Origin of the sequence: Actinokineospora spheciospongiae (assembly GCF_000564855.1) — a bacterium.
Classification (GTDB): domain Bacteria; phylum Actinomycetota; class Actinomycetes; order Mycobacteriales; family Pseudonocardiaceae; genus Actinokineospora; species Actinokineospora spheciospongiae.
Window position 1 is genome coordinate 1 of the sequence record NZ_AYXG01000056.1, and the last position, 54,561, is coordinate 54,561.

The 54,561-nt window shown below is 73.1% G+C and carries 44 protein-coding genes; 24 read left to right on the forward strand and 20 right to left on the reverse strand.

What is annotated here, in order from left to right; translation table 11 throughout:
- Positions 1 to 133: 133 nt before the first annotated feature.
- Positions 134 to 934, reverse strand: a complete 801-nt coding sequence (locus UO65_RS07620) for an inositol monophosphatase family protein (RefSeq protein ID WP_035280035.1) — start codon at positions 932 to 934, stop codon at positions 134 to 136.
- A gap of 82 nt (positions 935 to 1,016) precedes the next feature.
- Here UO65_RS07620 and ppgK point away from each other — a divergent pair, with 82 nt between their 5' ends.
- The 3 genes from ppgK (at position 1,017) to UO65_RS07635 (ending at position 3,836) form a co-directional block, all read left to right on the forward strand.
- Entirely contained in the window at positions 1,017 to 1,778 is a 762-nt protein-coding gene (gene ppgK / locus UO65_RS07625) for a polyphosphate--glucose phosphotransferase (protein WP_035280036.1), read from the forward strand.
- Between the two features lie 187 nt (positions 1,779 to 1,965).
- Entirely contained in the window at positions 1,966 to 3,288 is a 1,323-nt protein-coding gene (locus tag UO65_RS07630; RefSeq protein WP_035280037.1) for an RNA polymerase sigma factor, read from the forward strand.
- A 362-nt stretch (positions 3,289 to 3,650) separates the two neighbouring features.
- Complete coding sequence (locus UO65_RS07635; protein WP_035280038.1) at positions 3,651 to 3,836, forward strand: DUF7455 domain-containing protein; 186 nt, start codon at positions 3,651 to 3,653, stop codon at positions 3,834 to 3,836.
- Between the two features lie 144 nt (positions 3,837 to 3,980).
- Here UO65_RS07635 and UO65_RS07640 read toward each other — a convergent pair whose 3' ends face one another.
- The 5 genes from UO65_RS07640 to UO65_RS07660 all read right to left on the reverse strand — a co-directional run bounded on the left by UO65_RS07640 (position 3,981) and on the right by UO65_RS07660 (position 10,671).
- Positions 3,981 to 5,114, reverse strand: a complete 1,134-nt coding sequence (locus UO65_RS07640; protein WP_035280040.1) for an ROK family protein — start codon at positions 5,112 to 5,114, stop codon at positions 3,981 to 3,983.
- 58 nt (positions 5,115 to 5,172) lie between these two features.
- Positions 5,173 to 6,600, reverse strand: a complete 1,428-nt coding sequence (locus UO65_RS07645; RefSeq protein ID WP_035280041.1) for a sugar ABC transporter permease — start codon at positions 6,598 to 6,600, stop codon at positions 5,173 to 5,175.
- A 16-nt stretch (positions 6,601 to 6,616) separates the two neighbouring features.
- Positions 6,617 to 7,390: an ATP-binding cassette domain-containing protein gene (locus UO65_RS07650; RefSeq protein ID WP_035280042.1), complete on the reverse strand. Its 774-nt coding sequence runs from the start codon at positions 7,388 to 7,390 to the stop codon at positions 6,617 to 6,619.
- 82 nt (positions 7,391 to 7,472) lie between these two features.
- Positions 7,473 to 8,597, reverse strand: coding sequence for a sugar ABC transporter substrate-binding protein (locus UO65_RS07655; protein WP_035280044.1), 1,125 nt, complete (start codon positions 8,595 to 8,597; stop codon positions 7,473 to 7,475).
- A gap of 325 nt (positions 8,598 to 8,922) precedes the next feature.
- A complete protein-coding gene (locus tag UO65_RS07660; RefSeq protein ID WP_035280045.1) occupies positions 8,923 to 10,671 on the reverse strand; it encodes a DEAD/DEAH box helicase in 1,749 nt (582 codons plus the stop codon).
- Between the two features lie 212 nt (positions 10,672 to 10,883).
- Here UO65_RS07660 and UO65_RS07665 point away from each other — a divergent pair, with 212 nt between their 5' ends.
- Together UO65_RS07665 and UO65_RS07670 are read left to right on the forward strand one after the other, a co-directional pair.
- On the forward strand, positions 10,884 to 12,038 hold the full coding sequence (locus UO65_RS07665; protein ID WP_052020879.1) for a YihY/virulence factor BrkB family protein: 1,155 nt from the start codon (positions 10,884 to 10,886) through the stop codon (positions 12,036 to 12,038).
- A 120-nt stretch (positions 12,039 to 12,158) separates the two neighbouring features.
- Positions 12,159 to 15,275: an efflux RND transporter permease subunit gene (locus tag UO65_RS07670; protein WP_035280046.1), complete on the forward strand. Its 3,117-nt coding sequence runs from the start codon at positions 12,159 to 12,161 to the stop codon at positions 15,273 to 15,275.
- A gap of 96 nt (positions 15,276 to 15,371) precedes the next feature.
- Here UO65_RS07670 and UO65_RS07675 read toward each other — a convergent pair whose 3' ends face one another.
- Positions 15,372 to 15,614: a DUF3039 domain-containing protein gene (locus tag UO65_RS07675; RefSeq protein ID WP_035280047.1), complete on the reverse strand. Its 243-nt coding sequence runs from the start codon at positions 15,612 to 15,614 to the stop codon at positions 15,372 to 15,374.
- A 68-nt stretch (positions 15,615 to 15,682) separates the two neighbouring features.
- Here UO65_RS07675 and UO65_RS07680 point away from each other — a divergent pair, with 68 nt between their 5' ends.
- Together UO65_RS07680 and UO65_RS07685 are read left to right on the forward strand one after the other, a co-directional pair.
- Positions 15,683 to 16,480: a sporulation protein gene (locus UO65_RS07680; RefSeq protein ID WP_035280049.1), complete on the forward strand. Its 798-nt coding sequence runs from the start codon at positions 15,683 to 15,685 to the stop codon at positions 16,478 to 16,480.
- Positions 16,481 to 16,535: 55 nt separating this feature from the next.
- Positions 16,536 to 17,471, forward strand: a complete 936-nt coding sequence (locus tag UO65_RS07685; RefSeq protein WP_233427474.1) for a pseudouridine-5'-phosphate glycosidase — start codon at positions 16,536 to 16,538, stop codon at positions 17,469 to 17,471.
- Between the two features lie 3 nt (positions 17,472 to 17,474).
- Here UO65_RS07685 and UO65_RS07690 read toward each other — a convergent pair whose 3' ends face one another.
- The 3 genes from UO65_RS07690 to UO65_RS07700 are packed head-to-tail and all read right to left on the reverse strand — an operon-like array spanning position 17,475 to position 20,012.
- Positions 17,475 to 18,425, reverse strand: coding sequence for an ABC transporter ATP-binding protein (locus UO65_RS07690; protein ID WP_200873331.1), 951 nt, complete (start codon positions 18,423 to 18,425; stop codon positions 17,475 to 17,477).
- Positions 18,422 to 19,222 carry an ABC transporter permease gene (locus UO65_RS07695; RefSeq protein ID WP_035280051.1) on the reverse strand — a complete coding sequence of 267 codons (801 nt, stop codon included), beginning with the start codon at positions 19,220 to 19,222 and terminating at the stop codon, positions 18,422 to 18,424. Before UO65_RS07695 ends, UO65_RS07690 begins: the two co-directional genes overlap by 4 nt.
- Positions 19,215 to 20,012 (reverse strand): ABC transporter permease, encoded by a 798-nt coding sequence (locus UO65_RS07700; protein ID WP_035280052.1) that lies wholly within the window; start codon positions 20,010 to 20,012, stop codon positions 19,215 to 19,217. Before UO65_RS07700 ends, UO65_RS07695 begins: the two co-directional genes overlap by 8 nt.
- Before the next feature lie 123 nt (positions 20,013 to 20,135).
- Here UO65_RS07700 and UO65_RS07705 point away from each other — a divergent pair, with 123 nt between their 5' ends.
- On the forward strand, positions 20,136 to 21,026 hold the full coding sequence (locus UO65_RS07705; protein ID WP_035280053.1) for a carbohydrate kinase family protein: 891 nt from the start codon (positions 20,136 to 20,138) through the stop codon (positions 21,024 to 21,026).
- Here the strand turns inward: UO65_RS07705 and UO65_RS07710 are convergent, their stop codons facing one another.
- Complete coding sequence (locus tag UO65_RS07710; RefSeq protein ID WP_084175386.1) at positions 21,027 to 21,407, reverse strand: DUF3099 domain-containing protein; 381 nt, start codon at positions 21,405 to 21,407, stop codon at positions 21,027 to 21,029.
- Positions 21,408 to 21,468: 61 nt separating this feature from the next.
- Here UO65_RS07710 and UO65_RS07715 point away from each other — a divergent pair, with 61 nt between their 5' ends.
- From UO65_RS07715 to UO65_RS07740, 6 genes are all read left to right on the forward strand, one after another.
- Positions 21,469 to 22,188 carry a class I SAM-dependent methyltransferase gene (locus UO65_RS07715; RefSeq protein WP_035280056.1) on the forward strand — a complete coding sequence of 240 codons (720 nt, stop codon included), beginning with the start codon at positions 21,469 to 21,471 and terminating at the stop codon, positions 22,186 to 22,188.
- A gap of 48 nt (positions 22,189 to 22,236) precedes the next feature.
- Complete coding sequence (locus UO65_RS07720) at positions 22,237 to 23,721, forward strand: DUF7782 domain-containing protein (RefSeq protein WP_035280081.1); 1,485 nt, start codon at positions 22,237 to 22,239, stop codon at positions 23,719 to 23,721.
- A complete protein-coding gene (gene dtd / locus UO65_RS07725; protein ID WP_035280057.1) occupies positions 23,718 to 24,143 on the forward strand; it encodes a D-aminoacyl-tRNA deacylase in 426 nt (141 codons plus the stop codon). Before UO65_RS07720 ends, dtd begins: the two co-directional genes overlap by 4 nt.
- A 236-nt stretch (positions 24,144 to 24,379) precedes the next feature.
- On the forward strand, positions 24,380 to 25,354 hold the full coding sequence (locus UO65_RS07730; RefSeq protein ID WP_035280058.1) for a sigma-70 family RNA polymerase sigma factor: 975 nt from the start codon (positions 24,380 to 24,382) through the stop codon (positions 25,352 to 25,354).
- Between the two features lie 396 nt (positions 25,355 to 25,750).
- The gene (locus UO65_RS07735) at positions 25,751 to 27,412 is read left to right on the forward strand and encodes a fumarate hydratase (RefSeq protein ID WP_084175382.1); all 1,662 of its coding nucleotides are present in this window, start codon (positions 25,751 to 25,753) and stop codon (positions 27,410 to 27,412) included.
- A gap of 134 nt (positions 27,413 to 27,546) precedes the next feature.
- The gene (locus UO65_RS07740) at positions 27,547 to 27,927 is read left to right on the forward strand and encodes a VOC family protein (RefSeq protein WP_035280059.1); all 381 of its coding nucleotides are present in this window, start codon (positions 27,547 to 27,549) and stop codon (positions 27,925 to 27,927) included.
- Between the two features lie 10 nt (positions 27,928 to 27,937).
- Here the strand turns inward: UO65_RS07740 and UO65_RS07745 are convergent, their stop codons facing one another.
- The 4 genes from UO65_RS07745 to UO65_RS07760 all read right to left on the reverse strand — a co-directional run bounded on the left by UO65_RS07745 (position 27,938) and on the right by UO65_RS07760 (position 31,576).
- Positions 27,938 to 28,480, reverse strand: a complete 543-nt coding sequence (locus UO65_RS07745; RefSeq protein ID WP_035280060.1) for a hypothetical protein — start codon at positions 28,478 to 28,480, stop codon at positions 27,938 to 27,940.
- Between the two features lie 92 nt (positions 28,481 to 28,572).
- A complete protein-coding gene (locus UO65_RS07750) occupies positions 28,573 to 29,058 on the reverse strand; it encodes a hypothetical protein (RefSeq protein ID WP_035280061.1) in 486 nt (161 codons plus the stop codon).
- Between the two features lie 44 nt (positions 29,059 to 29,102).
- Positions 29,103 to 30,041 carry a winged helix-turn-helix transcriptional regulator gene (locus UO65_RS07755; protein ID WP_035280062.1) on the reverse strand — a complete coding sequence of 313 codons (939 nt, stop codon included), beginning with the start codon at positions 30,039 to 30,041 and terminating at the stop codon, positions 29,103 to 29,105.
- Complete coding sequence (locus UO65_RS07760; RefSeq protein ID WP_233427475.1) at positions 30,041 to 31,576, reverse strand: carotenoid oxygenase family protein; 1,536 nt, start codon at positions 31,574 to 31,576, stop codon at positions 30,041 to 30,043. Before UO65_RS07760 ends, UO65_RS07755 begins: the two co-directional genes overlap by 1 nt.
- Before the next feature lie 93 nt (positions 31,577 to 31,669).
- On the opposite strand from UO65_RS07760, the gene UO65_RS07765 reads away from it, so the two are divergent.
- Together UO65_RS07765 and UO65_RS07770 are read left to right on the forward strand one after the other, a co-directional pair.
- Entirely contained in the window at positions 31,670 to 32,848 is a 1,179-nt protein-coding gene (locus tag UO65_RS07765) for an acetyl-CoA C-acyltransferase (protein WP_035280064.1), read from the forward strand.
- Positions 32,849 to 33,152: 304 nt separating this feature from the next.
- The gene (locus tag UO65_RS07770) at positions 33,153 to 33,701 is read left to right on the forward strand and encodes a DUF6801 domain-containing protein (RefSeq protein WP_035280083.1); all 549 of its coding nucleotides are present in this window, start codon (positions 33,153 to 33,155) and stop codon (positions 33,699 to 33,701) included.
- 233 nt (positions 33,702 to 33,934) lie between these two features.
- Here the strand turns inward: UO65_RS07770 and UO65_RS07775 are convergent, their stop codons facing one another.
- From UO65_RS07775 to UO65_RS07785, 3 genes are all read right to left on the reverse strand, one after another.
- Positions 33,935 to 37,087, reverse strand: a complete 3,153-nt coding sequence (locus tag UO65_RS07775; RefSeq protein WP_411431346.1) for a bifunctional acetate--CoA ligase family protein/GNAT family N-acetyltransferase — start codon at positions 37,085 to 37,087, stop codon at positions 33,935 to 33,937.
- Positions 37,088 to 37,211: 124 nt separating this feature from the next.
- Entirely contained in the window at positions 37,212 to 38,390 is a 1,179-nt protein-coding gene (locus UO65_RS07780) for an acetoin utilization protein AcuC (protein ID WP_035280066.1), read from the reverse strand.
- A 283-nt stretch (positions 38,391 to 38,673) separates the two neighbouring features.
- On the reverse strand, positions 38,674 to 39,549 hold the full coding sequence (locus UO65_RS07785) for a sulfurtransferase (RefSeq protein WP_035280067.1): 876 nt from the start codon (positions 39,547 to 39,549) through the stop codon (positions 38,674 to 38,676).
- A 105-nt stretch (positions 39,550 to 39,654) separates the two neighbouring features.
- Between UO65_RS07785 and UO65_RS07790 the strand changes: the two genes are divergently transcribed.
- From UO65_RS07790 to galE, 3 genes are all read left to right on the forward strand, one after another.
- Positions 39,655 to 40,350, forward strand: coding sequence for a metal-dependent transcriptional regulator (locus tag UO65_RS07790; RefSeq protein WP_035280068.1), 696 nt, complete (start codon positions 39,655 to 39,657; stop codon positions 40,348 to 40,350).
- Positions 40,347 to 41,525 (forward strand): galactokinase, encoded by a 1,179-nt coding sequence (galK, locus tag UO65_RS07795; RefSeq protein ID WP_035280069.1) that lies wholly within the window; start codon positions 40,347 to 40,349, stop codon positions 41,523 to 41,525. The genes UO65_RS07790 and galK overlap by 4 nt, the downstream gene beginning before the upstream one ends.
- Before the next feature lie 91 nt (positions 41,526 to 41,616).
- Positions 41,617 to 42,573 (forward strand): UDP-glucose 4-epimerase GalE, encoded by a 957-nt coding sequence (galE, locus tag UO65_RS07800; protein WP_035280071.1) that lies wholly within the window; start codon positions 41,617 to 41,619, stop codon positions 42,571 to 42,573.
- A 74-nt stretch (positions 42,574 to 42,647) separates the two neighbouring features.
- Here the strand turns inward: galE and UO65_RS07805 are convergent, their stop codons facing one another.
- Together UO65_RS07805 and UO65_RS07810 are read right to left on the reverse strand one after the other, a co-directional pair.
- Positions 42,648 to 43,640, reverse strand: a complete 993-nt coding sequence (locus UO65_RS07805) for a DUF4192 domain-containing protein (protein ID WP_035280072.1) — start codon at positions 43,638 to 43,640, stop codon at positions 42,648 to 42,650.
- Positions 43,641 to 43,813: 173 nt separating this feature from the next.
- Entirely contained in the window at positions 43,814 to 44,668 is an 855-nt protein-coding gene (locus UO65_RS07810; RefSeq protein ID WP_035280074.1) for a M23 family metallopeptidase, read from the reverse strand.
- Positions 44,669 to 44,842: 174 nt separating this feature from the next.
- Here UO65_RS07810 and UO65_RS07815 point away from each other — a divergent pair, with 174 nt between their 5' ends.
- The 5 genes from UO65_RS07815 (at position 44,843) to UO65_RS07835 (ending at position 54,358) form a co-directional block, all read left to right on the forward strand.
- Positions 44,843 to 46,399: a mucoidy inhibitor MuiA family protein gene (locus tag UO65_RS07815; RefSeq protein ID WP_035280075.1), complete on the forward strand. Its 1,557-nt coding sequence runs from the start codon at positions 44,843 to 44,845 to the stop codon at positions 46,397 to 46,399.
- Between the two features lie 89 nt (positions 46,400 to 46,488).
- Entirely contained in the window at positions 46,489 to 48,537 is a 2,049-nt protein-coding gene (locus UO65_RS07820; protein WP_035280076.1) for a prolyl oligopeptidase family serine peptidase, read from the forward strand.
- A 1,174-nt stretch (positions 48,538 to 49,711) separates the two neighbouring features.
- Positions 49,712 to 52,504 carry a DEAD/DEAH box helicase gene (locus UO65_RS07825; protein WP_233427478.1) on the forward strand — a complete coding sequence of 931 codons (2,793 nt, stop codon included), beginning with the start codon at positions 49,712 to 49,714 and terminating at the stop codon, positions 52,502 to 52,504.
- Positions 52,497 to 53,324: an SWIM zinc finger family protein gene (locus tag UO65_RS07830; RefSeq protein WP_035280077.1), complete on the forward strand. Its 828-nt coding sequence runs from the start codon at positions 52,497 to 52,499 to the stop codon at positions 53,322 to 53,324. Before UO65_RS07825 ends, UO65_RS07830 begins: the two co-directional genes overlap by 8 nt.
- Entirely contained in the window at positions 53,321 to 54,358 is a 1,038-nt protein-coding gene (locus UO65_RS07835) for a DUF2293 domain-containing protein (RefSeq protein WP_035280078.1), read from the forward strand. Before UO65_RS07830 ends, UO65_RS07835 begins: the two co-directional genes overlap by 4 nt.
- The last annotated feature ends 203 nt before the right edge of the window (positions 54,359 to 54,561 follow it).

Genomic DNA, 54,561 nt, shown 5'->3' on the forward strand with positions numbered 1-54,561 from the left:
TGGAGCACATGATCGCCATAGGGGCCCCGGCCAAACACATCCACCCAGCCGGGCGCACCCACACAAAGACCGGGCCCTGAAACCCACGGCTGACCCGCGAGCACGCAGCACGCCCCGCGTAGACACCCAGCCGCTACTCGTACCCGCCGATCCCGCACTCCACCAGCGCCGCCCGCAACTCCCCCGCCACGGCAGGCGCGCACGCGAACACCGCGTCCGCCCCCAGCTCAGGCGCCTCCCCCGGCAGCGACACCACCGCACCCGCCTCCTCCGCGACCAGCGCCCCCGCCGCCCAGTCCCACCGGGAGAGCCCGCGCTCGCAGTACCCGTCCACCCACCCCGCCGCGACCGCGCACAGGTCCAGCGACGCCGCCCCCGCCCGCCGGATGTCGCGCACCCGGCCCAGCAGCCGGGCGACCACCGCGGCGTGGTCGCGGCGGCGCTGCGCCGAGTAGGAGAACCCGGTGGCGATCAGCGACACGTCGAGCCCCGCGGGTTCGGAGACCCGCAGCCTGCGCCCGTCGAGCCAGGCGCCGTGCCCGCGGGCGGCGGTCCAGCGCCTGCCGCTGACCGGCTCCACGACCGCCCCGGCGACCGACACCCCGTCGACCTGTGCGGCCAGCGACACCGCGTACCAGGGGTAGCCGTAGAGGTAGTTCACCGTTCCGTCGATGGGGTCGACGACCCAGGTCAGGCCCGGTCCGGCCGCCCCGCCGCCCTCCTCGCCCAGCACCGCGTCGCCCGGTCGCAGCTCGGCCAGCCGGGCCCGGACCAGGTCCTCGGCGGCCCGGTCGCCCGCGGTGACCACGTCGGTGCGGGTGCTCTTGGTGTCGACGTCGCGGATCGCCGCGGCCCGCGTCGACTCGGCCAGCGCCGCGGCGGCCACGGCCACGGTCTCGGCGATCTCGGCGAGGTCGCGTTCGGAGGTGCCCACCCGTCCATCCGACCACAGCCGGGACCGGACGGCTAATGTCACCGCTCGACGGCCACTGAATCGAATTTGAAAGGAACCGGGGATGGGTGCAGCCCGCGGCTTCGGAGTGGACATCGGCGGTTCCGGCATCAAGGGATGCGTGGTGGACCTCGACGGGGGCAAGCTCGAGGGCGAGCGGATCAGGATTCCCACCCCGACCCCGTCGACGCCGGAGGCGGTGTCGGAGGTGGTCGCCTCGATCGTGAAGGACTTCGGGTGGACCGGGCCGGTCGGGGTCACCCTGCCGTCGGTGGTCAAGCGCGGGGTGGCGCACTCGGCGGCCAACATCGACAAGAGCTGGATCGGCACCGACGCCGCCGCGCTGTTCGCGGGCCGCCTCGGCCTGCCCGCGGACCAGGTGACCGTGCTCAACGACGCGGACGCGGCGGGCATCGCCGAGGTCCGCTACGGCCAGCCGCACGACCAGACCGGTGTGGTGGTGCTGCTGACCTTCGGCACCGGCATCGGCAGCGCGCTGTTCCTCGACGGCAAGCTCATCCCGAACACCGAGTTCGGCCACCTTGAGATCGACGGCCACGACGCGGAGACGCGCGCGGCGGCCTCGGCCAAGGAGGAGGAGGACCTGTCCTGGGAGCAGTGGGCCAAGCGGGTGACCCGCTACGTCCACGGCCTGGAGAACCTGATCTGGCCGGACCTCATCATCGCGGGCGGCGGGGTGAGCAAGAAGGCCGACAAGTGGCTGCCGCTGCTCGACGTACGGACCAAGGTCGTGGCCGCCGAACTGCGCAACGACGCGGGCATCGTGGGGGCGGCGGTGGCCGCCGCGGCGGGGGCCAACCCCTGAAACCGCCCCCTGAGCGGGTGCACGAGCACATTTCGGGCTTGGCGTGTCCTCGGGACACGCCGCCCGTCGCTACAATGGAACAGGCCCGCGGCTGAGAAGCCCACCGGGCACTCCCCCGAACTCCGGCAGTGACCAGGCGTTTCCACACTCGGACGCAGCCGTGATGGACAGTTGTGAAAGGGCGTACGTGGCAGCCGCACGAACCGCAACCCGACGCTCCACCGCGTCGGCTAGCGCCGCCAAGACGACCAAGAGCGCACCGGCAGAGGGCGAAGAGCCGACGGGCGTGAACGGGACCAAGACGACGGCGCGGAAGGCCGCCGGGGCCAAGGCCCCGCGCGCGCCGAAGAAGACCGCGGCCAAGGCCGGTCCCAAGAAGGCCGGGGACGGTCCCGACGGCGAGGAGCCGGACGAGGACGCCCCCGACCTCGCCGACCTCGAAGAGGTCGAGGTCGACCCGGTCGAGGAGGCCGTGGAGGAGCCGGAGGAGAAGGACACCGGCGGCAAGGAGACCAAGGACGGCGACTTCGTCTGGGACGAGGAGGAGTCCGAGGCGCTGCGGCAGGCCCGCAAGGACGCCGAGCTCACCGCCTCCGCCGACTCGGTCCGCGCCTACCTCAAGCAGATCGGCAAGGTCGCCCTCCTCAACGCCGAGGAGGAGGTCGAACTCGCCAAGCGCATCGAGGCCGGGCTCTACGCCGCCGAGCGCGTGCGCAAGTCCGAGGACGAGAACGAGAAGCTCCAGCCGCAGATGCGCCGCGACCTCCGCTGGATCGTGCGCGACGGCGAGCGGGCCAAGAACCACCTGCTCGAGGCCAACCTGCGCCTCGTGGTGTCGCTGGCCAAGCGCTACACCGGCCGCGGCATGGCGTTCCTGGACCTGATCCAGGAGGGCAACCTCGGTCTGATCCGCGCGGTGGAGAAGTTCGACTACACCAAGGGCTACAAGTTCTCCACGTACGCCACCTGGTGGATTCGCCAGGCGATCACCCGCGCCATGGCCGACCAGGCCCGCACCATCCGCATCCCGGTGCACATGGTCGAGGTCATCAACAAGCTCGGCCGCATCCAGCGCGAACTGCTCCAGGACCTGGGCCGCGAGCCCACCCCGGAGGAGCTCGCCAAGGAGATGGACATCACCCCGGAGAAGGTGCTGGAGATCCAGCAGTACGCCCGGGAACCCATCTCCCTGGACCAGACCATCGGCGACGAGGGCGACAGCCAGCTCGGTGACTTCATCGAGGACTCCGAGGCCGTGGTCGCGGTGGACGCGGTGTCGTTCACGCTCCTGCAGGACCAGCTCCAGTCGGTCCTGGCCACCCTGTCCGAGCGCGAGGCGGGCGTCGTCCGCCTCCGCTTCGGCCTCACCGACGGCCAGCCGCGCACCCTGGACGAGATCGGCCAGGTCTACGGGGTCACCCGCGAGCGCATCCGCCAGATCGAGTCCAAGACCATGTCGAAGCTGCGCCACCCGTCGCGCTCGCAGGTCCTGCGCGACTACCTGGAGTAAACCCGGGTCGACCGGAAGAAGCCGCTCCCGATGGGGGCGGCTTCTTCGCGTGAAATGCCCCGTTCGGCCGATCAAGTCCAGGATGTGGTCGTCGGGGGCGTTCGCCCGTGGTGAACAGGATCTCAGATCATCGGGGATTCAGGTTCCGTTTGCCCGACGTAGGCCCAGCTCCAGGGCCTTTTTGGACCACGGTCGCGAGTAAAACCCGGGTTACCGGCTTTAACTCTGGAAACGGGAACACTGCCGGGGGCCCAAACGTCTGTAAGAGTAGGAAGTGCGACCACGGCGGAGTTTCCGCCTCCGTGACCGCAGCCGATGAGGGCACCGGGTCCACCCGGTGCCGGGACGGAGGGAGAACTCCCATGACGACGACTACGACGCTCACCCGCCCCGAGCTGACCGCTGCCGACCGCTGCGACCGGTGCGGCGCGGCCGCTCAGGTTCGCGCCGTACTTTCCTCCGGAGGAGAGCTCCTGTTCTGCGGCCACCACGCTCGGGCGCACGAGGACCGTTTGCGCGAGCTGGCGGCTGAGCTCCAGAAGGGCTGACAGTCGCGCCTGAACACGACGAGGGCCGGTATCCCGCTGCGGGGTGCCGGCCCTCCTCGTTGTCCGACCGACGAACCAGTGTCCCGGGGTCTCGAAGCGCCGCCGGGAGGCGTGTGGGCGAGCTGGGGCCCCGGACGCGGGGGTTCAGACCATGTCGAGGACCGGTTCGAAGGCGAGTTCGGCGGCGCCGATCAGCTTGACGTCCGAGCCCATTGCCGAGGTGAGGACGCGGGTTCCGCCCACTGCCCGGCTCACCAGGGAGCGGCGGCTGACCTCGGCGCCCACGGCGGAGATCAGCGTCGGGGGCAGGGCGGTGAACAGGTCGCCCAGGACGACCAGTTCCGGGCCGAACACGTTGACGATGTTGACCAGGCCGATGGTCAGGAACTCGCGGAAGTCGCCCAGGACGGCGGTGATCCGCTCGGGGGTGGTCAGGGAGCGCAGTTCGGCGACGACCGCGCCGCGCGGGGTGCCCTCCGGGAGCTTGAGGGCGCGGCACAGGGCCAGTTCGCCCACCTCGGTCTCCCAGCAGCCCCGGCTGCCGCAGTAGCAGGGGCGACCGCGCGGGTTGACCACCATGTGGCCGAGTTCGCCGACGTACCCGGCGGTGCCGCGCAGGGCCGAGCCGTCGGAGATGACGCCGCCGCCGACGCCCACGTCGGCGGAGACGTAGACGGCGTCGAGGGAGCCGCGGGCGGCGCCGCGGAGGTGTTCGGCGAGGGCGGCGATCTCCGCGTCGTTGGCGATGCGGATGGGGACCGAGAGGGCGCCGCCGAGGCGGTCGCCGAGGGGGACGTTGGTCCACTGGAGGTTCGGGGCCTCGTGGACGAAGCCGTCGGAGCGGCGGACGACGCCCGGGACCGACACGCCGGCCCCGACCATCCGCACGCCCAGTTCGGCGGCGAGGACCTGGGTGGACTCGATGACGTGGGTGATGACCTCGTCCGGTTCGCTGGCGCGGCCGTGCAGGTTCCAACTGTTGCGGCCGAGCATCTCCCCGCCCAGGCCGACCAGGGCGATCGCCACCTGCTCCACCCGGATGTCGACCGCCACGACCACCGCCGCGTGCGCCTGCGGGAGGACCAGCAGCGACGGCCTGCCCGCGCCGGAGCGGGCCCGGGGCAGTCGTTCCTCGACCACCCCGGACTCCGCCAGCCCGTCGACCAGTGCCTTGATGGTGCTGCGGTTGAGCCCCAGTTCCGTCGCCAGGGACGCCCGGGTGGTGGGGCCCGCCACGTGCAGCCTGCGCAGCAGCGCGGTCCGGTTGTGCCTGCGCACCTCGTCGGGACGGGCTCCCGCCGTGGGCGTGCTGGTCACGTGCCTGCCTTCCGGTTGCCTACCTGGTGGAGACCGCCGCGCGCCTGCGCGAGAGGGCGTCGACGGTGGCCGCCAGCAACAGTACGAGGCCGGTGACGATGTTGACCACGGCGGCGGGCTGCTTGAGCAGGCCGAGGCCGTTCTCCACGACCGCCAGCACCAGACCGCCGACCACCGCGTGGAACACCTTGCCCCGCCCGCCGAACAGCGACGTGCCGCCGATGACGGCCGCGCCGACCGCGAACAGCAGGGTGTTGAGGCCACCGGCCTGCGGGTCGACCGAGCCGACCTTCGACGAGTACACGATCGCACCCAGGGCCGCCAGGGAGGAGGTGACGACGAACACGCTGGCCCGGATCTTGCCCACGTTGATGCCCGCGCGCCGAGCCGCCTCGGCGTTGCCGCCGACGGCGTAGATGTGGCGGCCGTAGCGGGTGCGGTTGAGCACGTAGGTGCCGATGACCAGCACCACGAGCACGATCGGCACCACGTACGGGACGCCCTCGATGACGACGGACTCGTTGGGCGAGCGGTTGAGCGTCAGCGCGAAGGTGGCCACCGCGGAGACGAGCGCGACCGCGCCGACCTTGGCCAGCACCAGCGGCGTCGGCATGGTGACCAGGCCGCGCTTGAGCCTGCTGAAGTGCTCGCCGAGCACGACCGCGGCGTAGCCGCCCGCCGCGACGACGAACAGGACCCAGCTGCCGAGCACGGGCAGGTTGCCGTTGGCGACGGAGAACAGCACCGGCTGGGTGCCGATGCCGAACACGCCGCCGTCGCCGATGAACTGGAGGATGACGCCCTGCCAGGTGATGAACAGCGCCAGGGTCACCACGAACGACGGCATGCCGATCTTGGAGACCAGGAAGCCGGTGACCACGCCGATCGCGGTGCCGACGCAGATCGCGAGCAGCATCTCGATCCACGGGTTCGGCGCCGCGCCGATCATGGCGATGACGATGGCGATGCCCGCCATGACCGCGCCCGCCCAGATGCGCATGAACAGTGCCAGGCCCGCGGCGACGACCAGGCCCGCGACGAACACGTAGAACACGGTGGAGCCCATGCCGCCGAGCAGGTTGCCCGAGCGCACGTAGTGCATGGCCATCACCGCCGCGGCCACACCGGAGGCGGTGCCCGCGGACAGGTCGATCTCGCCGAGCAGCAGGACGAACACCAGCCCCATGGCGATGATCATCTTGCCCGCGCCCTGGGCGAGCAGGTTCGCGGTGTTGTCCAGGGTGAGGAAGCTGTCGGACAGCACCCAGAACACCAGCACCATCACGGCCAGGCCGAGCACGGCGGGCAGCGAGCCCAGCTCGCCGCCGCGCAGCCGCGCGAAGTAGTCGCGCAGCGCCTCGCCGCTGGACTGGGTGGTGGTGTCGATGCCGAAGTCGGAGATGGCGCCGCCGGTGTCGGTCTTCTCGGTGGCTGGGGTTTCAGTCATTGGTGTGCCTCGGTGATCAGACTGTCGCGGACTCGGGGCGGGCCAGCCCGAGGTCTCCGGATCGGCCCGCGGTGATCAGCTCGACGACCTGGCCGTGCGTGACGTCCCTGGTCGGCACCTGGGCGACCATGCGGCCCAGGTAGAGGGTGGCGATCCGGTCGGCCACCTCGAACACGTCGGCCATGTTGTGGCTGATCAGCACCACACCCAGGCCCTGCTCGGCCAGCCTGCGCACCAGGTCGAGCACCTGCCGGGTCTGGGCGACGCCGAGCGCGGCGGTCGGCTCGTCGAGCAGCACGACCTTGCTCTCCCACAGCACCGACTTGGCGATGGCCACGGTCTGCCGCTGCCCGCCCGACAGCGAGGAGACCGGGGTGCGCACCGACTTGACCGTGCGCACCGACAGCGAGGCCAGGGTGTCGCGGGCGGCTTTCTCCATGCTGGCCTCGTCGAGCATCCAGGCGCTGCCGCGCTCGCGGCCGAGGAACATGTTCTGCACGATGTCGAGGTTGTCGGCCAGCGCGAGGTCCTGGTAGACGACCTCGATGCCCAGGTCGGCGGCGTCGCGCGGGCCGTTGATCGTCACCGGCCTGCCGTTGAAGGACACCTGCCCGGAGTCGGTCGGGTGGATGCCCGCCACGCACTTGACCAGGGTCGACTTGCCCGCGCCGTTGTCGCCGACGAGCGCGGTGACCTCACCGGCGCGCACGGTGAAGTCCACGTCGTGCAGCACGTGGACGGGTCCGAAGCTCTTGTTGAGCCCGGTGATCTCCAGAATGGGTTCGCTCATGGCGCGATCTCCTACGGGGAAGGACCGCCCCCGGCCCGGCGCGTGGGGGGAGACGCGCCGCGCCGGGGGCGGAGGACTTCGGTCAGCTGATGCCGAGCTGCGAGCAGACCGGGGCGAGGTCGCCGCCGCAGATCTCCGACGCCTTCACGTAGCCCTGCGTCACGACCTCCTTGACGGTGTCCTTGGTGGTCAGCTTCGGCTCCAGCAGCACCGACTTCACCTTGCGGTTGGCCTTGGTGTCGTCGCTGCTCTGCTTGGCCAGCGCGTCGGCGCCCGCGGTGTCGCCCTTGGCCAGCAGGGCGGCCAGGGAGGCGGTGTTCTCCGCCTCCTCCTTGATCGGCTTGAACACGGTCATGTACTGGTCGCCGCGCAGGATCGCCATCAGGCCGTCCGCGGTGGCGTCCTGGCCGGTCACCGGGACCTTGCCGTTGAGGCCGTTCTTGCGCAGCACGGTGATCACCGCACCGGCGAGGCCGTCGTTGGCGGCCACGACGCCGTCGACCTTGCCGCCGTTGCCGGTCAGGATCTGCTCGAAGGTGGTGCCGCCCTTCTGGTTGTCCCACCCGTCGATGGCCTGCTTCTGCACCAGCTTGAGCGTGCCCGCCTCGTACAGCGGCTTGAGGACGTTCTGCTGGCCGTTGTAGAACAGGGTCGCGTTGTTGTCGGTCGGGGCGCCCTCGATCTCGATGACCTGCGCGCCCGGCTTGTCCTTGAGTGCGTCGGCCAGGCCCTGGCCCTGGAGTTCGCCGACCTTCACGTTGTCGAAGGACACGTAGTAGTCGGAGCTGCCGCCGAGGTTGAGGCGGTCGTAGTCGATGGTGGGGATGCCGCGGGCCTTGGCCTTGGCCGCCACCGCGGTGCCGACCTCGGAGTTGATCGAGGCGATGACCAGGACCTTGACGCCCTGGCTGATCATGCCGTCCGCGAGGGTGGTGAACTTCTGCACGTCGCCCTGGGCGTTCTGGATGTCGGGTTCGAGGCCCTTGGCCTTCATCGCCGCTTCCAGCATGGGCTTGTCGAAGCCCTCCCAGCGGGCGGACGTCGCGGTTTCCGGCAGGATCACGCCGACCGGGATGCCCGGGCCGCTGCTCGCGGTGTCGCTGGACCCGCCGGAAGCGGGCGGGGCGGCCTGGTTGGCCCCGCACGCCGTCAGGGTCAGGGCCGTACCCAGCCCCGCGGCCAGGAATGCCAGAGTCTTGCTGCGCATCACGATGTCCCTTTCGATGCCGCTGGACGGTGCCGCCTGGACCCGGGGCGAGCTGACCGTTCCAAATGTTGTGGGCCACAACATATGCCGTTCGACCGACGTCGGAAACCGGACTGACTCGATTCAGGTCCATTCGGTGGGACACGGTTTGGCAACGGAGTGGACATCTGCGCGCAATGCGTCCGGTCGGGTGCACGGATCGCGTCCGATCGGGCGCCGCGCGTAGGCGCGCACACCGGGGCATCCGCTCATCGGACCGCTCCCGCAGGTCACCGAGTCGATCCGGGGCGCGGGCGGTGTCCGCCGCGGGGGTCGAGCGGGGCCGCTACCAGGAGCGCAGGGTGGCGATGCGCTCTTCCAGTTGCTCCACGGTGGCCATCGCGGTGGGCGGGCCGCCGCAGGTGCGGCGCAGCTCGCCGTGGATCATGCCGTGCGGCTTGCCGGTGCGGTGGTGGGCCATGCCGACCAGGGCGTTGAGCTCCTTGCGCAGCGTCGCCAGGCGTTCCTGCACCGACTGCGGGCGGGCGACCGGGACCTCCCTGGGCTTGGCCGCCTCCTCCGCCGCCCTGCGCGAGCGGGCCTGGAGCTGGTCGTCCTGGCGCTGCTTGAGCAGGGCGCGGACCTGGTCGGGTTCGAGCAGGCCGGGCAGGCCGAGGTACTCCTGCTCCTCGTCGGAGCCGGAGAACGCCGAGGTGCCGAACGAGGAGCCGTCGAAGATGACCTGGTCCAGCTCCGCCGAGGCGCCCAGGGACGTGAACGCCTTCTCCTCCTCGCCCGGTTCGTCCTTGGTGCGGTTGGCGTCGGCGAGCAGGCCGTCGGCCCAGCCCTCCTCCTCCCGGTGCGGCTTGCCCAGGACGTGGTCGCGCTCGGCCTCCAGCTCGCTGGCCAGGTCGAGCAGCACCGGCACCGACGGCAGGAAGATGCTCGCGGTCTCCCCCGGGCGCCGGGCGCGCACGTAGCGGCCGATGGCCTGGGCGAAGAACAGCGGCGTCGAGGCGCTGGTGGCGTAGACGCCCACGGCCAGCCGGGGCACGTCGACGCCCTCGCTGACCATCCGGACCGCGACCAGCCAGCGGGCGGTGCCGTCGGAGAACTCCTGGATGCGGCCCGACGCCTTCGGGTCGTCGGAGAGCACCAGGGCCGGTTCCTCGCCGGTCATGGTGTGCAGGATCTTGGCGTAGGCCTTGGCGGTGACGTGGTCGGAGGCGATGACCAGCCCGCCAGCGTCCGGGATGCCGCCCTCGCGCAACTGGGTCAGCCGCACGTTCGCCGCGCCCAGCACCGACGGAATCCACTCCCCCGACGGGTCCAGCGCCGTGCGCCAGGCCCGGGCGGTCTGCTCGGCGGTCAGCGGCTCGCCGAGGCGGGCGGAGAACTCCTCGCCCGCGCTGGTGCGCCAGCTCGCCTCGCCGGAGTAGGCCAGGAAGATCACCGGCCGGACCACGCCGTCGCGCAGCGCGTCGGAGTAGCCGTAGGTGTGGTCGGCCTTGGAGCGCTGGAAGCCCGCGCCGTCCGGCTCGTACTGGATGAACGGGATCGGCGAGTCGTCGGAGCGGAACGGGGTCCCGGTCAGCGCCAGCCGCCTGGTCGCCGGGGTGAACGCCTCGCGGACCGCGTCGCCCCAGCTCTTGGCGTCGCCGCCGTGGTGGATCTCGTCGAGGACCACCAGCGTCTTGCGCTGCTCGGTGCGCACCCGGTGCAGCGCGGGGTGCGCGGCGACCTGCGCGTAGGTGACCGCGACGCCCAGGTAGTCGCTGGAGGTCTGGCCCATCGAGTTGGTGAAGTTCGGGTCGATCGGGATGCCCGCCGCCGCGGCCGAGGCCGCCCACTGGTGCTTGAGGTGCTCGGTCGGGGCGACGACGGTGATCCGCTCGACCGTGCGGTCGGCGAGCAGCTCGGCGGCGACCCGCAGCCCGAAGACCGTCTTGCCCGCGCCCGGCGTCGCCACCGCGAGGAAGTCCTTGGGCCTGCGGGTGAGGTACATCGTCAGCGCGCGGCGCTGCCAGGCCCGCAGCGGTCGGGCGGGCGGGGTCCGCTGTTCCTGGGTGTCCGGTTCAACCTCGGCCCGGGTCACGGGATGCCCCAGCTCCTTCCAGCCACTCGGCGCACATGCGAACGCCCTCAATCGGCTCGCGCCGGGCGGCGGTGCGCGGCGGTCGGTCCCGGTGTGAGGGCGTCCGTGAGACTACCCGGCCCCCGTCGGTGATCGCCGCCTGACGCGACACGCGGGTAACGATCGCCCGGGCCGTGCGGCCGGATCACCACTGATGAGCCATGCTGGGCGCGATGAACCCGCTGTCCGGACACCCGACCGGCCGCGACGGCGCGCCCCAGCGGCGCCGGGGACCGTGGCGGCTGGTCAAGCGCACCCTGGGCAAGGCGTGGGGCGGGAACATCTTCTCCGAGGCGGCGGAGTCGGCGTTCTGGCAGGTCCTGTCGCTGCCGCCGCTGCTGCTGGGACTGCTGGGCAGCCTCGGTTACGTGGCGGAGTGGTTCGGCCGCGACGTCATCCAATCGGTGCAGGCCAGCATCATCGACATCTCCCGCACCGCGTTCAGCGGCAACGTGGTGACGCAGATCATCGAGCCCACGGTCAACGACATCCTCACCGTCGGGCGCGGCGAGATCGTCTCGATCGGCTTCCTCATCTCGCTGTGGGCGGGCTCGTCGGCGATGTCGTCGTTCGTCGACGCGATCACCGTGGCGCACGACCAGTACGGGGTGCGCAACGAGGTGTGGCAGCGGATCTTCTCGCTGCTGATCTACATGGCCAGCCTGGTGCTGCTGATCGTGGGGCTGCCGGTGCTGGCGCTGGGACCGGACCTGTTGCCGAACCTGTTCCCGGTGTCCTGGCGGCCGACGATCGTCGCTTACCTGTCGTTCACCTACTACCCGGCGATCGGGCTGCTGATCGTGCTGGCGCTGGCCACGCTCTACAAGCTGGCCCTGCCGCGGAAGCTGCCCTGGCACCGCGGGGTCCCCGGCGCGCTGCTGGCGATGGTGTTCTTCATCTTCTCCAGCATCGGCCTGCGGTTCTACATCGGCGCCATCACCTCCACCGGCTACACCTACGGCGCGCTGGCCACCCCGATCGCGTTCCTGCTGTTCGCCTACTTCATCGGGCTCGCGGTGGTGATCGGCGCCTACTTCAACTCCGCCATCCAGGAGCTGTGGCCCGCGCGGATGACCCGGCGGGAGCGGCGGCGCTGGCAGCGGCTGGAACTGGAGCGGGCCGCCGGGCAGATCCACTCCGAGGAGAGCGCCCGGGCCTGGCACGACGAGGACCCGGACGCCCCGGCCGGGAACGGCACCCGGGGACCCGACTCAGTGGACGGGTCGGCCCAACCTCCCGCCGGCACTGTGGACGGACCGGAACCCTTGGGCACCAAGGAGAACGGGTTGCGCCGGGCGTCGCCCACCCGGGGTGAGCCCTCTCCCTGACGGAGTTCCCGGTGGACCGGAACGGCTCTCAGGTTCGGTGTGCCAGGCTGACGCCACCCCGCGCGGGCAGCGGTGCCACCGGGGTTTCACCGGGGTCACACCGAGGGGACACACACAGCCATGTCCGTGCTGGCAAGACTGAGCCTGAGCAACCGGGGACTGGTGGGGTTGCTCAGCCTGCTGGTCATCGGGTTCGGCGTCATCGCCCTGCCGTCGCTGCGCCAACAGCTCTTCCCGTCCATCCAACTGCCCGCCGCGGTGGTCGTCGCGCCCTACCCGGGTGCCTCGCCCGACGTGGTCGACAGCGAGATCGCCGAGCCGATCGCGGCGGCGGCCCGGGGCATCCCCGGCGTCGAGCAGGTCACCACCCGCTCCGCCGAGGGCTCGGCGACGGTGCAGGTGCAGTTCGTCTACGGCACCGACCTGGACAACGGGGTCGCGCAGATCCAGCAGGCGGTCAACCGGCTGCGCCCGCAGCTTCCGCAGGACGTGGAGCCGACCGTCGCGCAGGGCAGCACCGACGACATCCCGGTCGTCACGCTGGCCGCCACGGTGGGCGCCGACGAGGCCGCCACGGCGGCCCGGCTGCGCGCGGAGGTGCTGCCCGGCCTGGAGGAGATCCCCGGTGTGCGGGAGGTGTCGCTGACCGGCGCCCGGGAGCAGACGGTCACCGTGACCCTCGACTACGCGAGGCTGGCCGCGGCCGGGGTGGAGCCGACGGCGTTGACCGCCGCCCTCGCCGCCGCGGGCCGCTCGACGCCCGCTGGAACCCTCAGCGAGGGCGACAACACGCTGTCGGTGCAGGTGGGCGGCCCGCTGGGGTCGGTGGACGACCTGCGCGCGCTGACCATCCCCGGCCGCGCGGGCCCGGTGCGGTTGGCCGACATCGCCACCGTCGAGCAGGGCCTGGCCGCCCCGACCGCGATCACCCGCACCGACGGGCAGGCCACCCTCGGCGTGTCGATGACCATGACCGCCGACGGCAACGCGGTGGACATCTCCCAGGCCGTGCGCGGCAAGCTCGACGAGCTGGGCCGTTCGGCGGACACGAAGCTCACCGTCGTCTCCGACCAGGGGCCGCAGGTGCGGAAGGCGATCAGCGGCCTGACCACCGAGGGGCTGCTGGGGCTGCTGTTCGCGGTGGTGGTGATCCTGCTGTTCCTGCTGTCGCTGCGCTCGACGCTGGTGACGGCGGTGTCGATCCCGCTGTCGGTGCTGGTGGCGCTGCTGGCGCTGTGGATCGGCGACCTGTCGCTGAACCTGCTGACGCTGGGCGCGCTGACCATCGCCATCGGCCGGGTCGTCGACGACTCGATCGTGGTGCTGGAGAACATCAAGCGGCACCTGGGTTACGGCGAACCCAAGCAGCGGGCGGTGCTCGACGGCACCCGGGAGGTGGCGGGCGCGGTGACCGCGTCGACGCTGACCACGGTGGCGGTGTTCCTGCCGATCGCGTTCGTCGGCGGCATCGCCGGTGAGCTGTTCGGGCCGTTCTCGATCACCGTGACGGTGGCGCTGCTGGCCTCGCTGGTCGTGTCGCTGACGGTGGTGCCGGTGGTGGCGTACTGGTTCCTCAAGCCGCCCGCGGTCCCCGCCGACGCCGCCGCGGCCGAGGCCGCCCGCGAGGCCGCGATCGCCAAGGAGCGCAGGAGCCCGCTGCAACGCGCCTACGTCCCGGTGCTGCGGTTCGCCACCCGCAAGCGCGGGACGACGGTGCTGGTGGCCGTGCTGATCTTCATCGGCACGGGGGTGCTGGCCGGTCAGTTGACGACCAACTTCCTCGACCAGTCCGGCAACACGGCCCTGCGGCTGACCCAGGAGCTGCCGCCCGGCGCGAGCCTGGCCGCCCGCGACGAGGCGGCGCGCAAGCTGGAGACCGTGCTCGGTGAGGCCGAGGAGGTCGAGACCTACCAGGTGACCGTCGGCGGCGACCAGCAGTTCGCGGCCTTCGGGCTCGGTGGCACCGGGGCCACCTCGGCCAACGCCACCGTCCGCGAGGGCACCGACCTGACCGCGTTGCAGGACCGGCTGACCGAGCGGCTGGCGGACGTGCCCGGCAGCGGCACGGTCAAGTTCGGCGCGGCGGCGGCCGGGTTCGCCTCCGACACCGTGCAGGTCGTCGTCACCGCCCCGGACGCGGCGTCGCTCAAGACCGCCGCGGACGCCGTGCAGCGGGTCGTCTCGGAGACCCCGGGGCTGGCCGAGGTCAGCAACGACCTCGCGGTCAGCGCGCCCCGGGTGCAGGTGCTCGTCGACCAGCGGGCCGCCGCGGCGCGCGGGCTGAGCACGCAGACCGTCGCCCAGTTCGCCACCCAGGCGCTGCGCGGCACCCCGGTCGCGGAGTTGGCGATCGGCGGCACCCGGCAGCAGGTCGTGCTGCGCACCGGGACCGCGCCCGGTGACGTCGACGCGCTGCGCGCCCTCCCGCTGCCCGGCGCGGGCGGCGTGGTCACCCTGGGCGAGGTGGCGCAGGTGTCCACAGTCGACGGTCCGACCCAGGTCCGGCGCACCGGGGGCGAGCGCAGCACCACCGTCTCGGCCAAGGCCACCGGCGCCGACCTGGGCGCGGTCACCGCCGACCTGACCGCCCGGCTGGACGCGACCACCCTCACCGGGGGCGCGGAGTACGAGATCGGTGGCGTCAGCGCCGACCAGGCCTCGACGTTCCAGGACCTCGGGCTGGCCATGCTGGCGGCCATCGCGATCGTCTTCATGATCATGGTGGCCACGTTCCGCAGCCTGGTGCAGCCGCTGATCCTGCTGGTGTCCATCCCGTTCGCCGCCACCGGCGCGATCGGCCTGCTGCTGGCCACCGGCACCCCGCTCGGTCTGCCGTCGCTGATCGGGATGCTGATGCTGGTGGGCATCGTGGTCACCAACGCGATCGTGCTGATCGACCTGGTCAACCAGTACCGGGCCGACGGCATGTCCGTCGTGGACGCGGTCGTGGAGGGCGGTCGCCGCAGGCTGCGGCCCATCCTGATGACCGCCGCGGCGACCATCTTCGCCCTGGTCCCGATGGCGCTGGGCGTCACCGGGGAGGGCGGGTTCATCGGCAAGCCGCTGGCCATCGTGGTCATCGGCGGGCTGATCAGCTCGACCGTGCTGACCCTGGTCCTGGTGCCGACCCTCTACACGGTGGTCGAGAACCTCAAGGAGCGCAGGCGGGCGAAGAAGTCCCCGCCGCCGCAGGCCCCGGCCGAACCGTCGCCGGAGCCCGCCACCAGCTCCGCCTGACCCCCGGACGGCGAAGGGCCCCGCGCGCGGGGCCCTTCGCCGTTCCTGCGGCCTTCCCACTCCAGGCGCAGCGGCCGCGGGAGGGGCGAACGCCGCTCAGTCCTTCATCTGCTCGTAGATCTTCTTGCAGTCGGGGCAGACCGGGGAACCGGGCTTGGGGCTCTTGGTCACCGGGAAGACCTCGCCGCACAGGGCCACGACCATGTTGCCCATGACCGCGCTCTCGGCGATCTTGTTCTTGCGGACGTAGTGGAACATCTTCGGCGTGTCGTCGCCGGTGGTCTCGGTGCCCTCCGGGCGGGTGTCGACCTCGGGGCGGGTCTGGGTGGGTGCGCTCATGGCTCCATGATGCAACACCGCGCCGAAAACCCGCTCGGGCGGTGGCGTCGTGCGGCAGGATGCCGGGCATGTTCCAGAAGGTGCTGGCCGGTTTCGGCTCCGGCGGGGCGAAGGTCGACGCCCGCCTCCTCGACCGCGCCGTCCGACCGGGCGGCGTCCTGCACGGCGAGGTGCTGCTCCTCGGCGGGCAGGTCGACCAGGAGGTCGACGCGCTCGGCGTCACCCTGCTGACCAGGGTGGAGACCGGCGACGACGGCGAGACCGCCGACCTGCCGGTGCAGACCGTGCGGCTGGCAGGCCACGAGGTGGTCCGGGCGGGCGCTCGGCTGCGGGTGCCGTTCGAGGTGCACCTGCCCTGGGAGACGCCGGTGACCACGGTGTTCGGCAAGCACCTGACCGGCATGGCGGTGGGCCTGCAGACCAACCTCGACCTGGCGGGCGCGGTGGTGGACCCGCAGGACGTGGACGCGGTGGCGGTCGAGCCGCTGCCCGCCCAGCACCGGGTCCTGGACGCGATGAGCAGGCTCGGCTTCACCTTCCGCGAGGCGGGCATGGAGCGCGACCGGCTCGACGGCGTCGACCAGCAGCTCCCGTTCTTCCAGGAGATCGTCTTCGGCCCCTCCCCCGCGTTCGAGCGCGTCTTCGACCGGGTGGTGGTGACGTTCCTGGCCCGGCCCGCCGACGTGCGGGTGGTGCTGGAGGTGACCAAGCGGGTGCGGGTGGCCAGGGGCGGTGGCCTGGGCAACCGCGGGCAGGCGTTCCTCGGCTCGTTCACCGTGGCCCACACCGCGGTCGGGGCGAACTGGGAGCAGCAACTGGAGGGCTGGTTGCGGCAGGTCGCGGCCCCGCGCGGCATCTTCGACTGAGCCCCGGCCGACCCCGGGCGCGCGGGCGGGCCCCGGCTGACGCATGATGCCCGGCGTGAGTGGAACCGAGCACCTGGTCCTGGCCGAAGAGGTCGCCGACGCGCTGGCCGAGGGTCGCGGCGTCGTCGCGCTGGAGAGCACCCTGCTGGCGCACGGGCTGCCCGCGTCGGTGAGCCTGGACGTCGGCAGGCGCCTGGAGGACGTGGTCCGGGCGGCCGGGGCGGTCCCGGCGACCATCGCCCTGCTCGACGGCCGGGCCAGGGTCGGCCTCGACGACGGGCGGTTGCAGCGGCTGTGCGCCGACGACTCCGGCCTGCGCAAGCTCTCCCGCCGCGACCTGGGCCCGGCGCTGGCCCTGGGTCGCGACGGGGCGACCACGGTGGCCGCGACCGCGACCCTGGCCGCCCAGGCGGGCATCGGCGTGTTCGCCACCGGCGGCCTCGGCGGCGTGCACCTGACCGTGCCGCGCGGCGCGGCGGCCTGGGACGTCTCCGCCGACCTCGACGTGCTGTCGGCGACCCCGGTGACCGTGGTGTGCTCCGGGGTGAAGTCGGTCCTCGACATCGCCGCGACGGTGGAGGTGCTGGAGACCCGGTCGATCCCGGTCCTGGGCTACCGCACGGACTCCTTCCCCAGCTTCTACCTGCGGGTGTCCGCCTTCGAGGTGCCCTGGCGGGTGGATGACCCGGCGCAGGCCGCCGCCGTGATCGCCGCGCACCGCGACCACGTGCCCGGCGGCGCCGGGGTGCTGCTGGTGAACCCGATCCCGGCGGAGCACGAGCTGGACCGGGAGCTGCACGACCGGCTGCTGCTGGAGGGCATGGACCTGCTGCGCGAGCGCGACGTCCGCGGCAAGGACGTCACCCCGGTGCTGCTCGACCACTTCCACCGCGGCAGCGGCGGCGCCAGCCTCACCGCCAACATCGAACTGGTCGCCGACAACACCAGGGTGGCCGCCGAGGTCGCCGTGGAGCTGGCTCGGCCCCGGTAGGGCTCAGCCCCGGTAGATCCGCGCCACGACGTCCTCGATGTCGGGTTCCTGCACGGACAGGTCGCGCAGCGGCACGATCCGGGCGAGCGCGGCGACCACCTCGCCCGCCGCCCGGCCGTCGAGGGTCAGCGTGACCCGGGTGCCGTCGGCCTCCACCGCCGTCACCGCGGCGCCCGGCACGGTCTGCCCGGCGGGCCAGGGCGCGTCGAGGTCGGCGACGATCGTGCGGCGGGAGCCGTGGCGGGTGTGCAGGGCGTCGAGGGTGCCGTCGTGCACGACCCGGCCGTGGTCGATCACCACCAGCCGCTCGCACAGCTTCTCGATGTCGGCGAGGTCGTGCGTGGTCAGCACGACGGTGGTGTCGCCGCGGCGGTCCAGCTCGGCCAGGAACCCGCGGACGGCCTGCTTGCTCAGCACGTCGAGGCCGATGGTCGGCTCGTCGAGGAACAGCACCTCCGGGCCGTGCAGCAGCGCCGCGGTCAGCTCCCCGCGCATCCGCTGCCCGAGGGAGAGCTGGCGCACCGGGGTGCGGGTGAACCCGTCGAGGTCGAGCAGGTCCGAGCAGGTGCGCAGCCGGGCGGCGTGCTCGGCGGCGGGCACCCGGTAGATGTGGCGCAGCAGCTCGAAGGACTCCCCCAGCGGCAGGTCCCACCAGAGCTGCGACCGCTGCCCGAAGACCACCCCGATCCGGCGGGCCAGCGTCGTGCGGTCGGCCACCGGGTCCAGCCCGCACACCCGCACGCGCCCGGCACTGGGGGTCAGCACACCGGTGAGCACCTTGAGCGTGGTCGACTTCCCCGCGCCGTTGGGCCCGATGTAGCCGATCAGCTCACCGCGCCCGACGACCAGGTCCACTCCGTCCACCGCGGACACGACGGTGCGCTCGCGGCGCAGCCGCCCCACCTTCGTGGTGACGGTGAAGTCCTTGCGCAGACCGGAAACCTCGATGATCACGATCCTGTGCTCCGGTAGTTGCGGACCCCCACGCGCCAGAACAGCGCGGCGAGGCAGGCGGCGACGAGCGCAACCACCGGCGAGCACCAGCGCAGCCAGTCCGGCAGGCCGAGCGGGTCGGGGCGGTCGAGCAGGGCGAGGGCGGGCAGGTACGCCACGAACGCGAACCCCAGGGCGATGGCGAACAGGTCGCGGAACCAGCCGCCGAACATGGTGACCGGGTAGGAGGTGAAGTCGCGGCCGCCGTAGGTGAACGCGTTGGCGACCTCCCCGGACTCGATCCACCAGAACGCCACGGTGGCCCCGGCGACGAACAGGCTGCCGAAGAAGACCCCGCCCACCAGCGGCGCGACCACCGCCAGCACGGCCGCGCCGAGGGTCCAGTGCACGCCCGCGACGGCCAGCGCGACGACGTAGAGCACGAGCCCCTGCACGACGCGGCCGACCCGGCGGAAGGCGAAGTTCACCGCCACGAGCTGCGCCAGCGTCGACAGCGGTCGCAGCAGCAGCGAGTCGAACTGCCCGCTGCGCACGTACTCGCGCAGCCGGTCGGCGGTGCCCACGGCCATGTCGGCCAGGGAGAACGACGCCGCCGACAGCGCCGCCATGAGCAGCACCGGCCCGCCGCCGAACCCGCCGAGCCCCCCGGTCACCGAGAACAGCACGAAGACCGTGGCGATGTCGAGGGCGTTGACCGCCATGCTGCCGAACAGGTCGATCAGGAACGAGGCGCGGTACTGCGCCTGGGAGCGGATCTGCGCCCGGACCACGTGCGCGTAGACGCGGGCGCTAGCCACCCTGCACCACCAGCCTGCGCACCCCGCGCCGCTGCACCACCCGGCAGGCCCAGAGCAGCAGGAGAGCCCACGCGGCCTGACCGGCGAGCACCAGCAGCCCGTGCCCGAGCCCGCCGCGCTCGACCGCGATGTCGATCGAGGACTGCATCAGCACCGGGAACGGCGTGGCCACCCACAGCAGCGTCGAGAGCCACTCCGGCAGGACCGCCAGCGGGAAGTACAGGCCGCTGGCGAAGCCGGAGAAGAACACCCACACCATGTTCAGCCCGCGGATGTCGAGCAGCCAGAACGCGGTGAGGCCGATCAGGTAGCGGCAGGCGAAGCCGGTGACCACGGCCAGCACCAGCGACAGGAGCAGGACCGGGTACACCAGCGGGTCGTCCGGCACGTACAGCCCGAACGCGAACGCGCCCACCCCCAGCGGGACGGCGAGCCGGGTCAACACGGCGAAGCAGGCCCGGCCCAGGTCGGTCCACAGGTAGGTCCACAGTGGATCGATCGGGCGCAGCAGGTCTGCGACCACGTCCCCGGTGCGCACCCGCTCGGCCAGGTCCAGCGGCGTCCAACTGTTGACCGTGGCGAGCATCCCCTGCCCGAGCCAGACGTAGGTGACCAACTGCGAGCCGCTGTAGCCCGCCACCGAGCCCGCCTCCTCGGCGACCGAGAGCAGCAGGTAGCAGCGCAGGAAGCCGAACACGCTGTTGGTGAAGATCCCGGCGAAGGTGGCTTGGCGGTAGGTGGAGTAGCGGCGGAACCCGGCCGCGAGGAGGGCCAGCGGGGCGCGCGACACTGCCTGCCTCCTCCGGGGGTCGTGGCCGCGGACGGGGCGGCCGAAGGGGCTTTCTACCCTAGGGCGCCGGGTGCCCGCGACCCGGTTTCCGCACCGAGGCAGTTCGCACCGCTGGAGGACCGCATGCCAGACGCCCCCGCCGTGGTCGTGGTCGGCGACGCCGCGCTGGACGTGCTCGCCCGCCACCGCGACCCGGTCGCGCACGGCGGCGACACCCGGGCCCGGGTGCGGATCACCCCCGGCGGGGCGGGCGCGAACACCGCCGCCTGGCTCGCGCGCGCCGGGGCGGCGACCACCCTGGTCGCCAGGGTCGGCGCGGACACCGCGGGGCAGCAGGTCCGGGCCGAGCTGGAGGCGGGAGGGGTGGCCTGCGCGTTCACGATCGACCCGACGGCGGCCACCGGCTGCGTGGTCGTGCTGGTCGACGGCGCCGGCCAGCGCAGCATGCTGCCCGACCGGGGCGCCAACGCCGGGCTGGTGGGCGCCGACGCGCACCCGGCGGTGCTCGCCGCGGCGGACCACCTGCACCTGTCCGGGTACGTGCTGCTCGACGAGGCCTCGCGCCAGGGCGGCCTGGACGTGCTGGCGGCGGCGCGGGCGGCGGGGCTGAGCACCTCGGTGGACCCGCAGTCGGCCGGGTTGATCGAGGACCCGGCGGCGTTCCTGGACTGGGTGCGCGGCACCGACCTGCTGCTGCCCAACAACGACGAACTGCACGCCCTGACCGGCTCGCGCGACCCGTTGAGCGCGAGGTCGCTGCTCGAAGCGGTGGGCGCGGTGGCGGTCACGGACGGGCCGCGGGGCGCGTGCTGGGTGTCGCCGGGGACGGTGGTGTCGGTCTCAGCGGAGGAGGCCACCTGCGTGGACTCGACCGGGGCCGGGGACGCGTTCGACGCGGGGCTGCTGGTGGCGTGGCTGTCCGGGGCGGGGCCGGAGGAGGCGCTGCGCGCGGGCGTCGCCGCGGGGAGCGCGGCCGTGGCCCGGGTGGGTGCACGGCCGGGCGCCCGCGGCTGATCAGCCCTCGATCACCTCGTGGTTCTTCGCCTCGATCGCGGTGGCCTCGCGCCGGTAGCGGTTGACCTTCTCCGCCTTGCGCGGCGGCCGGTCGTTGGCGATCAGCACCGCGATCCAGGGCAGCGGGACCGACAGCGCGACGAACCCCAGGGCCAACCACCAGGTGTGGTAGGTCAGCCCGGCCAGCAGCAGGCACGGGATGCGCAGGCTCATCATGATCATGTACTTGCGCTTGCGGGCCGCGAACTGGTCCTCGTACGACGGCTCGGCCTCGGTGATCAGAACCGGGGTGCCGCCACGGTCGGAGTCCTTCACGACACCACCTCCTCGCTCATCGTAGAACGCGGTGGTAGTGGCACCGCATTCCCCAGCTTGCGCCATCCGGGTGGACATGGCCACGTGAGTCGAAGCGCATTCGGTGTCCCCCGGTAGAAAAGGAGCCATGGCCCAGACCCGCCGGGAGAGCCCGCTCGCCCGGCTGCGGTACCGCGTCGCGGCCGCCAACCTCGCGCGCCACCTGCCCGGGGAGCCGTGCCGGGTGCTGGACGTGGCGGGCGGCGCGGGCGGCGACGCGCTGCCGCTGGCCGCGCTCGGCCACGAGGTGACCCTGGTCGACCCGGCGGGTGCCCTGCTGGAGTGCGCCCGCACCCACGCCGAGGGCCTGCCCGGCCGGGTGCACGTGGTGCAGGCGCACGCCGAGGACGTGCCGCACCTGTTCACCGCCGCCGCCTTCGACGTCGTGCTCTGCCACGGCCTGCTGCACCACGTCGACGACCGGGTGGCGCTGCTGCGCGCGGTGACCGCCCCGCTGCGCCCCGGCGGCCTGCTGTCGGTCGTCGGCCCCAACCCGGCCGCCGACCCGCTCGTCGCCGCCGCGGGCGAGGGCGACCTCGACCGCGCGCTCGCCCTCGCCGGTTCCGGCCGGGTCTGGGTGCAGGAGGTGCGGGCCGCGCTGCCCGCCTGCACCGCGGACGACGTCCGCGCGGACCTCACCGCGCTGGGCGCCGAGCCGATCGCGCACTACGGCATCCGCTGCGTCGCCGACCTGGTGGCGCCCCCGGTCGACCCGGACGCGCTGGAGGTCCTGGAGCTGGCCCTCGCCGACCGGATGCCCTACCCGCTGCTCGCCCGCTTCTTCCACCTGCTCGCCCGCCGGGGCTGATCGGACCGGGCGTGCGAACATGCCCCGGTGTCCACCCAGCTCCCGGTCATGACCGACGACTTCTGCCTGCGCCTCGCCGACTCGCTGCGCGGGGCCGACTACGACGGCGACGGGGTGGTGGCCGCGCTCGGTGAGCAGGCGCACGCCGCCCTGGGCCGCAACGAACCCGAGCCCGCCCGCCGCGCCACCCGCGGCGGCTCCCCGGTGGAGACGCTGATCCGGCTGTTCCTCGTCGGCGACGCCGAGCCGCGCGAGCGCGTCGCGGCGGCCCTGACCGGCCTCGACCTGGACGAGGCCGCCGCCACCGGCCTGCTGCGCGTCGACGGCGGCACCGTGCGCGCCGGGCTGGACCTGCGCCCGCACGCCGACGAGGACGGCTCCTGGTGGGTGCTCGCCGACCTCGACTCCGACCAGCTCGGCGGCCCGGTCGGCACCGACCACGTGCTCGGCATCGGGCACGCCTCGCTCAGCCTGGCCAGGGCCACCACCCGCCGCCCGGTCGGCACCGTGCTCGACCTGGGCACCGGCTGCGGCGTGCAGGCGCTGCACGCGAGCAGGCACGCGGGTGCCATCACCGCCACCGACCTGTCCTCCCGCGCGCTGGCGCTGGCCTCGGCGACCTTCCGGCTCAACGGGCTCAAGGTGGAGACGCTGCGCGGGTCGTGGTTCGAGCCGGTCGAGGGCCGCGGGTTCGACCAGGTGGTGTGCAACCCGCCGTTCGTGGTCGGCCCGCCCCGGGTGGACTACGTCTACCGCGACTCCGGGCTCGCGGGCGACGACGCCAGCGCGCTGGTGGTGCGCGGGGTGCCGAAGGTGCTCAACCCCGGCGGCACCGGGCAGTTCCTGGCCTCCTGGCTGCACCGGCGCGGCGAGGACTGGGCCGACCGGGTGACGTCCTGGCTGCCCGACGAGGGCGTGGACGCCTGGTTCGTGCAGCGCGACGTCGCCGAGCCCGCGCTCTACGTCGGTACCTGGCTGCGCGACGCGGGCATCGACCCCCGCTCGGCGGAGGGTTCGGCCAAGGCCGCGGCGTGGCTGGACTGGTTCGACGAGAACGGCGTGTCCGGCGTCGGCTTCGGCTTCGTGACGCTGCGCGCCACCGACAGCGACACCGAGGTGGCCTGCGAGGACCTGCGCCACCACTACGACGACCCGCTGGGCGAGGAGGCGGGCCGCTGGTTGGACCGGGTGGCCTGGCTGCGCGCGCACGCCTCCGCCGAGGCCCTGCTGGCCGCGACCTACGTGGTGGCGCCGACGGTGGTGCTGGAGCGGGTCGCCGAGCCGGGCGACGACGGCTGGCGCGAGGTGGTCCGCAGGCTGCACCGCACCGACGGGCCGGGCTGGCAGCAGGAGACCGACGAGCTGGTGACCGCGCTGCTGGCGGGCTGCCGGGGCGCGCTGCCGATGGGTGAGCTGCTGGCGCTGCTGGCCGCCGGGCACGGGGTGCCCGCCGGGGAGGTCGTGGCCGCGGCGGTCCCGGTGGTGGCCGACCTGGTCACGCACGGGATGCTGCTGCCGGTGGAACTGGCGTGAGGGCGGTCGTGGCCCGCGTCACCCGGGCGTCGGTCGTGGTCGACGGCGAGACCGTCGGCGCGATCGACGAACCGGGGCTGCTGGTCCTGCTCGGGGTGCACGTGGAGGACACCGCGGCGCAGGCCGCGACCATGGCGCGCAAGCTCCACGAGCTGCGGCTGCTCCGGGACGAGAAGTCGTGCGCCGACACCGGGGCACCACTGCTGGTGGTGAGCCAATTCACACTCTACGGCGATGCCCGCAAGGGCCGCCGCCCGTCGTGGACCGCCGCCGCCCGACCGGAGGTCGCCGAACCGCTCGTGGCCGCCACCGTGGCCGACCTCCTGGCCCGCGGCGCCCGGGTGCGGACCGGTCGGTTCGGCGCCGCGATGGCGGTCGAGAGTGTCAACGACGGCCCCTTCACCGTGGTCCTGGACATCTAGAGGCACCCGCGCGCACCCCGAACCGTCTGCGGTGGACGGTGGCGCTCGGCGGGTGACCGAAGTCCCTGTTCGTCCCCCCGAATCCCGGGTACCCCCCGGGTTCTCAGCCAAAGCTCAGGCAAACCTGAGCAACCGCGCAGGTCGACGTGGCGTCATCCATGTGGGAGAGCGGGAACGAATCCGGTCCCCACGGCGTTTCCACAGACAGAACCACCGCGACAGGGGGAGGGAGCACCATGACGGTCCCGCAGCAGCGCGAGTCCGAGCAGCTCACCTACGAAGCCGACCTCGACGCCCAAGGGCCCGCCGCCGACCTCGTCCGGGTGTACCTCAACGGAATCGGCCGCACGGCACTGCTCACCGCGGCGCAGGAGGTGGAGCTGGCCAAGCGCATCGAGGCGGGGGTCTTCGCGCAGCACATGCTCGACACCGCGCCCGCGCTGTCCCCCGCGCGCCGCGCCGAGCTGCGCGCGCTGGTGGCCGACGGCCTCTCCGCCAAGAACCACCTGCTCGAGGCGAACCTGCGGCTGGTCGTGTCGCTGGCCAAGCGCTACACCGGCCGGGGGATGCCGCTGCTCGACCTGATCCAGGAGGGCAACCTCGGGCTCATCCGCGCGGTCGAGAAGTTCGACTACACCAAGGGTTTCAAGTTCTCCACCTACGCCACGTGGTGGATTCGCCAGGCCATCACCCGCGGCATGGCCGACCAGGGCCGCACCATCCGGCTCCCGGTCCACCTGGTCGAGCAGGTCAACAAGCTCGCCAGGATCAAGCGCGACCTGCACCAGTCCCTTGGCCGTGAGGCCACCAAGGACGAGCTGGCCAAGGAAGCGGGCCTGACCCCGGAGAAGGTCGCCGACCTGCTCGACCACGCCCGCGACCCGGTGAGCCTGGACATGCCGGTGGGTGCCGAGGAGGACGCCCCGCTGGGCGACTTCATCCAGGACGGCGAGGCCACCGACGCCGAGAGCGCGGTCATCTCCGGCCTGCTGCAGGACGACATGCGCCGCGTGCTGGCCACCCTGGACGACCGCGAGCAGTCCGTCATCCGCCTGCGCTACGGCCTCGACGACGGCCAGCCGCGCACCCTCGACCAGATCGGCAAGAGCTTCGGCCTCTCCCGCGAGCGGGTCCGCCAGATCGAGCGCGAGGTCATGTCCAAGCTCCGCCAGGGCGAGCGCGCCGAGAAGCTGCGCGCCTACGCCAGCTAGTCCCACCCGATCGGCCCAGCCGATCCCATCCAGACCCCCGGATCAGGCCGGTCCCCGCGGACCGGCCTGATCCCATCGGGGGGACTTCTCGAAAACGAGCAACCTTCGCCGGTGCCGCACCGTCTTGGTGTGTGGGTCACCCGAACAGCAGCGTTGACATGTGACCCCGGTCACGGGAACCTGGGTGACCCACAAACTTGGCGGACCGGAGAACCCGGCACCCGCCCGCGACGGGAGGTCGGGACGGCCGGGGGCCGCCCCGGCCTTCCGGCATTCGGGGGTCTTTCCCGACGACCGGTGTGGCGGCGGTTACGCGGGGTCCGGATCACAGGGAGCCCGCGCGGGGGCGGGGGTAGGTTCCTTGGCACATCTCGCGCGCAAGGGAGCCCGCTCATCGTGACCGCCACCACGAACTTCGAGTACACCGACGTCCTGCCGCTCGCGCCCGACACCACCACCGAGTACCGGCTCGTCAGCCCGGACGGGGTCAGCGTCGTCGAGGCCGCCGGGCGCCGGTTCCTCCAGGTCGAGCCGGAGGCGCTGACCCTGCTCGCCAAGGAGGCGATCAAGGACATCCAGCACCTGCTGCGCACCAGCCACCTCGCCCAGCTCCGCGCGATCGTCGACGACCCCGAGGCCAGCGGCAACGACCGGTTCGTGGCCATGGACCTGCTGCGCAACGCGTGCATCGCCGCGGGCGGCGTGCTGCCGATGTGCCAGGACACCGGCACCGCGATCGTCATGGGCAAGCGCAGCGAGAACGTGCTGACCGGAGGCACCGACGAGCAGGCGCTCTCCCGGGGCATCTTCGAGGCCTACCAGGAGCTGAACCTGCGGTACTCGCAGATGGCCCCGGTCACCTTCTGGGACGAGAAGAACACCGGCAGCAACCTGCCCGCCCAGATCGACATCCACACCAAGCCGGGCACCGACCCCAGCTACGAGTTCCTGTTCATGGCCAAGGGCGGCGGCTCGGCGAACAAGACCTTCCTCTACCAGGAGACCAAGGCCGTCCTGAACCCGACGCGGCTGGCGAAGTTCCTCGACGAGAAGCTGCGCTCCCTGGGCACCGCCGCCTGCCCGCCGTACCACCTGGCGATCGTCGTCGGCGGCCTCAGCGCCGAGCAGAACCTCAAGACGGCGAAGCTGGCGTCGGCCCGCTACCTGGACAACCTGCCCACCGAGGGCTCCGCCCTGGGCCACGCCTTCCGGGACGTGGACCTGGAGCGGCAGGTGCTGGACATGACCCGGCAGTTCGGCATCGGCGCCCAGTTCGGCGGCAAGTACTTCTGCCACGACGTGCGTGTGATCCGGTTGCCCCGGCACGGCGCTTCCTGCCCGGTCGGGCTCGCGGTGTCCTGCTCGGCCGACCGGCAGGCCAAGGCGAAGATCACCCCGGACGGGGTGTTCCTGGAGGCGCTGGAGCGCGACCCGGCCCAGTTCCTCCCGGAGGTGCACGGCGAGGAGCTGTCCGACGAGGTGGTCCAGGTCGACCTGACCCGGCCCATGTCGGAGATCCGCGAGCTGCTGACGACGCTGCCGGTGAAGACGCGGCTGTCGCTGACCGGTCCGCTGGTGGTGGCCCGCGACATCGCCCACGCCAAGATCAAGGAGCGCCTGGACGCGGGCGAGGGGATGCCGCAGTACCTCAAGGACCACCCGGTCTACTACGCCGGTCCGGCCAAGACCCCCGAGGGCTACGCCTCCGGTTCCTTCGGGCCGACCACCGCCGGGCGGATGGACTCCTACGTCGAGCAGTTCCAGGCCGCGGGCGGGTCGATGGTCATGCTGGCCAAGGGGAACCGCTCCAAGCAGGTGACCGACGCCTGCCAGGCGCACGGCGGCTTCTACCTGGGTTCCATCGGCGGCCCGGCCGCGCGGCTGGCGCAGGACTGCATCCGCAAGGTCGACGTGCTGGAGTACGCCGAGCTGGGCATGGAGGCGGTGTGGAAGATCGAGGTGGAGGACTTCCCGGCCTTCATCGTGGTGGACGACAAGGGCAACGACTTCTTCGCGGGCACCTCCGCGCCGACGCTGCAGATCTCGTTCCGCCGCTGACGTCCTGAGTGGACACCCGAGGGGGTCGCGCCTTGACGGGCGCGACCCCCTCGGTGTTTGATCGTCGCCGTCGCGTGTCCCAGGGGCGTCTCGCTCGGGGCATGGAGGCAGTGATCCGATCCTTGGGGGATCAGATGGCAATCCAGTTCAACCACACCATCGTGCACGCCGTCGACCGGGAGAAGTCCGCGCGCTTCTTCACCGACATGTTCGCCCTGCCCGACCCGGTCGAGTTCGGCCCGTTCCTGGCCGTGCGCCTCGCCAACGGCTGCACGCTCGACTTCGCCCAGTCACCGGGTGAGGTCGCCCCGCAGCACTACGCCTTCCTCGTCTCCGAGGAGGAGTTCGACCACGTCCACGGCCGGATCACCGAGCTGGGCCTGGACCACTGGGCCGATCCCCGGCAGCAGGGCGTGAACCGGATCAACCACAACGACGGCGGTCGCGGCGTCTACTTCCTCGACCCCAGCGGCCACTACCTCGAGGCCATCACCGTCCCCTACGGCGGTTGGTGACCCCGGACCGTCACCCGGTGGCTTCGACCACCACGGTCCGGGCGCCCAGCGGCGCCGACAGCGCGACGGTGACCACCTCCTCGGTGAGCACCTGCGTGCAGATCGGCCCGTCCACCGGGCCGCCCTGCGGGGCGGTCCTCGGCGCCAGCAGCACCCGGACCTCGTCCGCCGACTCCAGTGCCGTGCCGTCGACCCCGGCGCAGCCATCCCTGGCCACCCCGACCACGCGCAGTCCCAGACCGTCCTCGGCGACCCACGCCCGCCGTTGCCGGTACTCCGCGGGCAGCGCCCGGGTGTCCAACCGGTCGGCGGGCAGCTCGGTGTAGCCCGGCGGGGCGTCGGTCGCGGTCGGCGGCACGACCGCGACCGACGGCGCGGGCCTGCCGGTCGGCTTGTCGATCGACGGGACGACGGGCACCACGGTCTGCGCCAGCGGACCCGCCGGGAGCACCGTCGCCTCACCGGCGGTCCCAGCGGTCCCGGCGGCCCCGCAGGCCGCGAGCAGCGCCAGCGCGGAACCCGCAACCAGCGCCGACAGCAGTCTTCGTGTCATACCCGGAAGACGGACCCACCGGCCGTTCCGGTTGCACGGAGGTGCCCCGGTCGGCGGGGCAACACCGACCGGGGCACCGGGGAAGGGGTCCGTCAGCCCTTGCGCTGTTCGTTCTTGAGCACCACCGGGCGCTCGCCCAGCGGCTGCGCCAGTTCGACGGTCAGCTTCGGGTAGCGCAGGTCCATCGTGCACATCTGCGCCTCGGCGGGCGTGGTCTCCACGAGGGTGATCGCGACCTTGCTCTCGGACTGCTCGGTGATCTCCGCGCTCGCCTTGCCGCAGCCGCCCTCCTGGGCCACGACGCCGAGGGTGGACCCGTTGTCCAGCGTCCACACCATCACCGGGTAGTTCTCCTGCAACCCGGTGGTGTCCACCTGCGCGGTGGCCACCTGCACACCGCCCTCCGGGGGCGTTCGGGCGGGCTGCCGGTCGGGTTCGGCGTCCGGTGCCTGGGTCGCGGTGGCGGGCGGGGGCGCGGGCGCGGGTTCCGCCGGGCTCGTGCCGGAGCCGCAAGCGGACAGCGCGGCCAGCAGAACGCCCGCTCCGACAATGGTCTTGAGGGTGTGGAGGCGTTTCATGCCCAGGGGACGGAGGTCGCCGGGGCCGGGGTTGCACGGGTTCGTCAGACGACCGACATCTGTTTGCCGCTCAGCGGCCGCGAACAGGCCGAACACAGCAGCAGCACGGAGAACGGGTGGTCCGAGGCGCGGTGCCGGAAGACGACCGCGGGACCCTCCGGGGCCAGGAACCAGCGCTGGCCCCACTCGATCGCCGACATGACCACCGGGAAGAACGCCCGGCCCTTGTCGGTCAGCCGGTAGTCGTGCCGGTCGGCGCGGTCGGCGTCGCCGAAGGCCTCCAGCACCCCCAGCGCGCGGAAGGCGCGCAGCCGGTCGGCGATGACCGTGGCGGGGGCGCCGAGCCTGCGCTGGAACTCCGAGAACCGGTGCGCGCCGAGGTAGGCCGCACCGAGCATCGCCGCCGACCAGCGGTTGCCGATCAGCGCCCGGCTCTCCGGGAAGAACCCCGGTCCCAGGTTCGCCGAGCCGCTGGAGCGCCTGCGCATGGTGGTGTTCGGCGCCGACCGGGGCCACGAGCCGCTCGGCCCGAACGCGCCGGTCACCTCCCGCGGCGTCACCACGTCGCCGCACTCGCGGCAGGCCATCAGCGGGTCGAACAGGTTGCCGCAGGTCAGGTGGCGCATCCGGGGCAGGTGCTCGGGGTGACCGCCCGCCCAGCGCACCTCCCAGGCCCAGATGGTGACCAGCACCGGCCACAGCGCCGCCCCGCGCGGGGTCAGGTGGTACTCGCACCGCGGCGGGTCCCGGTCGTACTCGACCGGGTCGAGGATGCCCAGCTCCGACATCCGGCGCAGCCGCGAGGTCAGCACCGCCTCGGGGATCGGCAGCAGTTCCCGCCACCGCTCGGGGCGGCGCACGCCGTCCTGCATGGCGTGCCGCAGGATCAGCAGCGTCCACTCGTCGGCGGCCACGCCGATGGCGAAGGCGATGGCGTTGTCGCCGCCCGCGCCCAGTCGGCTCGGGCGGTCCGGTGGGTGCATCACGGGGAGGACAGCCCCACGGCCGCCGCCGGGTCCTCGGCGGTGCGCCAGCCGGGGAGCTGCGCGCCCGCCGCCCAGGTGCTGTGCGTGCCGCTGGAGACCCGCTCGGGCAGCCGGACCCTGGCCACCGGCCCGTCGCCGACCCGGGTGGCGTCGAAGACCAGGCACTCGGAGCGGTCCTCGGCCACGTCGGTCGTCATGGTGATCACGTAGCCGTCGTCCTCACCGCGCGAACCCACCCTGGGGGCCACCGCGGTCTCGCTGCCGAACACCCCGTCGCCGTAGCGGTAGCGCTCCTGCGCGCCGGTCAACAGGTCGTGCTTGACGAAACCGTCGAACAGGAACCAGCCGGGAACCCCGGTGGAGGCGTAGGTGTAGCGGTAGGGGCGGCCCGCGTGGCCCGCGTTGACCATGCCGAACTCGGTGATCGAGTCGGTGAGCCGCTCTTCGGTGGTCCGCCCCGTCACCAGGTTCAGCCGCCAGCGGTGCAGCCGGGTCTGCAAGCCGTCGAGGGAGAGCATCCGGAACATCTTCGCGTAGGACTGCTCACCGGGGAACACGCTGCCGCGCCCCTCCGGGTCGGACTGGAAGAAGCCGTCCAGCACGATCTCGTCGCCGTCCTCGTAGGCGTTGACGAAGTGCAGCACGAACGTCGACTCCGCCTCGAACCACCGGATGTCACCGCTACCCGCCCGCCTGGGGAGCACCCCCAGGCGCATCGGCATGTCCCGGTGGAACCGGGCGGAGTGCACGCCCCGGGCGAGGAGTTCCGGCTTCCAGAACAGGGGGCAGTCGTTGAGGATCGCGTAGTTCTCGGTGAAGGCCATGTCGTGCGGCAGCCGGGGGCCGGGCAGCTCGACGTCGGTGTAGTGCACGAGCTCGTTGTCGGGGCTGATGACGCCGTAGTGCATGTACGGCGCTTCCGTGCCGTAGTTGAAGAACAGCAGCTCACCGCTCACCGGGTCGACCTTGGGGTGCGCGGACACGCCCTCGGCGGGGAACGCCCCGCCCCAGTCGACCTTGCCGACGGTGTCGAGGGTGAGCGGGTCCAGCCGGTAGAGGTCGCCGCACTGGTAGAAGCTGGTGAGCGCGACACCCGCGTGCACGACCACGTCGGTGCTGGAGGCGTCCTTCATCCGACCGCGGGCACCCCACCCGTCCCGGCGCAGCGCGTCCTCCGGGCGCTCGGCCACCCCGGCCCACAGCGACTTGCCCGCGTCCTGCTCGGCGAGGAACCCGTCGGTGCGCACGAACCTGTTGCGGTAGAAGGCTTTGCCGTCGCGGAAACCGACCACGTGCACCATCGAGTCACCGTCGAACGGGTGATAGTTGGTCAGCGCCGGGTGCACCGGGTTCTCGGTGTTGCGCAGGTACACCCCGTCGAGGTCGGCGGGCAACTCCCCGATGACCTCGCACTCGCCCACCGCCCGCTCCACCGACTGCGGGCGCCACGGCCCGCTGCGGTAGGGGTGGTCGTCGTCGTCGGGCAGCGTGCTCAGCACCCGGCCCAGGATCTCCACGTCCACGCCTGCCATGTGCCGACCGCCTCCTTGCCCCCACCGGGAAATCGAGGCTACAACTGGCGAAGTTCCCAGGCCAGCCCCGGGGAACGAGGGGGTGTCGACGGCATGGGCGACGAGGTCTACCTGCTCGACTACGTCCGGACGCCGCTGGGCCGCGGCCGACCGGGCGGCGGGCTGCACCGGCTGAGCCCGTTGGACCTGGTCAGCGGCCTGCTGCGGGCACTGGCCGCGCGCACCCCGGCGCTGGACCCCGGCCGGGTCGACGACGTGCTGCTCGGCTGCGCCGCCCAGGTCGGCGAGCAGGGCGGCAACCCGGCGCGGACCGCGACGCTGCTGGCGGGCTGGGGCGACCGGGTGCCCGGCGCGACTGTGAACCGCTCCTCGGTCTCCGGCCTGGACGCGGTCGCCCAGGCCGCGGCCAGAATCCGCGCGGGCGAGGCCGACCTGGTGGTCGCCGGTGGTGTGGAGAGCCCGTCGCGGGTCGCGCCGCGCGCCGACCGCGCCCCGCAGTGGGACGACGCGGAGCTGGTGCGGCGCACCGGGGCCGTGCACCCGGGGGTGGCCGCCGACCTGACCGCCACCCTCGACGGCTTCACCCGCGACGACCTCGACGCCTACGCCGCGGCCTCGCACCGCAGGGCGGCGGCGACCACCACCCCGTCCCTGGTCCCGTTCGCCGGGCTGGCCCGGGACGAACTGGTCGACGGCGCCACCTCGGCCGCGGTCCTGGCCCGCCTGCCGCCCGCGTACGCCGCGCTGGGCGCGAACGGCCAGGACGCGCTCGCCCTCGCCGGGCGCGGCGGACCGGTGTCGGTCGACCACGTGCACACCGCGGCCACCTCGGCGGCCCCCGCCGACGGAGCGGCGCTGCTGCTGCTCGGCAGCGCCCGGGCAGCGCACGCCCTTGGCCGGGCACCCCGGGCGCGGGTGGTCGGCTCGGCACTGGTGGCGGGCGACCCGGCGACCACGCCGTTCACCGGACCGGCGGCGATGGCCGAGGTCCTGCGCCGCACCCGGTTCCCCCCGGACCGGATGGCGGTGCTGGCCCTCGCCGAGGTGTTCGCCGCCCCGTGCCTGCGGGTGCGGCGGGACTTCGACGCGGGCCCCGACCGGCTCAACCCGGCGGGCGGCGAGCTGGCCACCGGGCACGCGGCGGGCGCGGCCGGGGCGATCGTGCTGGGCGGGCTGCTGGAGTCGCTGGAACGCGCGGGCGGGCGGCTCGGCGTCGCCGGGATCGGTGGCGGCGCGGGCCTCGGCGCGGCTGTCCTGCTCGACCGCGGCTGACCGCATCGCGGACCCCACTCCCACCCAGTGGGAAGGCGGCGGTCTGTCCACTCATCCACGCGCAGTGTGACGGCTGTCCCACTCGGCTTCGGTGACAAATTCTCAGATCATCCGCCGAAATGCTTGTCCTCGGGTTGCGACGTTGGGGAATAACGCACTAGCGTCGATTTCAGTAGCCCCGGTTCCCCCGAACCGCCGGAACTACTGGGATTCACTTGTTTGTCCATCTCAACGATGAGAGGAACTGCCAGTGACGACAGCCATGGCTAGCAGGACGAAGCGTGCGGTGACCGGTGGCGGAGTGGTGGCTGCTCTCGCCGCGCTCGCGCTGTTCCTGTTCGGCTCGGGCAACGCCCTCGCCGCGGACAAAACACTCACCTTCTCCGGCGAGTTCCCGCTGATCGGCAAGCAGCAGGTCTCGACCGTGGTGCACGTGGACATCCCCGCGACGGCCACCCCCGGCCAGACCGTGTCGGTGCCGTTCAGCATCGATGTGGACGCGGGCGCCTCCGCCTCCGACGGCCTCCGCCTGGTCGGGGCCACCAAGATCTCCGGCAACATCAAGGCCGCGAGCGTCGTGACCCTCAGCGACGGCCAGTCCGTCTCCATCCCGGTCGAGCTGCCCATCGCCGAGACCCCGGTCCCGGCCACCGGTTCGCTGACCTTCACCGCCGAGGGCTCGGTGGACTTCACCGTCCCGACCGGTGTCGCCGCCGGTGACGCCACGGTGAGCGTCGACCCGGCCGCGGTGTCGCACATCGTGACCGACAGCTCGCTGGGTGAGTTCGACGTGAACCTGTCGCTCGACCCGACCGACCAGGACACCACCCTGGGCACCACCACCGTTGGCTGACCCCCGGGTTGTCGAGGGACACGGGATTCAGCGATACGGGGTTTGAGCACGAGAGTATGTGAGTGATTCCGACGGGAGCGGCGGACATGGGAAACCATGTCCGCCGCTTTCGTCTGCCGAGCGGCGGATATCCCTACGCGGATTCCACCGATATTCCCGAACGCATTGTGGATCTCGGGGTTGCGATCTCGGGATGGTCCTCGGGTCGCGATCTCGATCGCATCTCGGGCGGATCAGCCCCAGCCCCCACCGGCGGCGTCGGGAATGGCGAGCAGCCTGCGCGGACCGGTGTCGTGCCGCGAGGGCGGCGGCCCCACGGTGAACCGACCACCGGTGACGAACGCCCCAGCGGCCGAGACGAGGATCGGCTCCACCGCGGCCGCCCGCACCTCCGGGACGTCCTCGGCCAAGGCGGCCACCCGCAGCACGAGCCGCTCCAGCGCGGCCAGGTCAGCGGGCTCCCCGCCGCCGTACCCGGCCAGCAGCGGCGCCGCCCTGGGCGCGCGCACCAGCGCGGCGGCGTCGGAGTCGGTCATCGGCACCGCCCGGTGCGCCCGGTCCCCGAGCAGGTCGCTGACCATCCCGGACAGCCCGAAGGAGACCAGGGTGCCGAAGGAGGGGTCGTCCTGCAGCCCGACGGTGCAGGAGTTGCCCTTGGGCGCCATGCGCTGCACGTAGACGCCGTCCTCGCCGGAGACGGCGCGCAGGTCGGCGTACGCGGCGCGGATGGCGTCGGCGCTGGTGAGGTCCAGCCGCACCCCCACCAGGTCGGCCCGGTGCCGGAACCGGCGGCTCGCGGTCTTGAGCGCGACCGGCAGCCCCAGCTCCACCCCCACCGCCACGGCCGCCTCGGCGTCGTCGACGATCCGGAACGGCACCATGTCGATGCCGTAGCAGGCCAGCAGCCGCACCACCTGGTCGTCGGTCAGCTCCACGACACCCCCGCCCCCACCGGCCAGCGCCTCGGCGACGACGGCCACCGCCCCGGCCCGGTCGATCCCCTCCGGCCGGGTGAACGTCCCAGCGGGTGACAGCCGCCAGCGCGCGTACGCGGTGGCCCGCGCCAGCGCCAGCGCCGCCCGCTCCGGACTGGGGTAGGAGGGCACCGAACCCCGCCCCGGGGCGCCGTCGGGCCCGGGCACCACCAGCTCCGCCGGGATGCCCTCGGCGGCCAGGAACGTGCTGACGATCGGCTTGCCCGCCGCCTCGGCCGACTCGGCCACGGCCTCCCGCAGTGCCCGCGCGTAGGCGGTGCCCGGGATGGCCAGCGGCGGCACGAACACCACGATCAGCGCGTCCACGTCGGACCGCAGCAGCGCGTCGGCCACCGCCGAGGCGAACACGTCCGGACCGGCCTGCGCCCCCACGTCCACCGGGTCCCCGGCCAGGGTCAACCCCTGCCCCACCGCGGCGTCAGCGGCCAGCAGCCCGATCGCCGAGGAGTTGCCGACCACCGCCACCCGGTCCCCCGGCGGCAGCGGCTGGTGGGCCAGCACCAGGGCGGTGTCGAACAGTTGCGCGATCGACTCGACCCGGATCACCCCGGCCTGCTCGAACAGCGCCTGCACGCTGTTCTCGTCCACCGCGACCCCGGTGGCGGACAGCGCGGGCAGCACCCCGCGGGCCCCGGACTTCACCGCCACCACCGGCTTGGTGCGGCTGAGCCGCCGCGCCAGCCGGGCGAACTTGCGCGGGTTGCCGAAGGTCTCCAGGTACAGCAGCACCACGTCGGTCGCGCTGTCGGTCTGCCAGTACTGCAACAGGTCGTTGCCGGACACGTCGGCCCGGTTGCCCGCCGAGACGAATGTGGACAGCCCCAGCCCGCGCGCGGCCGCGTCGGCGAGGATGGCGGTCCCCAGGGCACCGGACTGGCAGAAGAACCCGGTCCGCCCCGGCCCCGGCAGCGTCGGCGCCAGCGTCGCGTTGAGCCGCACCGCCGGGTCCAGGTTCACCACCCCGAGCGCGTTCGGCCCCACGACGCGCATCCCGTGCGCCCTGGCCTCCTCGGCCAGCCGCCGCTCCGCCCCGCGCCCGTCCGGTCCGGTCTCGCCGAACCCGGAGGTCACCACCATCAGCGTCTTCACGCCCTTGGCCAGGCACCCGTCCATCACCTCGTCGACGCTGGCCGCGGGCACGGTGACCACGGCCAGGTCGACCGGGTCGGGGATGTCCAGCACGGAGGGGTAGGCGCGCACCCCGCGCACCGAGCGGTGCTCGGCGTTGACCGGGAACACCGGCCCGGCGAAGTCGGCGGCCAGCAGGTTCCCCAGCACCGCCCACCCGATCTTGGTGGGGTCGGTGGACGCGCCGATGACCGCCACCGACCGCGGGTGCAGCAGGTTGTGCACGCTGCGCGCCTCGGCGGCCTGCTCCCGCGAGTGCGCCACCTCCACCGAGGCCTCGGTCGGGTCGATGTCGAACTCCAGGTGCAGCACCCCCTCGTCGAACGCCCGGCTCACCACGTACCCCGCGTCGCGGAACACCCGCACCATCTGCGCGTTGTCCGACAACACCTCGGCGACGAACTTGTCCAACCCGCGCTCCCTGGCCGCGGCGGCCAGGTGCTCCAGCAGGATCGACCCGAGCCCCCGCCCCTGGTGGTCGTCCTCGACGACGAACGCCACCTCCGCGGAGTTCCCGTCCGGCAGCCCCTCGTACCGCCCGACGGCGATGATCTCGTCACCGAGCAGCGCGATGAACGCGACCCGGCTGTGGTGGTTGACGGTGCTGAAGCGCTTGAGGTCGCGGTCGGGGATGCGCGGGTACGGCCCGAAGTAGCGCAGGTACCGGGTCCGCTGCGACAACCGCCCGTGGAACGCCCGCAGCACCTCGGCATCACTGGGCACGATCGGTCGCAGGTGGACGGTCCCCCCATCCGACAACACCACATCGGCCTCCCACCGACGCGGGTAGTCGTACGGGTCGTCCACCACTACCCCACCCGTGCCCGCTCCCGAACCCGATCCGGAGCCCGCACTCACCGCTGCGCCACCGCCCACCCCCGTCCCGGCACCCGCGCTCACCCCACCACCCGCACCCACCCCGGCGCCCAAGCTCGCCTCGGCGCCCGCGCCCACCCCGACAGCCGCGCCCACCCCGCTGCTCGCACCTGGCCCAGCAACCGCGCCCGCCCCGGTACTCGCACCTGGCCCGGCAACCGCGCCGGCACTCGCACCTGGCCCGGCAACCGCGCCCGCGCCAGCATCCGCGCTCACCCCACCACCACCCGTACCCATCCCGGCGCCCGAAGTCACCCCGGCACCTGCTTTCGCCCCGGTGCCCGGAGCGGCGCCCGGGCTTAGGCCCGCGTTCCCTGCAGAGCCGGGATCGGCACCCGAGCCCGCACCCACGGGCACACCGGTGCTGGGGTCGGTGCCCGGGCCCATGCCCGCGTTTCCCGCGAAGCCGGGATCGGCACCCGAGCCCGCGCCCACGGGCGCACCGGTGCCGGGGTCGGTGCCCGAAGCCGGGGTCGTACTTCTGTCCGCGTCCTGGCCGGCGTCCGCCATGTCAGTCCCTAGGGTCGTCCGGGTCGAGGCCGTGCAGCGGGAAGATCGCCCGGCGCACGTCGCGGATGGCCGCGTCCACCGGCGTCTCCAACGCCCCGTCCCACGGGGCGAAGGCGGTGTCGGTGCCCTCCCCCATGGCCAACGGCAGGTCGGCGTTGGGCGCGACCCGCCGCACGGTGTCGAGCCACTCGGTGGGCACCCGCGTCGCCGGGTCGAGGTCCCGGTCGAGCACGGTCGCCAACAGGTGGGTCCACGACCGGGGTACCACGCGCAGCAGCTGGTAACCCCCGCCGCCGGTGGCCAACCAGCGCCCACCCGCGTGTTCCTCGGCGAGCGCCCGCAGCGCCCGGTAGGTGGCCCGGTGCCCGTCCACCGACAGCGACAGGTCGGCCAGCGGGTCCTCCTCGTGGGTGTCCACCCCGCACTGGGTGACCAGGACCTGCGGCTTGAACGCCCCGAGCAGCGAAGGCACCACGGCGTGGAAGGCCCGCTGCCAGTCCGGATCACGGGTGCGCGGCGGCAGCGGCACGTTCACCGCGCTGCCCTGCGCCGACCGCGAGCCCAGTTCGGTGACGAACCCGGTCCCCGGCCACAGCGTCGCCGGGTGCTGGTGCAGCGAGATCGTCAGCACCCTGGGGTCGTCGTAGAACGCCGCCTGCACACCGTCCCCGTGGTGCACGTCCACGTCGATGTAGGCGACGCGGTCGAACCCGTTGTCCAGCAGCCAGGAGATCGCCACCGCGCAGTCGTTGTACACGCAAAACCCGGCCGCCCGGTCCCGCATGGCGTGGTGCAGCCCACCGGCGATGCTCACCGCCCGCAGGCTCTCCCCCGCCGCGATCCGCTGCGCCGCCAACAGCGTCCCCCCCACCACCAACGAGGAAGCGGCGTGCATCCGGTCGAACACGGGGTTGTCCGCGGTCCCCAACCCGTGCCCGACGTCCCACGACGCCATCGGCGCCTCCCGCACAGCGGCGACGTAGGCCACCTCGTGCACGCGTTCCAGGTCGGCGTCGCTCGCGGCCTCCGGCACGTGCAGCTCCACCCCGTCGAGCACCCCGAGCGCCCGGGCCAACCGCATGGTCAGCTCCAGCCGGATGGGGTTGAACGGGTGGTCGCCGCCCAGGTCGTAGTCGAGCAGCGCGGCATCCCAGACGACAGTGGCGGCTCCATCACCCATGCCAGCACCCTAGTGGCCCACCCACCCCCCGGAGCCGTGAGTGCTCCGCGCCACTGACCACCGCCCTGCGGCCCAGCCCTCACGACCACAGCGATCCAGCTCCGAAGCCCCGCGCCTGACGCACAGCAAGCAGGGCACCTCGGTGGCCCGAGCCCAGCGGGCTGTAACCCAGTGGCTGCACCCCAGTGACTCGACCTCAGTGGCTTGCCCACCGAGCAGGCACCTCGGCACCCAGCCGCACGGGACCGGCACCCTGGCAACTCAGGCCCGGCCGCCGGACAGGTCAGTGGCCGGGTTCGTCTCCCGTCGCGGCGGGGCGGGTCGGGTCCGCCGACCAGGCCGACCACGAGCCCGCGTACAGCGCGGCGGGCGCCTGCGGCCCGGTCACCCCGGCCACCTCCAGCGCCAGCACCACCGACGACGCCGTCACCCCCGACCCGCAGTAGGCGCCGACCTGACCGCCCGGCACGACCCCGAGCCCGGCGAACCGCGCGGCCAGCGCCTCGGGCGCCAACCACCGACCGTCCGGCCCCACGTGCCCGGCGAATGGGGCGTTGACCGCTCCCGGCACGTGCCCGGCCCTGGGGTCGACCGGCTCGACGTCACCCCGGTAGCGCTCCGGTGCCCGCGCGTCGAGCAGCACCCCGGTCCCGGCGAGCGCGGCGGCGCCGTCCGCGTCGAGCACCGGCATCCCACCCGGACGCACCACGACATCCCCCGGGTCGGGCGTCGGCACCGCCGTGCTGACCGCCCCGCCCCCGGCCACCCAGGCCGCGTACCCGCCGTCGAGGACGGCCACGTCCACGTGGCCCGCCCACCGCAGCAGCCACCAGGCCCGGGCGGCGACCGACCCGTTGTCGGCGTCGTAGACCACCACCGGCCGGTCCGCGCCGACCCCCGCCGCGCGCAGCACGCGTTGCAGATCGGCGGGGTCCGGCAGCGGGTGCCTGCCCCCGGCCCCCGGCGGGGAGGCCAGCTCGGTGTCCAGGTCGACGAAGACCGCCCCGGGGACGTGCCCGGCGTCGTACTCCTCACGCCCAGGCGGACCCCCGAGCCGCCAGCGGACGTCCAGCAGGACCGGCGGGAGGGGTCCGACCAGCGAAGTGGCGAGGTCGGCGGCGGACACGAGCGGACTGGTGAAGGTACCCACGCCGCCCATCCTGCCGAAGCCACCCCACCGGGGCCGAGCCGGTCACCCACCGCGACGGGCACGCTGCTCCGGAGGGGGGAGCGGCTAACATGGTGGTGACGAAGGGGAACCGACGTGAACGATCTCATCGACACCACCGAGATGTACCTCCGCACCATCTACGAACTCGAAGAGGAGGGCGTCGTCCCCCTGCGCGCCCGGATCGCCGAACGCCTCGGGCAGAGCGGTCCGACCGTGAGCCAGACCGTCGGCCGGATGGAGCGCGACGGGCTCCTCGTGGTCGCCGGGGACCGGCACCTGGAGCTGACCGACCACGGCCGCTCCCTGGCCGTCGCGGTCATGCGCAAGCACCGGCTCGCCGAGCGCCTCCTGGTCGACGTGATCGGCCTGGAGTGGGAGCACGTGCACAGCGAGGCGTGCCGGTGGGAGCACGTGATGAGCGAGGCGGTCGAGCGCAAGCTGGTGCGCCTGCTCGGCAACCCCACCACCTCCCCGTACGGCAACCCCATCCCCGGGCTGGACAAGCTCGGCGACGGGGAGCCCGCACCGCCGGTCGAGGCGGGTCTGGTCCGCATCGACGAGGTGGCCAGGCGCGGCGGCGGCCAGGTGGAGATCCGCCGGATCGCCGAGCACGTGCAACTGGACCCGGACCTGATGGCCGACCTCAAGTCCGTCGGCATCCTGCCCGGCAACGTGGTCGACGTCGGCCCGTCCAAGGGTGACGGCAACTCGATCGAGGTGACCGGCGCGGGCAACTCCGCGGAGCTGGCGCCCGCAGTCCTGCACGCGGTCCTGGTCCGCGCGAGGTGAGCCCGGTCGATCGAGCCGCCGAGCGGTTCCGGCGGCTCCTCGACCAGCCCCCGGACGGGGTGTGGTCGGCCCCCGGTCGGGTCAACCTCATCGGGGAGCACACCGACTACAACGACGGCCTCGTGCTGCCGTTCGCCCTGCCGCACCGGGTGGCGGTCGCCGCGTCCGCGCGCGCGGACGGCAGGCTCACCATGATCACCGTCGGAGACGACGGCGTGCCGCAGCGCGCCCGCCCCGCCGCGGTGTCCGATCTGGAACCCGGCTCGGTGACCGGCTGGGCGGCCTTCCCGTCCGGCGTGGCCTGGGCGCTGCGCGAGGCCGGTGTCGCCGAGGGCGGTGCCGACCTGGTCATCTCCGGTGACGTCCCGGCCGGGGCGGGACTGTCCTCGTCGCACGCGTTGCAGTGCGCGGTCGCCCTGGCCCTGCTGGGGCTGGCGGGGGTGGTTCCGGACGAGGACTCCTCCCCCACCCTGGCCGAGGTCGCCCGGTGGGTGCAGCGCTCGGAGAACGACTTCGTCGGCGCCCCCACCGGCCTGCTCGACCAGACCGCCTCGCTGTGCTGCGTGGCCGCGCACGCGCTGTTCCTCGACGTCCGCTCCGGCGCCCGCGAGCAGGTCCCGTTCGACGCGTCCGCCGCGGACCTGGAGGTCCTGGTGATCGACACCAGGACCAAGCACTCGCTGGCCGACTCCGCCTACGGCGAGCGCAGGCGCGGTTGCGAGCGCGCCGCCGCCCTGCTCGGCGTGCCCGCCCTGCGCGACGTGCCCGCGGCGGGCCTGGCCGAGACGCTGGCGGCGTTGCCGGAGGACCTGCGGCCGCTGGTGCGGCACGTGGTCACCGAGAACGAACGGGTGCTGACCGTGGTGACCGCGCTGCGGGCGGGCGCGCTGGCCGACATCGGTCCCCACCTGACCGCCTCGCACACCAGCCTCCGCGACGACTACCGGGTCTCCTGCCGCGAACTCGACGTGGCGGTGGAGGCGGCTGTCGGCGCGGGCGCGCTGGGGGCCAGGATGACCGGCGGTGGCTTCGGCGGCTCCGCGATCGCGCTGGTGCCCCTGGACCGCTCTGACGCGGTGCGCGAGGCGGTGTCGACCGCCTACGACCGCGCGGGCCTGGGCGCGCCGCGGATGTTCACGGCCGTGCCGTCCGCGGGCGCGCGCCGCGACGCGTGACATCCGCTCGGCCCCGGGCACGAGCCGGAGGACGCGGGGCACCCGCGGATGAGAGATCCCGAACAACAGACGAACGAAGGCGAGGAACACGGTGAAGCTGCTCGTGACGGGTGGGGCCGGGTACGTCGGCAGCGTGTGCGCGGCCCGACTGGTCGAGACCGGCCACGACGTGGTCGTGGTGGACGACCTGTCGACCGGCCACGAGGACGCGGTGCCCGAGGGTGCCCGGTTCGTCCGCGCCGACATCGGCGAGGCGGCGGGCGACCTGCTGGCCGAGGGGTACGACGGTGTGCTGCACTTCGCGGCGAAGTCACTGGTCGGCGAGTCCATGGTGGACCCGGCGAAGTACTGGAACGGCAACGTGCTCACCTCCTTGAAGCTGCTGGCGGCCATGCGCGAGCACGGCACGCCCCGGTTGGTCTTCTCCTCCACGGCGGCCACCTACGGCGAGCCGGAGCAGGTGCCGATCCTGGAGACGGCACCCACCCGCCCGACCAACACCTACGGCGCCACCAAGCTGGCCATCGACCACGCGATCACCTCCTACGCCAAGGCGCACGGCCTGGCCGCGGTGAGCCTGCGGTACTTCAACGTCGCGGGCGCCTACGGCGGCTTCGGCGAGCGGCACACCACCGAGACCCACCTCATCCCGATCGTGTTGCAGGTCGCCATGGGCACCCGGGACAAGATCTCGATCTACGGCGAGGACTACCCCACCGCCGACGGCACCTGCGTGCGCGACTACATCCACGTGCTCGACCTGGCCGCCGCGCACCTGCTCGCGCTGGAGCACGCGGTCAAGGGCGAGCACCAGGTCTTCAACCTGGGCACCGGCACCGGCTTCTCCAACCGGCAGGTCGTGCAGACCTGCCGCGAGGTCACCGGCCACCCGATCCCCGCCGAGTTCGCCGCCCGCCGCGCGGGCGACCCGGCCGTCCTGGTCGCCTCCGCCGACGCCGCCGCCGAGGTGCTCGGCTGGTCCCCGGAGCGCGCCGACCTCACCACCATCATCAGCGACGCCTGGGAGTTCACCCGGGCCCGCGGCTGACCGCCCCCGGTCGGGGCCACCGGGTGCGGTGGCCCCGACCGGTCCGGCCGCGGCGCGCCGGTGCCGACCGGTCATCAGCCGATCGACCGGGTGATCATGTCGCGGAATTCGTCCGGCGGCAGGGCCCGTTCCAGGCAGGCGCGCATGAGCGCGGCGAGGTTGTTGTCCGCGTCGGCCGCGTTCGCGAGCTCGAGTGCCATCTGGGCGAGGGCGCCGTCTCCGCGCAGGTAGGCGTGCACGGCCAGCAGGCAGGCGGGAACCGACCGGTGCGGGTCGGGGAGCATCCGGACCAGGCGCGTCCACAGGCGTTCGGCCACCCCGGCGCGTTCGGTGAGGGCGATGGTCAGGCAGTGGCCCCGGATGTCCGCATCGGACAGCGCGATCGCCAGCCCGGCGACCAGGTCGTCGTCGAGCTCGGGTTCCGGTGCGGGCGGGTCGCTCGCACCGGCGGCGAACATCTCCGAGATGGTCTCGTCGATCAGCGACGGGTCGGGCGGCGTGGTGGCGGACCGGATGAGCGCCGCGCGGCGGGCCAGGTCGACCCGGGGGTCCGGGGTCAGGGTGTCGGCGAGCGACTGCCGGTCGGGGTAGCGCACGGCGCCCGCCACGGTCATCGCCACGGCCAGGGCCGAGGTGTCCGGGTCGACGACCGTCCCGGTGCAGGCGCAGTCCGCGTAGCACCACCACGGTTGGCCCTCGACCGTCGCCGGGGCCCACAGGGCGTGCGGGACGGTGACGGAGGCGGCCTCCAGGTTGACCACCACGCGCCGCACCAGGTCCTTGTGCGCCAGGCGTTCACCGCCCACCAGCACGAGGAACGCGGCGGACGCGGAGTGGCCGGTGGTGATCTCGGTGAGGTGTCTGGCCATCCCCCCGTAGTCCTCGGGCACCGGGATGTCGGCCCGGATCACGGTGCCGATGGCGGCGTCGCCCCCGCCGCGGCGCTCGACGACCGTGATCAGGACGAGCGAGTCGACCGGGTGGAAGCCGAGGAGGTTCGGCACGGCGGCCACGAGGTCGCCGCCGTCGTGCAGGGCCAGGGTTGTGCGCAGTGGCGTCGGTGTCATGGGTCCACAGTGCGACCGCGGCCGTGGCGGCCGAAAGGGGTTCTTCCCGCCTGTGGATGAATTTGACCCATGTGGACAGGAAGGCCCGACGGGGCCGCCGGATCAGCGGACTTGTCGGGCCTTCCTGCTAACCTCCGTCGGCCGGGCCGACTGTCCTCTGTAGAGTGAAGAACCTAGCCGCAGTGCTCGAAAGCGCTGGTGTAGGTCGACGAACCCGCGGACCCGCCCCACTTCACGCACTTGGCCGCGGCCGACTTGGTGACCGGTCCGGCGTAGTAGGCGAACGACCCGGAGTCCGTGGTCCGGGTGCCGCCCTGGACCTCCAGGAAGGCGGACACCGACGACGCCGAGCCGATCGAGGTGGACTTGATCGTGGCGACGCAGTTGCTGCCGGTGGAGGCGTTGTACATCAGGTAGACGCGGCCCGCGGTGCCCAGCGCGGCGGAGTCGATCTGGCTGAACGCGCTGCCGCAGACCTCCTCGGCGGTGTACGGGTTGGAGCTGCCGGAGCACCTGTTGTTGCTCGTGTAGTTCTTCGTGCCCCAGTAGAGCGCGGTGGCACCGTTGAACACAGCTCGCTGGGCGACGCCGTTGAGCAGTTCCTCGAAGTGCAGGTGCGCCCCGGTCGACCCGCCGGTGTTGCCGACGTTGCCGATCTGGGCGCCCTGGGCGACGCTCTGGCCCACCGAGACGCGCTGCGCGGAGAGGTGGGCGTACCGGGTGCGCCAGCCGGAGCCGTGGTCGATCTCGATCCACCGGCCGTAGCTGGTGCTGCCCTCGTTGGCGACCCGCGACACGGTGCCGCCCGCGGCGGCGACCACCGGGTCCCCGTCGTCGTTGGTCCGGTTGAAGTCGACCGCGTTCGCCGGGCTGTGGTTGGTGCGGGTCTGCCCCGACCACACCTGGTTGCACGGGAACGGTAGCTGGAACGAAGGCGCCGCGGACGCGACACCGGCCCCGACGACGAGCACACCCGCAGTCACGACGGCGGTGCCCACCAGGGTCATGAGCTTCCGTACCTTACCCATCTCCACCTCCGCAAACGTCGATTCGGAGCGATACGACCACGCTCCGTGCGCAGACCCAAAGCCTTTCCCACCGATTAAGGGGTGAGGGTTTGGCGAACAAGGGGGTGTCCGGGTGACCCGCGGCCGCAGGCGATCCGGGGACGGGTGCCGGGTCCGGTGGGTAGCCTCCCCGGCGTGGAGACTCGCGTGGAAGCCCCGATCGTCGCCGTGACCGTCTACCCCGGACAGGCCAGGGTGACCAGGCGCGGCAGGGTGGCGGTGGAGCCCGGGGAGCACCGGGCGCGGGTCGGCGGGCTGCCGCTGGGCCTGCACCCCGACTCGGTCCGGGTCAGCGGCCGCGGCCCGGCGACCGTGCTGGGAGTGGACGTGCGCCACGAGCACAACGCCCGCACCCCGGACGGTGCCCTGGCCGAGCTGGAGGCCGGCCGCGACGCCCTGCGCGCCCGCCTGCACGAGCTCGGCGACCAGGACACCGTCCTCGGCGCCCGGGTCGACCTGCTGACGGCCTTGGGCACGCGCACCGGCAGCACGTTCGCCCAGGCCCTGGCGAAGGGCGAGACCGAGCCCGCCAGGGTGGCCGAGGTGGGCGACGCGCTCGCGGGCCAACTGACCGCCGTGCTGCGCGAGCGGCGCGCCCTCACCGAGACCCGGCAGCGCGTGCAGGCCGAGCACGACGAGGCGCAGCGGCGGATCGCCGACCGCGGCCGCGAACGCGCCCCGGACCGCCGGGTCGTCGAGGTCGAGCTGGGGGCCGACCAGGCGGGCGAGGTGGAGCTGGAAGTCTCGTACCTGGTCGACGCGGCGGGGTGGGAATCGCGCTACGACGTGCGGCTGACCGGCGGCACCCTGCGGCTGACCTGGTACGGGCTCGTCACCCAGCACAGCGGCGAGGACTGGCCGGAGTGCGAGCTGCGGCTCTCGACCGCGCGCCCGGCGACCACCGTCGAGGTCCCGGAGCTGGCACCGTGGTACCTCGACGTACCGCGCCCGCCCGCACCGAGGATGGCCGCCCAGGCGAATTACGGCGCGGCCATGCCGATGGCCGCGGCGCCCGGTGGCGCGGTCCCCGCCCCGAAGGCGATGACCGAGGCGGTGGCCGCGGTCGAGCACAGCACCGCGTCGACCACCTACCGCCCGTCGCGACCGGTCGCGGTGCCCTCGGACGGCGGCGCCCACCGCACGACCGTGGCCGCGGTGGACCTGCCCGCGGCGGTCGACCACGTGACGGTCCCGCTGCGCGGTCCCGAGGCCTACCTGCGCGCCACCGTGGTCAACACCTCCGAGCACGCACTGCGGCCGGGCCGGGCGTCGATCTTCCACGACAGCGAGTTCGTCGGGGTGACCGACCTGGCGCCGTGGGCGCCGGGCGAGGAGATCGAGCTGACCCTGGGCATCGACGACCGGGTGCGGGTGGAGCGCGAGCTGGTCCGGCGCGCGGCGGGCAAGGCGGTGATGGGCGGGACGCGCAGGCAGGAGGTGTCCTACCGGATCAGGGTGGGCAACTACGGTCCGCACCCCGCCCGGGTCACCGTGATCGACCAGCTCCCGGTCTCCCGCGTCGAATCGGCGGTCGTGCGGGACGTGGCCCTGCACCCGCAGCCCGCCGAGACCACGGAGCTGGGCGAGGTGACCTGGCGCATGGAGCTGCCGCCGGGTCAGACCGGTGAGATCTCCTTCGGGTTCCGCGTGGACATCGCCAAGGGCGTGACCATCACCGGCTGGCGCGACTGACGGAGGACCCGCAACGGTCGTCCACCCGCTGCGATCGGGCCTGTGGACAACTTCCCCGGCCCGACCCGGCTCGGTGGCAAACTGGCCCCATGACCGACGCCGACACCACCAACGACCCCCACCTCTGGCTCGAGGACGTCACCGGCGAGCAGGCCCTGGCCTGGGTGCGGGAGCGCAACGCCGAAGCCGTCGCCGCGCTGACCGGCGGCGAGCGGTTCGAGACGACCAGGCGCCGGCTGCGCGAGGTCCTCGACGCCGACGACCGGATCGCCTACCCCCGCCGCCGCGGGGAGCACCTCTACAACTTCTGGCAGGACGCGGCGCACCCGCGCGGGCTGTGGCGGCGGACCACCCTGGAGGAGTACCGCGGCGGCGACCCGGAGTGGACGGTGCTGCTGGACGTGGACGCGCTCGCCGAGGCCGAGGGCGAGAACTGGGTGTGGGCGGGCGCAGCGGTGCTGCGGCCCGACTTCCGGCTGGCACTGGTGGAGCTGTCGCGCGGCGGGGCGGACGCGGCGGTGGTCCGCGAGTTCGACGTCGAGGCGCGCGAGTTCGTCGCCGACGGGTTCACCCTGCCCGAGGCCAAGTCCCGGGTGGGCTGGATCGACGCGGACACCGTGTACGTCGGCACCGACTTCGGCGACGGCTCGATGACCGCCAGCGGGTACCCCCGGGTCATCAAGTCCTGGCGGCGCGGCACCCCGCTGGAGGAGGCGGAGACCGTCTTCGAGGGCAAGCCGGACGACGTCAGCGCCTTCGCCTACCACGACAGCACCCCCGGCTTCGAACGCGACTTCGTCGGCAGGCACCCGGACTTCTTCAGCAGCGAGGAGTTCCTGCGCGCCCCGGACGGCACGCTGACCAGGATCGACGTGCCGGACGACGCGAGCACCGACGTGCACCGACAGTGGCTGCTCGTGTCGCTGCGCTCGGACTGGGAGGTCAACGGCACGACCTACCCGACCGGCGCCCTGCTCGCGGCCGACTTCGACGCCTACCTCGCGGGCTCCCGCGAGCTGACCGTGCTGTTCGAGCCGGACGCGCGCACCTCGCTCAGCGGGTACGCCTGGACCCGCAACCACCTGATCCTCAACGAGTTGTCCGACGTCAAGACCAGGCTGGAGGTGCTCACCCCCGGCGCGGACGGCTGGGCGCGCGAGTCCCTGCCCGGGGCGCCGGAGCTGGGTTCGGCCGACGTGCTGGACACCGACCCGGACAACTCCGACGAGTACCTGCTCAACGTCAGCGGCTACCTCCAGCCGTCCACGCTGATGCGCGGCGAGATCGGCGGGGAGGTCGAGGTGCTGCGGCGCGCCCCGGCGTTCTTCGACACCGACGGCCTCACCGTCGAGCAGCACTTCGCCACCTCGGACGACGGGACGAAGGTCCCGTACTTCGTGGTGCGCGGTGAGCAGCCCGGCGGACCCACGCTGCTCTACGGCTACGGCGGTTTCGAGGTCTCGCTGACCCCCGGCTACTCCGGCGGCCTGGGCCGGGCCTGGCTGGAGCAGGGCGGCACCTACGTGGTGGCCAACATCCGGGGCGGCGGTGAGTACGGGCCCGCCTGGCACCGGGCCGCGCTGCGGGAGAACCGGCCGCGCGCCTACGAGGACATGGCGGCGGTGGCGAAGGACCTGGTCGCCCGCGGCATCACCACCCCGGACCGGCTGGGCATGCAGGGCGGCAGCAACGGTGGCCTGCTCGCGGGTGTGATGCTGACCCGCTACCCGGAGCTGTTCGGCGCGATCGTCAGCCAGGTGCCGCTGCTCGACCTGCGCCGCTACCACCTGCTGCTGGCGGGCGCGTCCTGGATGGCGGAGTGGGGCGACCCGGACGACCCCGCCGACTGGGCCTACCTGCAGGGCTACTCGCCCTACCACAACGTCCACAGTGGAATGAAGTACCCGCCGGTGTTCTTCGTGACCTCGACCCGCGACGACCGGGTGCACCCCGGGCACGCTCGCAAGATGGCCGCGCGGATGCGGGAACTGGGCTTCGAGCCGAAGTACTACGAGAACATCGAGGGCGGCCACGGCGCGGCGGCCGACAACGCGCAGCGCGCCTTCATGTCCGCGATCGTCTACGAGTTCCTGCTGCGGACGTTGGCGCCGGAAGGGGGTGTCGGTGCCGCTGGGTAGTGTCTGAGCGGTGATGGCGCTGCACTGCCTCGCCACAGACGCGGGCGACGTGGCGCTGTGGGCCGAGGACTCCGAACTGCCCGCACGACGGCCCGGCCGGGCCTCCCGGACCGCGGACGCCCACCCGTTCGCCGTGCCCGCGGAGGAGCTGGCCAAGCGGCTCGGCTTCGCCTTGGCCGCCGGGGTGGTCCGCGCCGCCCCGGCGACCGAAGCCGCGGAAGCCACCCGGGGTGCCGGGGGGCTTCCGGCGGCTGGTGGGTCCGGCCGGGCCGCCGGGGTGGTCTCGGCGGCTGACGGTCTCGGTGGCACCGGCGGTTCGGGGCCCGAGTCGCGCGAGGCTGTCGGCGGCGAGCCGGGTACTGGGGCACGCGGGATCGCCGGGGGCGAGCCGGGGAACGAGTCACCCGGGGTTGCGAGGGACGAGCCGGAGGCTGGGTCCTCCGGGACTGTCGGAAACGGTCCCGGGAACGGCCCACCTGGCGCTGACGGGGGCACGTCGGAGGCCCGGACATCCGGAGCCGTCAGCGGCGAGCCGGAAGCCGGGACACCCCGGACCGTCGAAGACGGCCACGGGAACGAGCCACCTGGCGCTGACGGGGACACGTCGGGAGACGAGCCACCCGGAGTCGTCGGCGGCAAGCCGGGTGCCGGGACATTAGGAGCTGTCGGAGACGGTCCGGGGAACGGATCGCCCGGAGCTGGCAGAGGCGAGTCGGGGGGTGGGGCATCGGCGGCTGTTGAGGGTGAGCCGGAGGGTGAGTCGTCCGGGGATGTCAGCCGTGAGTCGGGAGATGGATCATCCGGAGTTGCTGCGGGTGGGCGGCGCGGGGCTGTTGGGGACGGGTCGGCGTCGGGGGAGGTCGGAGCTTTCGCGACTTCCCTTGTGCCCGGGGCATCCGCAGTGGCCGGGGATGCCCCGGGGGCTGGGGCACCTCGAACCGGTGGGCGGGCACCGGGAGCCGAGGGAGTCCGGGCGGTCGAGGCGGCTGCGGCGGTCGCGCTGACCGGGATCAAGCCGGGGGCCGGTGTCGGTGGGCCGGGGGCCGGTGTCCGTGGGCTGGCGTCCGTGGGCCGTGCGGCGGGGGCCGGTGTCGGTGGGCCGGTTGCGGTGGCGCGGGTGGTGCGGGTGTTGTTGCCGTCCCATCCGTCGGCGCCGGTGGCTTCGCCGGAGTTGGTGCGGCATCCGTTGGGTGCGGGGGCCGCGCCCCGGGGGGCGGTGCGGTTGGCGCCGTGGTTGGTGCCCGCGTTGGTGGTGCCCGCGGCGGTGGCGGCGGGGGCGTTGGACGGGGAGGACGTGCGGCCGGGTGCGGCGGTGCGGTTCCTCGGGCGGGTCGCCGCGCTGGCGGAGGACCTGGTGTCCCGGGGGCGGGTGCTGCCCGCCATCGCCGCTGAGGGGGCGGGGCCCGCGGCGCGGTGGCGGCCCGCGTTGTCGGGGGCGGACTCGGCTCGGTACGCGCGGCTGGGTGAGGCGTTGCCGCCCGCGTTGCGGGCCGAGCAGGTCGATCCGGGGCTGCTGGAGGGGCGGATCGGGGAGGAGGTGTTGCGCGGCCTGCTCGACGGGATGGTCGACGCGATGGTGCGGGCCCGGTTGGTGGGGGTGCGGTTGGCGCCGAACGGGCGCTTCGCCGCCGCCGACGAGGCGGCCGGGGCGTTGCTGCGCGGGCTCGTCGGGGACCCGTCGCTGGTCGCGGCGCCGGAGCGGGTGCGGCGGCTGACCGGGGTGTTGGGCACGTGGGCGGCGGGCGCCGAGCACAACGGGCCGGTGCGGGCGTGTTTCCGGTTGCGCCCGCCCGAGGACACCGAGGAACACTGGCGGCTGGAGTTCCTGCTCCAGGCCGCCGACGACCCGAGCGTGCTGGTGCCCGCCGCGCGGATCTGGCACGGCGATCGGGGCGGGGTGCTGCGCCGGTGGGTGGCCCGCCCGCAGGAGGTGCTGCTCACCGACCTGGGCCGCGCGGCCCGGGTGCTGCCCGCGCTCGACGCCGCGTTGCGGGAGCGGCACCCGGTGGGGCTGGACCTCGACACCGCGGGCGCCCACGACTTCCTGACCCGGGCGGCGGCGCTGGACCAGGCGGGGTTCGGTGTGCTGGTGCCGACGTGGTGGAAGCCGTCCTCCGGGGTCGGCCTCAAGCTGACCACGACCAGCCGGGGCACCGCGGGCGCGGTGAGCCGCACCAGCGTGCTGGGCCGCGACGAGCTGGTGGACTACCGGTGGGACGTGGCGCTGGGCGAGCTGACGTTGACCGAGGAGGAGTTGCGCGAGCTGGCCGAGGCGAAGGTGCCGCTGGTCAAGGTGCGCGGCCAGTGGGCGCAGGTCGACCGCCGCAGGCTCGCCGCGGGGCTGGCGTTCCTGGAGAGGGCGGGCTCCGGGCGGATGTCGGTGGGCGAGGTGCTGGAGGTGGCCGGGCTGCCCGCCGACGACGAGACCTTCGGGGTGCCGGTGGTCGGGATCGGCGGCAGCGGCTGGGTGTCGGACCTGCTGGCCGGGCGGGTGGAGAACGCGCTGGAGCCGCTCGACCCGCCGCCCGGGTTCGGGGCGGTGCTGCGGCCGTACCAGCGGCGCGGGCTGGCGTGGCTGGCGTTCCTGGACGGCCTCGGGCTGGGTGCCTGCCTGGCCGACGACATGGGCCTGGGCAAGACCGTGCAGCTATTGGCCCTGGAAGCGCTCAAGCGCCACGGCGAGCGGCGGCCGCCGACCCTGTTGATCTGCCCCATGTCGTTGGTGGGGACCTGGTTGCGCGAGGCCCAGCGGTTCACCCCGGACCTGCGCGTGCACGTCCACCACGGCGCCGACCGGGCCACCGGCGAGGACCTGGCCGGGGCACTGGGAGGCGCCGACCTGGTGATCACCACCTACGCCCTGGCGACCAGGGACGCCGCCGAGTTGGCCGAGCTGACCTGGGACCGGATCGTGCTCGACGAGGCGCAGAACATCAAGAACAGCGCCGCCCGGCAGTCGCAGGCGGTGCGGGGGCTGCCCGCGCGGCACCGGGTCGCGCTGACCGGCACGCCGGTGGAGAACCGGCTCGCGGAGCTGTGGTCGGTGATGGACTTCGCCAACCCGGGTCTGCTCGGGCCGCTGAGCAGGTTCCGCGCCCGGTACGCGGTGCCGGTGGAGCGGCACGGCGACGAGGACGCCGCCGCCCGGCTGCGGCGGATCACCCGGCCGTTCGTGCTGCGCCGGGTGAAGACCGATCCGGCCGTGATCGACGACCTGCCGGACAAGCTGGAGATGAAGCAGCTCTGCACGCTCACCGCGGAGCAGGCCTCGCTCTACCGGGCCGTGGTCGACGACATGCTGGAGAAGGTCGCCGAGAGCGACGGGATTCAGCGCAAGGGTCTGGTGCTGGCCACCATGACCAAGCTCAAGCAGGTTTGCAACCACCCGGCGCAGTTCCTCGGCGACGGTTCCCGGGTCGCCGGGCGCTCTGGGAAGCTGGCGCGGCTGGAGGAGATCCTGGAGCAGGTGCTCGCCGACGGGGACCGGGCGCTGTGCTTCACCCAGTTCGCCGCGTTCGGCGGGATGCTGGTGCCGCACCTGGCCGCCCGGTTCGACACCGAGATCGCGTTCCTGCACGGCGGCACCCCGAAGAAGCAGCGCGACCGCATGGTGGAGCGCTTCCAATCCGGCGACGGCCCGTCGGTGGTGCTGCTGTCGCTCAAGGCGGGCGGCACCGGGCTGACGCTCACGGCGGCGAACCACGTGGTGCACCTGGACCGGTGGTGGAACCCGGCGGTCGAGGACCAGGCCACCGACCGCGCGTACCGCATCGGGCAGGGGCGGGCGGTGCAGGTGCGCAAGTTCGTCTGCGTGGGCACGCTGGAGGAGCGCGTCGACACCATGATCGAGCAGAAGAAGGCCCTGGCGCAGCTCGTCGTGGGCGCGGGCGAGGGCTGGCTGGGTGACCTGTCGACCGACGAGCTGCGCGAGCTGGTCACCCTGTCGGGGGAGGCCGTCGGTGAGTGACGACGAGTGGTGGCGCGACGCCCCGGCCAAGCCCGTCATCCGGGTCGAGGACGGGGTCCGCGCCCGCAGCCTGCGCGGGGAGATCGCGCGGTCGTGGTGGTCGCGGCGGTTCCTGTCGGTGCTGGAGTCGCTGGGGCTCAGCGGGCGGTTGGACCGGGGCAAGCGCTACGCCCGGCAGGGGCAGGTGCTGAGCCTGTCGCTGTCCAAGAGCATCGTGGTGGGGCAGGTGCAGGGCACCCGGCCGGAGCCCTACCGGGTGCGGATCGTGGCGCGCGCGTTCACCGACGAGCAGTGGGAGCAGGTGGAGCAAGCGCTTGCGGGGCAGGCGGTGTTCCTGGCGAAGCTCCTCGCGGGCGACATGCCCGACGACATCGAGGCCGTCTTCGACGGGGTGGGCCTGCGCCTGTTCCCGGACGACCGGCAGGACCTGTCGATGGACTGCACGTGCCCGGACTGGCAGGTGCCGTGCAAGCACCTCGCCGCCGCCTGCTACCTGCTCGCGGAGTCGTTCGACACCGACCCGTTCGAGATCCTGGCCTGGCGCGGACGGGGCAGGCAGGAACTGCTGGACAACCTGCGCGGGCTGCGCGAGCGCTCCGGACCGGCACCGGCGGAGGAACGCGAACCGCCGTTGTCGGAACTGCTGGAGGAGTTCTGGGGACCGCCCACCACTCCCCCGGCCCCGGTGGCGCAGCCCGCCGTGGCCGCGCCCGACGCATTGCTGGACCAGTTGGACGCGCTGCCGGTGATCGTGCGCGGCAAACCGTTGGTGGAACTGTTGCGCCCGGCGTACCGGGCCATGGTGGAGGAGTCGGAGTGAGTGCACGGCTGGATCGCCGGGTCGCGGCGATCGCCGAGGAACTGGTGCGGCACAAGAAGGTCGTGACACCACTGGACGTGGTGGCGGGCCTGGGCTGGCTCAGCGGCCGGGTGGTGCAGTCCTGGGAGCTGGGGAAGACACCGAGCCTGGACGCGGTCGCGGCGGTACCCGCCGAACGCCTGGCCGAGGCGGCTTCCTGCCTGGCGAAGTGGGCGTCGGACCGGGGTCTTCTCCAGTCCGAGGTGGAATACCTGTCCGGCACGCGCGATCGGCGCGCTTTGCGTTTCACCGCATCGGGTGACGCGGCGGTGGAACGGCTGTTCACGACACAATGGACTGATCCGACCCTGTCGGCGGAGAGGCGGGCCCGGGTCACAGCGCAGAAGGCGCCGGAACTCATGGTCCTGGTGGCGGAGCGGCCGTGGTACTGCTCGCAGTGCCGGGAAACCGGGGAGTTCCACTTCGTCGAGGACGAACTGCCGGTGTGCCTGGACTGCGCGGACTTCGGGCACCTGGTGTTCCTCCCATCGGGGGACGCGGCGCTGACCCGGCGGGCGCGGAAGGGCAGCGGGCTGGCCGCGGTGGTGGCCCGGTGGAACCGGTCGCGGAAGCGGTACGAGCGACGGGGGCTGCTGGTGGAGCGGGCCGCGTTGGAAGCGGCCGAGGCTTCGTGCCTGGTCGACGAGGAGGCGCGCGAGCGGCGGCGGGTGCGTGACCGGGAACGGCGGGCCGTGCAGGACGTGGAGTTCCAGGCCGCGTTCGCCGAGCGGATCGGGGAGTTGTTCCCGGCGTTGGCGGTCGAGCGGGCGCGGGCGATCGCCGAGCACGCGGGAACGCGGAGCAGCGGGCGGGTGGGGCGGTCGGCGGCGGGGCGGGCGCTGGACGAACACGCCGTGACGCTGGCCGTGGTGGCGGCGATCCGGCACGAGGAGACGGAGTACGACTCGATGCTGATGGCAGGGGTGGCCCGGGCGGAGGCGCGGGAGCGGATTCGGGAGGAGATCGACCGGGTGTTGGCGTTGTGGCGGGGCTAGGCTCGGTCGCCTGCCTTCCGGATCGGCCACGGGCGGGGTGTGTGGCGGTTTCGCGACCAGGGCGGGGCTTGCGGGCCGGTCGTTTTGCTGGGGTGTCTGAGTGGACGATGTCCTCAGCAGCGCTCCGGTTCAAGCGCCGGTCGTTTCGGTGGTGTGCCCGGCTGGGTGGATGTGTTTGGCCGGGGCCCCTATGGCGATCATGT

What these genes read in the sequence shown, in the direction of transcription:
- ppgK (WP_035280036.1), top strand. Translation starts at nt 1,017, where the DNA reads ATGGGTGCAGCCCGCGGCTTCGGAGTGGACATCGGCGGTTCCGGCATC.
- UO65_RS07635 (WP_035280038.1), top strand. Translation starts at nt 3,651, where the DNA reads ATGACGACGACTACGACGCTCACCCGCCCCGAGCTGACCGCTGCCGAC.
- UO65_RS07645 (WP_035280041.1), bottom strand. Translation starts at nt 6,600, where the DNA reads ATGACTGAAACCCCAGCCACCGAGAAGACCGACACCGGCGGCGCCATC.
- UO65_RS07650 (WP_035280042.1), bottom strand. Translation starts at nt 7,390, where the DNA reads ATGAGCGAACCCATTCTGGAGATCACCGGGCTCAACAAGAGCTTCGGA.
- UO65_RS07655 (WP_035280044.1), bottom strand. Translation starts at nt 8,597, where the DNA reads ATGCGCAGCAAGACTCTGGCATTCCTGGCCGCGGGGCTGGGTACGGCC.
- UO65_RS07665 (WP_052020879.1), top strand. Translation starts at nt 10,884, where the DNA reads ATGAACCCGCTGTCCGGACACCCGACCGGCCGCGACGGCGCGCCCCAG.
- UO65_RS07670 (WP_035280046.1), top strand. Translation starts at nt 12,159, where the DNA reads ATGTCCGTGCTGGCAAGACTGAGCCTGAGCAACCGGGGACTGGTGGGG.
- UO65_RS07675 (WP_035280047.1), bottom strand. Translation starts at nt 15,614, where the DNA reads ATGAGCGCACCCACCCAGACCCGCCCCGAGGTCGACACCCGCCCGGAG.
- UO65_RS07680 (WP_035280049.1), top strand. Translation starts at nt 15,683, where the DNA reads ATGTTCCAGAAGGTGCTGGCCGGTTTCGGCTCCGGCGGGGCGAAGGTC.
- UO65_RS07705 (WP_035280053.1), top strand. Translation starts at nt 20,136, where the DNA reads ATGCCAGACGCCCCCGCCGTGGTCGTGGTCGGCGACGCCGCGCTGGAC.
- UO65_RS07710 (WP_084175386.1), bottom strand. Translation starts at nt 21,407, where the DNA reads ATGGCGCAAGCTGGGGAATGCGGTGCCACTACCACCGCGTTCTACGAT.
- UO65_RS07715 (WP_035280056.1), top strand. Translation starts at nt 21,469, where the DNA reads ATGGCCCAGACCCGCCGGGAGAGCCCGCTCGCCCGGCTGCGGTACCGC.
- UO65_RS07720 (WP_035280081.1), top strand. Translation starts at nt 22,237, where the DNA reads ATGACCGACGACTTCTGCCTGCGCCTCGCCGACTCGCTGCGCGGGGCC.
- UO65_RS07730 (WP_035280058.1), top strand. Translation starts at nt 24,380, where the DNA reads ATGACGGTCCCGCAGCAGCGCGAGTCCGAGCAGCTCACCTACGAAGCC.
- UO65_RS07740 (WP_035280059.1), top strand. Translation starts at nt 27,547, where the DNA reads ATGGCAATCCAGTTCAACCACACCATCGTGCACGCCGTCGACCGGGAG.
- UO65_RS07745 (WP_035280060.1), bottom strand. Translation starts at nt 28,480, where the DNA reads ATGACACGAAGACTGCTGTCGGCGCTGGTTGCGGGTTCCGCGCTGGCG.
- UO65_RS07750 (WP_035280061.1), bottom strand. Translation starts at nt 29,058, where the DNA reads ATGAAACGCCTCCACACCCTCAAGACCATTGTCGGAGCGGGCGTTCTG.
- UO65_RS07755 (WP_035280062.1), bottom strand. Translation starts at nt 30,041, where the DNA reads ATGCACCCACCGGACCGCCCGAGCCGACTGGGCGCGGGCGGCGACAAC.
- UO65_RS07760 (WP_233427475.1), bottom strand. Translation starts at nt 31,576, where the DNA reads ATGGCAGGCGTGGACGTGGAGATCCTGGGCCGGGTGCTGAGCACGCTG.
- UO65_RS07765 (WP_035280064.1), top strand. Translation starts at nt 31,670, where the DNA reads ATGGGCGACGAGGTCTACCTGCTCGACTACGTCCGGACGCCGCTGGGC.
- UO65_RS07775 (WP_411431346.1), bottom strand. Translation starts at nt 37,087, where the DNA reads ATGGGCCCGGGCACCGACCCCAGCACCGGTGTGCCCGTGGGTGCGGGC.
- UO65_RS07780 (WP_035280066.1), bottom strand. Translation starts at nt 38,390, where the DNA reads ATGGGTGATGGAGCCGCCACTGTCGTCTGGGATGCCGCGCTGCTCGAC.
- UO65_RS07785 (WP_035280067.1), bottom strand. Translation starts at nt 39,549, where the DNA reads ATGGGCGGCGTGGGTACCTTCACCAGTCCGCTCGTGTCCGCCGCCGAC.
- UO65_RS07805 (WP_035280072.1), bottom strand. Translation starts at nt 43,640, where the DNA reads ATGACACCGACGCCACTGCGCACAACCCTGGCCCTGCACGACGGCGGC.
- UO65_RS07810 (WP_035280074.1), bottom strand. Translation starts at nt 44,668, where the DNA reads ATGGGTAAGGTACGGAAGCTCATGACCCTGGTGGGCACCGCCGTCGTG.
- UO65_RS07820 (WP_035280076.1), top strand. Translation starts at nt 46,489, where the DNA reads ATGACCGACGCCGACACCACCAACGACCCCCACCTCTGGCTCGAGGAC.